The organism is Jeotgalibacillus campisalis (assembly GCF_000829515.1).
Taxonomy (GTDB): domain Bacteria; phylum Bacillota; class Bacilli; order Bacillales; family Jeotgalibacillaceae; genus Jeotgalibacillus; species Jeotgalibacillus campisalis.
On sequence record NZ_JXRR01000004.1, the window covers coordinates 1 to 53,502 of the forward strand.

General features: G+C 42.3%; 54 protein-coding genes and 2 tRNA genes. 53 read left to right on the forward strand and 3 right to left on the reverse strand.

Annotated elements, in window-relative coordinates:
* The first annotated feature begins 251 nt into the window (after positions 1–251).
* The 10 genes from KR50_RS18170 to rsmI all read left to right on the forward strand — a co-directional run bounded on the left by KR50_RS18170 (position 252) and on the right by rsmI (position 7,288).
* Positions 252–413: a sigma factor G inhibitor Gin gene (locus KR50_RS18170; RefSeq protein WP_084215469.1), complete on the forward strand. Its 162-nt coding sequence runs from the start codon at positions 252–254 to the stop codon at positions 411–413.
* Between the two features lie 121 nt (positions 414–534).
* Positions 535–1,977, forward strand: coding sequence for an aminotransferase class I/II-fold pyridoxal phosphate-dependent enzyme (locus KR50_RS02660; RefSeq protein ID WP_041054532.1), 1,443 nt, complete (start codon positions 535–537; stop codon positions 1,975–1,977).
* Entirely contained in the window at positions 1,964–2,605 is a 642-nt protein-coding gene (gene tmk, locus KR50_RS02665; RefSeq protein WP_041054533.1) for a dTMP kinase, read from the forward strand. Before KR50_RS02660 ends, tmk begins: the two co-directional genes overlap by 14 nt.
* Positions 2,606–2,704: 99 nt before the next feature.
* Positions 2,705–3,034, forward strand: a complete 330-nt coding sequence (locus KR50_RS02670) for a cyclic-di-AMP receptor (protein ID WP_041054534.1) — start codon at positions 2,705–2,707, stop codon at positions 3,032–3,034.
* A gap of 40 nt (positions 3,035–3,074) precedes the next feature.
* A complete protein-coding gene (holB, locus tag KR50_RS02675) occupies positions 3,075–4,079 on the forward strand; it encodes a DNA polymerase III subunit delta' (protein ID WP_041054536.1) in 1,005 nt (334 codons plus the stop codon).
* Entirely contained in the window at positions 4,072–4,899 is an 828-nt protein-coding gene (locus tag KR50_RS02680; RefSeq protein WP_041054539.1) for a PSP1 domain-containing protein, read from the forward strand. The genes holB and KR50_RS02680 overlap by 8 nt, the downstream gene beginning before the upstream one ends.
* A gap of 13 nt (positions 4,900–4,912) precedes the next feature.
* Entirely contained in the window at positions 4,913–5,278 is a 366-nt protein-coding gene (gene yabA / locus KR50_RS02685; protein ID WP_041054541.1) for a DNA replication initiation control protein YabA, read from the forward strand.
* Between the two features lie 124 nt (positions 5,279–5,402).
* Positions 5,403–6,146, forward strand: coding sequence for a tRNA1(Val) (adenine(37)-N6)-methyltransferase (locus tag KR50_RS02690; protein WP_041054543.1), 744 nt, complete (start codon positions 5,403–5,405; stop codon positions 6,144–6,146).
* Positions 6,130–6,420 carry a GIY-YIG nuclease family protein gene (locus tag KR50_RS02695; RefSeq protein WP_041054545.1) on the forward strand — a complete coding sequence of 97 codons (291 nt, stop codon included), beginning with the start codon at positions 6,130–6,132 and terminating at the stop codon, positions 6,418–6,420. The genes KR50_RS02690 and KR50_RS02695 overlap by 17 nt, the downstream gene beginning before the upstream one ends.
* Positions 6,398–7,288, forward strand: coding sequence for a 16S rRNA (cytidine(1402)-2'-O)-methyltransferase (gene rsmI, locus KR50_RS02700; RefSeq protein ID WP_156969446.1), 891 nt, complete (start codon positions 6,398–6,400; stop codon positions 7,286–7,288). Before KR50_RS02695 ends, rsmI begins: the two co-directional genes overlap by 23 nt.
* 107 nt (positions 7,289–7,395) lie before the next feature.
* Here rsmI and KR50_RS02705 read toward each other — a convergent pair whose 3' ends face one another.
* Positions 7,396–7,683 (reverse strand): AbrB/MazE/SpoVT family DNA-binding domain-containing protein, encoded by a 288-nt coding sequence (locus tag KR50_RS02705; protein WP_198134222.1) that lies wholly within the window; start codon positions 7,681–7,683, stop codon positions 7,396–7,398.
* Between the two features lie 577 nt (positions 7,684–8,260).
* Between KR50_RS02705 and metG the strand changes: the two genes are divergently transcribed.
* The 28 genes from metG to KR50_RS02845 all read left to right on the forward strand — a co-directional run bounded on the left by metG (position 8,261) and on the right by KR50_RS02845 (position 35,279).
* Positions 8,261–10,240: a methionine--tRNA ligase gene (gene metG / locus KR50_RS02710; RefSeq protein WP_041054549.1), complete on the forward strand. Its 1,980-nt coding sequence runs from the start codon at positions 8,261–8,263 to the stop codon at positions 10,238–10,240.
* A gap of 435 nt (positions 10,241–10,675) precedes the next feature.
* A complete protein-coding gene (locus KR50_RS02715; RefSeq protein ID WP_041054550.1) occupies positions 10,676–11,440 on the forward strand; it encodes a TatD family hydrolase in 765 nt (254 codons plus the stop codon).
* Positions 11,441–11,685: 245 nt separating this feature from the next.
* Positions 11,686–13,026 (forward strand): G5 and 3D domain-containing protein, encoded by a 1,341-nt coding sequence (locus KR50_RS02720; protein WP_052476729.1) that lies wholly within the window; start codon positions 11,686–11,688, stop codon positions 13,024–13,026.
* Positions 13,027–13,164: 138 nt separating this feature from the next.
* On the forward strand, positions 13,165–13,725 hold the full coding sequence (rnmV, locus tag KR50_RS02725) for a ribonuclease M5 (RefSeq protein ID WP_041054552.1): 561 nt from the start codon (positions 13,165–13,167) through the stop codon (positions 13,723–13,725).
* Positions 13,718–14,608 (forward strand): 16S rRNA (adenine(1518)-N(6)/adenine(1519)-N(6))-dimethyltransferase RsmA, encoded by an 891-nt coding sequence (rsmA, locus tag KR50_RS02730; protein ID WP_041054554.1) that lies wholly within the window; start codon positions 13,718–13,720, stop codon positions 14,606–14,608. The genes rnmV and rsmA overlap by 8 nt, the downstream gene beginning before the upstream one ends.
* Before the next feature lie 244 nt (positions 14,609–14,852).
* A complete protein-coding gene (yabG, locus tag KR50_RS02735; RefSeq protein ID WP_041054556.1) occupies positions 14,853–15,710 on the forward strand; it encodes a sporulation peptidase YabG in 858 nt (285 codons plus the stop codon).
* A 146-nt stretch (positions 15,711–15,856) separates the two neighbouring features.
* Positions 15,857–16,120 (forward strand): biofilm formation stimulator Veg, encoded by a 264-nt coding sequence (veg, locus tag KR50_RS02740; protein WP_041054558.1) that lies wholly within the window; start codon positions 15,857–15,859, stop codon positions 16,118–16,120.
* A gap of 105 nt (positions 16,121–16,225) precedes the next feature.
* On the forward strand, positions 16,226–16,402 hold the full coding sequence (locus KR50_RS02745) for a small, acid-soluble spore protein, alpha/beta type (protein WP_084215471.1): 177 nt from the start codon (positions 16,226–16,228) through the stop codon (positions 16,400–16,402).
* A 465-nt stretch (positions 16,403–16,867) separates the two neighbouring features.
* Positions 16,868–17,737 (forward strand): 4-(cytidine 5'-diphospho)-2-C-methyl-D-erythritol kinase, encoded by an 870-nt coding sequence (gene ispE / locus KR50_RS02750; protein WP_041054561.1) that lies wholly within the window; start codon positions 16,868–16,870, stop codon positions 17,735–17,737.
* Positions 17,738–17,799: 62 nt separating this feature from the next.
* On the forward strand, positions 17,800–18,651 hold the full coding sequence (purR, locus tag KR50_RS02755) for a pur operon repressor (protein WP_041054563.1): 852 nt from the start codon (positions 17,800–17,802) through the stop codon (positions 18,649–18,651).
* A gap of 12 nt (positions 18,652–18,663) precedes the next feature.
* On the forward strand, positions 18,664–19,038 hold the full coding sequence (locus KR50_RS02760; RefSeq protein ID WP_041054565.1) for a RidA family protein: 375 nt from the start codon (positions 18,664–18,666) through the stop codon (positions 19,036–19,038).
* A 209-nt stretch (positions 19,039–19,247) separates the two neighbouring features.
* Positions 19,248–19,538, forward strand: a complete 291-nt coding sequence (gene spoVG, locus KR50_RS02765; protein WP_041054567.1) for a septation regulator SpoVG — start codon at positions 19,248–19,250, stop codon at positions 19,536–19,538.
* A gap of 251 nt (positions 19,539–19,789) precedes the next feature.
* Positions 19,790–21,163: a bifunctional UDP-N-acetylglucosamine diphosphorylase/glucosamine-1-phosphate N-acetyltransferase GlmU gene (glmU, locus tag KR50_RS02770; RefSeq protein WP_041054569.1), complete on the forward strand. Its 1,374-nt coding sequence runs from the start codon at positions 19,790–19,792 to the stop codon at positions 21,161–21,163.
* An 11-nt stretch (positions 21,164–21,174) separates the two neighbouring features.
* Positions 21,175–22,134 carry a ribose-phosphate diphosphokinase gene (locus KR50_RS02775; protein WP_041054570.1) on the forward strand — a complete coding sequence of 320 codons (960 nt, stop codon included), beginning with the start codon at positions 21,175–21,177 and terminating at the stop codon, positions 22,132–22,134.
* A 252-nt stretch (positions 22,135–22,386) separates the two neighbouring features.
* A complete protein-coding gene (locus tag KR50_RS02780) occupies positions 22,387–23,022 on the forward strand; it encodes a 50S ribosomal protein L25/general stress protein Ctc (RefSeq protein ID WP_041054571.1) in 636 nt (211 codons plus the stop codon).
* A 103-nt stretch (positions 23,023–23,125) separates the two neighbouring features.
* A complete protein-coding gene (pth, locus tag KR50_RS02785) occupies positions 23,126–23,692 on the forward strand; it encodes an aminoacyl-tRNA hydrolase (RefSeq protein WP_041054572.1) in 567 nt (188 codons plus the stop codon).
* A 61-nt stretch (positions 23,693–23,753) separates the two neighbouring features.
* A complete protein-coding gene (locus KR50_RS02790; RefSeq protein WP_041054573.1) occupies positions 23,754–23,984 on the forward strand; it encodes an anti-sigma-F factor Fin family protein in 231 nt (76 codons plus the stop codon).
* Between the two features lie 556 nt (positions 23,985–24,540).
* On the forward strand, positions 24,541–28,089 hold the full coding sequence (gene mfd / locus KR50_RS02795; protein ID WP_156969444.1) for a transcription-repair coupling factor: 3,549 nt from the start codon (positions 24,541–24,543) through the stop codon (positions 28,087–28,089).
* Between the two features lie 307 nt (positions 28,090–28,396).
* The gene (gene spoVT, locus KR50_RS02800; protein WP_041054574.1) at positions 28,397–28,933 is read left to right on the forward strand and encodes a stage V sporulation protein T; all 537 of its coding nucleotides are present in this window, start codon (positions 28,397–28,399) and stop codon (positions 28,931–28,933) included.
* Positions 28,934–29,119: 186 nt separating this feature from the next.
* On the forward strand, positions 29,120–30,703 hold the full coding sequence (locus KR50_RS02805) for a putative polysaccharide biosynthesis protein (RefSeq protein WP_052476732.1): 1,584 nt from the start codon (positions 29,120–29,122) through the stop codon (positions 30,701–30,703).
* 33 nt (positions 30,704–30,736) lie between these two features.
* Positions 30,737–32,200 carry a bifunctional methyltransferase/pyrophosphohydrolase YabN gene (gene yabN / locus KR50_RS02810; protein WP_041054575.1) on the forward strand — a complete coding sequence of 488 codons (1,464 nt, stop codon included), beginning with the start codon at positions 30,737–30,739 and terminating at the stop codon, positions 32,198–32,200.
* Between the two features lie 15 nt (positions 32,201–32,215).
* Positions 32,216–32,482 carry an RNA-binding S4 domain-containing protein gene (locus KR50_RS02815; RefSeq protein ID WP_041054576.1) on the forward strand — a complete coding sequence of 89 codons (267 nt, stop codon included), beginning with the start codon at positions 32,216–32,218 and terminating at the stop codon, positions 32,480–32,482.
* 102 nt (positions 32,483–32,584) lie between these two features.
* Entirely contained in the window at positions 32,585–32,866 is a 282-nt protein-coding gene (gene yabP, locus KR50_RS02820) for a sporulation protein YabP (protein ID WP_041054577.1), read from the forward strand.
* Positions 32,863–33,411, forward strand: a complete 549-nt coding sequence (gene yabQ, locus KR50_RS02825; protein WP_041054578.1) for a spore cortex biosynthesis protein YabQ — start codon at positions 32,863–32,865, stop codon at positions 33,409–33,411. Before yabP ends, yabQ begins: the two co-directional genes overlap by 4 nt.
* 58 nt (positions 33,412–33,469) lie before the next feature.
* Positions 33,470–33,835, forward strand: a complete 366-nt coding sequence (locus KR50_RS02830) for an FtsB family cell division protein (RefSeq protein WP_041054579.1) — start codon at positions 33,470–33,472, stop codon at positions 33,833–33,835.
* 162 nt (positions 33,836–33,997) lie between these two features.
* The gene (locus tag KR50_RS02835; RefSeq protein WP_041054580.1) at positions 33,998–34,447 is read left to right on the forward strand and encodes a S1 domain-containing RNA-binding protein; all 450 of its coding nucleotides are present in this window, start codon (positions 33,998–34,000) and stop codon (positions 34,445–34,447) included.
* Positions 34,448–34,809: 362 nt separating this feature from the next.
* Entirely contained in the window at positions 34,810–35,022 is a 213-nt protein-coding gene (locus KR50_RS02840; RefSeq protein ID WP_232304231.1) for a hypothetical protein, read from the forward strand.
* A gap of 26 nt (positions 35,023–35,048) precedes the next feature.
* A complete protein-coding gene (locus tag KR50_RS02845; protein ID WP_232304232.1) occupies positions 35,049–35,279 on the forward strand; it encodes a hypothetical protein in 231 nt (76 codons plus the stop codon).
* Positions 35,280–35,325: 46 nt separating this feature from the next.
* Here KR50_RS02845 and KR50_RS02850 read toward each other — a convergent pair.
* A tRNA-Glu gene (locus tag KR50_RS02850) sits at positions 35,326–35,397 on the reverse strand.
* 4 nt (positions 35,398–35,401) lie between these two features.
* A tRNA-Met gene (locus tag KR50_RS02855) sits at positions 35,402–35,478 on the reverse strand.
* A 549-nt stretch (positions 35,479–36,027) separates the two neighbouring features.
* Between KR50_RS02855 and spoIIE the strand changes: the two genes are divergently transcribed.
* The 15 genes from spoIIE (at position 36,028) to lysS (ending at position 53,147) form a co-directional block, all read left to right on the forward strand.
* Positions 36,028–38,475, forward strand: a complete 2,448-nt coding sequence (gene spoIIE, locus KR50_RS02860; protein WP_041054581.1) for a stage II sporulation protein E — start codon at positions 36,028–36,030, stop codon at positions 38,473–38,475.
* A gap of 92 nt (positions 38,476–38,567) precedes the next feature.
* Positions 38,568–39,986, forward strand: a complete 1,419-nt coding sequence (tilS, locus tag KR50_RS02865; RefSeq protein WP_041054583.1) for a tRNA lysidine(34) synthetase TilS — start codon at positions 38,568–38,570, stop codon at positions 39,984–39,986.
* The gene (hpt, locus tag KR50_RS02870; RefSeq protein ID WP_156969445.1) at positions 39,980–40,528 is read left to right on the forward strand and encodes a hypoxanthine phosphoribosyltransferase; all 549 of its coding nucleotides are present in this window, start codon (positions 39,980–39,982) and stop codon (positions 40,526–40,528) included. The genes tilS and hpt overlap by 7 nt, the downstream gene beginning before the upstream one ends.
* 123 nt (positions 40,529–40,651) lie before the next feature.
* Complete coding sequence (gene ftsH, locus KR50_RS02875; RefSeq protein WP_041054584.1) at positions 40,652–42,682, forward strand: ATP-dependent zinc metalloprotease FtsH; 2,031 nt, start codon at positions 40,652–40,654, stop codon at positions 42,680–42,682.
* Between the two features lie 193 nt (positions 42,683–42,875).
* Positions 42,876–43,664: a type III pantothenate kinase gene (locus KR50_RS02880; RefSeq protein ID WP_041054586.1), complete on the forward strand. Its 789-nt coding sequence runs from the start codon at positions 42,876–42,878 to the stop codon at positions 43,662–43,664.
* The gene (hslO, locus tag KR50_RS02885) at positions 43,661–44,539 is read left to right on the forward strand and encodes an Hsp33 family molecular chaperone HslO (protein WP_041054588.1); all 879 of its coding nucleotides are present in this window, start codon (positions 43,661–43,663) and stop codon (positions 44,537–44,539) included. The genes KR50_RS02880 and hslO overlap by 4 nt, the downstream gene beginning before the upstream one ends.
* A gap of 2 nt (positions 44,540–44,541) precedes the next feature.
* Entirely contained in the window at positions 44,542–45,450 is a 909-nt protein-coding gene (locus KR50_RS02890) for a peptidyl-prolyl cis-trans isomerase (RefSeq protein WP_084215472.1), read from the forward strand.
* Positions 45,451–45,614: 164 nt separating this feature from the next.
* Positions 45,615–46,541, forward strand: coding sequence for a cysteine synthase A (gene cysK / locus KR50_RS02895; protein ID WP_041054590.1), 927 nt, complete (start codon positions 45,615–45,617; stop codon positions 46,539–46,541).
* A 207-nt stretch (positions 46,542–46,748) separates the two neighbouring features.
* On the forward strand, positions 46,749–48,164 hold the full coding sequence (locus KR50_RS02900) for an anthranilate synthase component I family protein (protein WP_041054591.1): 1,416 nt from the start codon (positions 46,749–46,751) through the stop codon (positions 48,162–48,164).
* Entirely contained in the window at positions 48,161–48,757 is a 597-nt protein-coding gene (gene pabA / locus KR50_RS02905; protein ID WP_041054592.1) for an aminodeoxychorismate/anthranilate synthase component II, read from the forward strand. Before KR50_RS02900 ends, pabA begins: the two co-directional genes overlap by 4 nt.
* Entirely contained in the window at positions 48,754–49,647 is an 894-nt protein-coding gene (pabC, locus tag KR50_RS02910) for an aminodeoxychorismate lyase (RefSeq protein ID WP_041054593.1), read from the forward strand. Before pabA ends, pabC begins: the two co-directional genes overlap by 4 nt.
* The gene (gene folP / locus KR50_RS02915; protein WP_041054594.1) at positions 49,625–50,443 is read left to right on the forward strand and encodes a dihydropteroate synthase; all 819 of its coding nucleotides are present in this window, start codon (positions 49,625–49,627) and stop codon (positions 50,441–50,443) included. Before pabC ends, folP begins: the two co-directional genes overlap by 23 nt.
* A gap of 5 nt (positions 50,444–50,448) precedes the next feature.
* Complete coding sequence (gene folB / locus KR50_RS02920) at positions 50,449–50,811, forward strand: dihydroneopterin aldolase (RefSeq protein ID WP_041054595.1); 363 nt, start codon at positions 50,449–50,451, stop codon at positions 50,809–50,811.
* Between the two features lies 1 nt (position 50,812).
* Positions 50,813–51,337, forward strand: a complete 525-nt coding sequence (folK, locus tag KR50_RS02925) for a 2-amino-4-hydroxy-6-hydroxymethyldihydropteridine diphosphokinase (RefSeq protein ID WP_041054596.1) — start codon at positions 50,813–50,815, stop codon at positions 51,335–51,337.
* Positions 51,338–51,659: 322 nt separating this feature from the next.
* On the forward strand, positions 51,660–53,147 hold the full coding sequence (lysS, locus tag KR50_RS02930; protein WP_041054597.1) for a lysine--tRNA ligase: 1,488 nt from the start codon (positions 51,660–51,662) through the stop codon (positions 53,145–53,147).
* Positions 53,148–53,502 lie beyond the last annotated feature (355 nt).

Sequence of the window (53,502 nt, forward strand, 5' to 3'; positions counted from 1 at the left end):
GGTCTCCCCCTGTGAGAGTAGGACGTCGCTAGGCACAAAAAAAAAGAGTCATTCCCATTGGGAATGACTCTTTTTGTTTCTTTATAATTACGTATGAATTAAAATTCGGGCCGTTTATATTAAGAAAGAAAAAGTGATGAAAAGATAGGCACAATCTTTTCTTTAGTGAATACTATAGTTAAGATTAGGTTCAATTAATCGTGTCCATACTTGATGATAAGAACCATCGAGAAGTGGAGGAGTGGAGTGGGATGAGAGTGTGCCAAGCTTGCCGCAGACGGTATAAAAGAGGAATACAATTACAAAATAAACTAATTTGTTCATGGTGTGAACAATCATTAATTAAAATGGAAACCGATGATCATGCCTATGACCGCTGGGTCTATATTTTAAGAAGGGATACGCAGGCTTAATATATAAGGAATACTACTTGGGGTAGCCAAACGGTGGATGTTTGGCTATTTTTATATTTGTTCACATTCCTAAAGAAGACTGTAGATGATACAATCAGTATATAAAGATAGGTGAAGAAAAATGGATCAAAAGAAAATGCCTTTGATCGAGGCATTGCATGCCTTTAAAAAGAAAAAACCTGTTTCCTTTCATGTGCCCGGTCATAAAAATGGCTTAATCGACCCGGGCTGCATTTTTTCCTCTCCTGGACTATATGACGCAACAGAACTCACATCTCTAGATGACCTGCATGCTCCAGATGGAGTCATTCAGGAATCGATGCAGATGCTCCGCAGTCATTATAACTCCCTTTCTAGCTATTTTTTAGTAAATGGCACAACTGTGGGTAATTTAACTATGCTATTGGCTGCGTGTGAAGCGGGGGATACGGTTTTTGTTGCAAGCAATAGCCACAAATCTATTCTTCATGCCTGCTCTTTAAGCAGAGTAAAGCCGGTGTTTTTAGAGCCTGAAGTAGATTCTTTCACTCTGACGCCTAGGGGAATCTCTCAGGAGGTTTTGAATGAGGCATTGAAGCTTTATCCCGAAGCAAAGGCGCTCGTGCTCACGTATCCTTCGTATTACGGCCACACGCATGATGCAGAGGGGCTGATCTCACTTGCTAAAAAGCATAATTTGATGGTACTCGCAGATGAGGCCCATGGAGCACATTTAACAGCAGGAGAACCTTTTCCAGTATCGAGTTTGGTTCTCGGAGCGGATTTGGTTGTTCACTCTGCTCATAAGACTCTGCCTGCTTTAACCATGGGCTCATTTTTACATATTGGTTCAGACCGGATCGACAGGCTGAAGGTGGAGAGGATTCTTGGCATGCTTCAGTCGAGCAGTCCTTCTTATATCATAATGGCATCTTTAGACGGAGCGCGATCCTATTTAGCAAGCTATGGAGAAAGGGATCTTGCTCATTTTCTAAATCAGCGAATGAGTTTTATTGAAGGTCTTCGTGAACTTTCTTTTGTTACAGTCATTGAGCCGGAAGATCCATTAAAATTAGTTATAAGAGTCAACGGCTTAACTGGCTATCAACTTCAGCAGGAGCTTGAAGAACATGGGGTTTTTCCTGAGTTAGCAGATCCTCTTCAGATTCTGCTGATTCTGCCGCTTTTAAAAGAAAATTTGTCATATGCTGAAGAGTTTGACCGTACCATAAAAGTGCTGAAAGGATTAGCTAACGAACCGGGCAGCAAACTGCTGTCTTCCCCCTTGCTGCCTATTGCTATAAGCAAGGTAAAGGAGCTCGCGCTGCCAATAACTGAAGCCGAACAGGCTCCATTTAAATGGATTCCACTCGACTCATCGCCAGGGGAAATTGCTGCTTCTTCCATTATTCCTTATCCTCCGGGAATTCCATTTGTTATTGCAGGTGAAAAGTTGACGAAAGAAAAAATAGACCAGCTGATCGAATGGAGCCGGGTAAATATCCGTTTTCAAGGCGAGCAGCGCGTTAAAGAAAAAGAAATAAAGGTTGTGAAGGATTGTGAGTACCGGCATGAATCAGAATAAAGGATTATTTATTTCAGTAGAAGGACCTGAAGGAGCAGGGAAGACAACGGTGATTAAAGAGCTTGAACTGAGGCTCATCGATCAAGGTCATTCCGTTCTTCTTACAAGAGAGCCCGGGGGCATTGAGATCTCAGAGAAAATAAGAGGTATCATTTTAGACCCTGAGCACACAAAAATGGATAGCAGGACAGAAGCACTGTTATACGCAGCAGCGAGACGTCAGCATTTAGTGGAAAAGGTATTTCCTGCTTTGGAAAAGGGAACGATTGTATTATGTGACCGATTTATCGACAGCTCACTTGCGTATCAGGGGCATGCGAGAGGCCTCGGCATAGATGAAGTATGGGGTATTAATCAATTTGCAATAGACAATCGGCTGCCTGACTGTACGTTGTTTTTTGATATTGATCCTGAAGCAGGAATGGAGAGGATCGCTCAAAACAACCAACGTGAAATTAATCGGCTTGATTTAGAAGCGCTTTCGTTTCATCAGAAGGTGTACGAGGGATACCAGCTGCTTATTGAGCGCTTTCCTGACCGAATACAGGTGATTGATGCCAAACAGCCAGTAGATAACGTATGCCGTGATGCACTGCATGCTCTCACCTCTCTCTTGGATGAGGCATAGGCTAATCAAGTAAAAGAATGGTTTAGTAAAGTTTACTCATTCTTGTTATAATAGAAAGAAATCTAAATCATTACAATAAAATAGGAGAGGGTGGAATTTATGAAACTGGTCGTTGCAGTAGTACAGGATCAAGATAGTAACCGGCTGTCAACTGCTTTAATGAAAAGTAATTTTCGTGCTACAAAGCTTGCTAGTACGGGAGGATTCTTAAAATCAGGTAACACCACCTTTATGATTGGTACAGAAGATACACGAGTGGACAAGGCGCTTGAAGTTATTAATCAAAGCTGCCGTTCCCGGGAACAGATGGTGGCTCCAGTGTCGCCTATGGGAGGAAATGCAGACTCATATATTCCATACCCGGTAGAAGTAGAGGTAGGCGGAGCAACGGTTTTCGTTCTTCCTATCGAACAATTTCATCAATTTTAAATGTAAAAACTTATGATAGAAATATGGATGAGGGATTAGAATGGCCGCAAACTGGAACGAACTACAGCAGTGGCAGCCGCTCGCTGCTCAAATGCTGGTAAACAGTCTGTCAAAAAGCAGAGTGGCACATGCTTATTTGTTTGAAGGTGCGCGAGGCACAGGTAAAAAAGACATGGCTGTTTTTCTAGCCCAGGGATTATTTTGCTTGAGGCCTGATGAGGGTGTTCCGTGCATGGGGTGTGATCATTGTCAGCGAATTAAAAGCGGCAACCATCCTGACGTCCATCTTCTGGAACCGGATGGATTATCAATCAAAAAGGATCAGATTAAAGCGCTTCAGGAAGAGTTCAGCAAGTCCGGTGTAGAATCTCGGCGAAAAGTATATATCCTTACGTTTGCAGACAAAATGACTTCACAGGCTGCGAACTCGCTGCTGAAATTTTTAGAAGAACCGCATCCCTCCACGACCGCGATTTTAATTACGGAGCAAATGCATCAGATGCTGCCGACAATTCTTTCAAGATGTCAGCATGTGCCGTTTCAGTCTTTGGCCCCTGTTTTATTTAAAGAACGCTTGATCGAGCAGGGGGTCCATCCTACAATGGCTGCTCTTTTGGGGAAATTAACGAACCAGGAAGAAGAAGCAATTCGCTTAAGTACTGATGAGTGGTTTGTACAAGGGCGAAAAATCATGTTAAAATTATATGAAGTGCTGAAGATTCATCCATTTGAAGCAATGACGCGCCTTCAAAGTGAATTTTTGCCGCATTTTAAAGAAAAAGATCAAATCGAATTGTCTTTAGATTTGTTTCTTCATATATATAAAGATCTCCTTTACATCCAAACGGACAAGCTTGACCACCTTTCTTATCCGGATCAGCTTGAAGTGTTTCAAAAAGATGCACTTCAAACGTCGACGAAGCAATTGTCGGTTCAATTGACCACCATTTTGGAAGCCAAGAGAAAGTTACACCAAAATATGAACACACAGCTGCTTATGGAGCAGCTGATGCTTAAATTGCAGGGGGGATCTGCACTTGTATGATGTAGTAGGAGTCCGTTTTAAGAAAGCGGGCAAAATATATTATTTCGACCCGAACGAGCTTCAGATAGGCAAAGACGATTACGTTATTGTTGAAACTGTTCGCGGAGTCGAATATGGTAAAGTAGTTGTAGATGTCAAAAAGGTTGATGAAAACGATGTCGTTCTTCCGTTAAAGAAGGTTGTACGTGTAGCGGATCAAAAAGACCGGCTTTCCGTGCAGGAAAATAAAGATGAAGCACTCCATGCTTACGAGGTTTGTTCTAGTAAAATTAGTGAGCATGATTTAGATATGAAGCTTGTCGATGTCGAATATACATTTGATCGCAATAAAGTGATCTTTTATTTTACGGCAGACGGCCGAGTGGACTTTAGAAACCTGGTAAAAGATTTAGCGTCTGTTTTCAGAACACGTATTGAGTTAAGACAAATTGGCGTTCGCGACGAAGCCAAAATGCTTGGCGGGATTGGTCCATGTGGAAGAATGCTTTGCTGTTCCACATTTTTAGGAGACTTTGAGCCGGTGTCGATTAAAATGGCAAAGGATCAAAATCTGTCTCTAAACCCCGCGAAAATTTCTGGTCTTTGCGGCCGCTTAATGTGCTGCTTAAAATACGAGAATGATGAGTATGAAGCAGCAAAAGAAGAAATGCCTGACCTCGGTCAATTTGTAGATACACCTGAAGGCAAAGGAAAAGTGATTGGGTTAAATATGCTCGAACGCGTTCTACAGATTCAAATGAAAGGCCAGGACCGTACGCTTGAATACACGCTTGAAGAAATTATGAATAAAGAGATCGCTACAATTCAAGCCACAGAGTAATGAGGTGGAGTTCGTGGATAAGAAGGAGTTCTTTGATTCCGTCAGCAATATGGAGCAGCAAATTGGTCACTTGTACCAGCAGCTGGGTGAATTAAAACAGCACTTAGCTGAAATGATGGAAGAGAACCATTCGCTTCAAATTGAGAATGATCATTTGCGCAGAAGGCTCGAGCAGCTTGAGACAGCACGTAAAAAAGCAGGCAGAGTCAATGGAAGCGGTAAAGAGATCGGCGAAGCACAGGTATCAGATATAGGGGAAGGCTACGATAATCTTGCCCGGCTTTATCAAGAAGGGTTCCATATTTGCAATATCCATTTCGGGAGCCCGCGTAAAGATGAAGATTGTTTATTTTGTCTATCATTTTTAAATAAAAAATAATATGTACAAAATGGGGGCTTACGTTTGTGACCATGTTTAGATCTTTGGGCTGAAAGATGGGCCAAAGGTTTAAACAGGTTCAAACGCAACGCTCTTTTTTTTGGTACAGAGGAGGTGTGTAAACATGAATTTAACGGGAGATGAACGATTAGACTATTTACTGGCTGAAGACCTGACGATCATTCAAAGTCCGTCTGTTTTTGCTTTTTCTTTAGACGCGGTTTTACTCGCTCGTTTTGTCCAAGTGCCAATCCAGAAAGGAAGTCTGGTGGATCTTTGTTCAGGAAATGGGGTTATTCCTCTATTGTTAAGTACTCGGACAAAAGGGACGATTACAGGTGTTGAAATCCAGGAAAGGCTTTATGACATGGCGGTCAGAAGCATCGAACATAATGGACTTGACCACCAGCTTACTATGGTGCATGAAGATCTAAAAGTCGTGGTGCCTGCTCTCGGATGGGCAAAACATGATGTCGTTACATGTAATCCGCCATACTTTTTAACTCCATCAATAGAAGAAAAAAACAGAAATGAACATTTCGCAATCGCCAGACATGAAATCATGTGTACCCTTGAAGATACGGTGAAAGTCAGCAGTGATCTGTTAAAACAAGGTGGAAAGGCAGCATTTGTTCATCGCCCCGGAAGATTGCTTGATTTAGTTACGCTAATGAGAAAGTACCGGCTGGAACCGAAACGCATTCAATTTGTTTACCCGAAAATGGGAAAAGAAGCGAATACGATTTTAATAGAAGCAACAAAAGATGGAAAAGCAGATACAAAAATATTGCCGCCCCTTTATGTTTACAAGGAAAACGGGGAGTATACAGAGGAATTAAAGGAGATTTTGTATGGAAGCCCAGCCTAATCATTTTTTTTATGTGCTTCACTGCGCGGATAGCTCTTATTATGGGGGATATTCGATCGATTTAAAACGCAGACTTCAGCAGCACAATGAAGGAACAGCTTCAAAATACACCCGTACTCGAACACCTGTCACAATCTACTATTGGGAAAAGTTTGAAACCAAGCGTGAAGCGATGCAAGCGGAATATGCCTTTAAGCAGTTGACCCGAAAGCAAAAAGATCATTTTTTATGGGAAAGGAGGGTTCAATGTGATTTCGACACAACAAAGCTTTAAAGAAATGAACGAGGGCAGACTTTATTTAGTGCCCACACCGATTGGCAATTTAGAGGATATGACATTCAGAGCGATTCGCTTATTAAAAGAAGCAGATATTATTGCAGCGGAAGATACACGGAATACAAAAAAGCTTTGTAACTATTTTGAAATAGCAACTCATGTGGTCAGTTATCATGAACATAATAAAGGAATCAGCGGTGAGAAGCTAATTGAGCGATTGCGTAATGGAGAGCAGGTAGCCCTCGTGAGCGATGCGGGTATGCCATGCATTTCTGATCCAGGCTTTGAATTGGTGCAAGAAGCGCTAAAACATGGGATTAATGTTGTGCCGCTGCCGGGTGCCAATGCCGCTATTACCTCTTTAATCGCCTCGGGACTAGTACCTCAGCCATTTTATTATTATGGATTTTTAAGTAGAGGTAAGAAAGAAAAACGGGAGCAGCTGGAGTTTTTGGCGACCATTCCTGCTACTTTTGTTTTGTATGAATCGCCTCACCGTTTAAAAGAGACGCTTAAAGAAATGCAAAATATTCTAGGACCGCACCGCCGTATTGTTATCTCAAGAGAATTAACGAAAAAGTTCGAGGAGTTTGCAAGAGGAACAATTGAAGAAGGATTGGCTTGGTCTGAAAATAATGAGCTGCGTGGCGAATTTTGTTTGGTGGTCGAAGCAGCCCCATTAAAAGAGTGGCAAACAGATAACTCAATCTGGTGGGAGAATTTAACGATCGAACAGCATGTGACTCATTATATGGAGGAACAGGGCCTTTCTTCAAAAGCGGCTATAAAGGAAACGGCAAAAGACCGGGAAAAATCAAAAAGAGACATTTACCAGTCTTATCATGTCGAAGAGGCTCAGGAATAAAGGGCATAGACAGACAGATCGTACTTGTTTTTAGCAAAGTGAAACGAATGCACAAAAAAAAGCCTGTTCAAGAAAATGCTTGAACAGGCTTAACCTATTGTAATGAATTATGCGTCTTGAAGGTTATTTTGAATTTCTTTAATAAGCAATTCAGCGCCTTCACGGCTAAGTACGAGTTTTCCGCCAGCTAGTTTTAGATTGTCATCTGATACTTCACCAGTAATTTGACAAGTCATGCTTGGCTTGTACTTTTTAAGGATGATTTTCTCATCATCTACATAAATTTCTAGAGCATCTTTCTCTGCAATTCCTAGTGTGCGTCGAAGCTCGATTGGAATAACCACACGGCCTAATTCATCTACTTTACGAACAATTCCTGTTGATTTCATTAAAATTCCCCTCTCAAAATAATTTGAATTTACATACCCTCTTCGTCAAGTTTCGACAAATTTCTCTCTGTGCTAACATCATACCAACGTTTCCCATATACGTCAATAAATAAATGTTAGATTCTTAGATTAATTGTGTTCTATAGAAAACCCTTAAATCACAAGGACCGAAATAGTTTAACAGTTATTTACTTCTACAGTATTCACTATATCATGAAATATATGTAAATGTAAATAAAATAGTCTTAATTCAAACTAATAGAGTGTTCGACAAAAAATTCAGTTAAAGAGATTAGTTCGACATATATGGAAGAAAACGTATAATATTTATGCCTTATTCTTGTCAGAAACTGATCACAGTTGACTGTCTGGTAAGAAACAACTCTGCTATAGGTACATACATACAATTAAAATGATGCTGGAATTGCAGGAGAAGGCCTTGGAGAGAAAGGGTCCTCTGCTTTTACTTCTGTTTCCACAGGTTGCATTCAACGTGGTTTTCGGGTATATTTTTTAGCATATGAATGCGCGTCAGTATTGGTTTTCTGACGGTAAATGTGAAGGAACGTGAGGAGGATTTTCGGTGAGTCAGTCTAATAAGACATTTTACATTACTACCCCCATTTATTATCCGAGTGGCAAGCTCCATATTGGGCATGCCTATACAACAGTGGCTGGCGATGCGATGGCACGATATAAACGACTTCGTGGATTTGATGTGATGTATCTGACAGGAACGGATGAGCACGGTCAGAAAATCCAGGAAAAAGCGAAAGAAAAAGGAGTTTCTCCACAGGCATATGTAGACGAAATTGTGGGAGGAATTCAGGAACTCTGGGGTAAGATGGATATTTCTTACGATGACTTTATTCGTACGACAGAAAAACGTCATGAAGTAATCGTTGAAAAAGTATTCAAAAAGTTTTTAGACCAGGGTGATATTTATCTCGGTGAATATGAAGGCTGGTATTCGATTCCTGATGAAACATTTTATACCGAGACGCAGCTTGAAAATAAGAAATTGGATGAGCATGGAAAGGTTATTGGCGGCAACAGCCCGGACAGCGGCCATCCAGTAGAAAAAGTAAGGGAAGAATCTTATTTCTTCCGTATGGGTAAGTATGCAGATCAATTAGTGAACTATTATAAAGAGAATCCTGAATTTATTCAGCCTGAGTCTCGCAAGAACGAGATGTTGAATAATTTTATCAAACCAGGGCTTGAGGATTTAGCTGTATCCCGTACCACCTATGACTGGGGAGTGAAAGTTCCAGGCAATGCCAAGCATGTCATTTATGTATGGATTGATGCATTGCTGAATTATATTACTGCTCTTGGCTATGGTTCTGAGAATGAAGAAAAATACAACCAATTCTGGCCGGCAAATGTTCATTTGATGAGTAAAGAAATTGTGCGTTTCCACACTATCTACTGGCCCATTATGCTGATGGCGCTTGATCTTCCGCTGCCGAAGAAAGTATTCGCGCACGGCTGGCTCCTGATGAAAGACGGCAAGATGTCCAAGTCTAAAGGAAATGTCGTGGATCCTGTGACACTAATAGATCGTTATGGCCTTGATGCGCTGCGATACTACTTATTAAGAGAAGTTCCATTCGGATCTGATGGTATTTTTACTCCTGAAGGATTTGTCGAACGCATAAACTTTGACTTGGCGAATGATCTTGGGAATCTGCTAAACCGAACAGTGGCCATGATTAATAAATATTTCGATGGTGAAATTCCAACATATAAGGGATCCGATGGACCATTTGATCGACAGTTAAAAGAATTAAATGAATCCACTGTTGAAAAGTACCAGGATTCTATGGAAAAAATGGAATTCTCCGTAGCGCTTTCGACTATCTGGCAGCTAATCAGCCGGACGAATAAATACATTGATGAAACACAGCCGTGGATTCTTGCAAAAGATGAAGCCAAAAAGGAAGAGCTTGGCAAGGTCATGAATCACCTGGCAGAAACATTGCGTCGAATTGCGGTTCTTCTTCAGCCGTTTTTGACTCAAACACCTGCATTTATTTTGAAGCAGCTGCAGCTAACAGATGAGCGCCATTTAACATGGGACAGCTTACTTCAGTTTGGAGTGATTCCAAGCGGTGTCAAAGTAGTTGAAAAAGGCGAGCCGATTTTCCCGCGTCTTGAAGTGGAAGAAGAAGTGGCTTATATTCAAGAAAAAATGACCGGATCGGCAGCACCTAAAGAGGAAGTAGTCGAGATAGAAGAAGAAATCGCGATTGATGACTTTATGAAAGTAGATCTTCGTGTCGCAACAGTTGTGGAGGCTGAGCCGGTTAAGAAAACCGATAAACTTCTTAAAATACAGCTGGACTTAGGTTTTGAAAAGCGGCAAGTCGTTTCGGGCATTGCAAAATTTTATAAGCCTGAAGATCTTGTTGGAAGAAAAGTCATTTGTGTAACGAATTTAAAGTCTGTAAAACTAAGAGGCGAACTTTCACAGGGCATGATTTTAGCCGGTGAAAAGGACGGAGTGCTGGCTCTTGCAGAAGTAGCTTCATCCCTTGAGAACGGGGCGCGTGTTAAATAAATAGGTATTGGAATAAGGAGCGGCTCTTCTCATAAAGAGCCACTCCTTTTCCATTTTCTAACACTATTTCATTTGTTTCAAAAGAGTAACAAAAAGATTACAAGTTCATTCATCGTGTATTTTAGACTACTAAATGGTCTTTTTAGACGTTATATAGGCACTTTGTAACATAAATGAGTATTTATGTGTTATTTATATATCGGGATAGTATTTTGTAACAACATAAGCCAGTGTAATAGTGTATAAGTAACGTGAATAATTATATTTAACTTAATTCATACTGATTCATAGAACCTATTTACTCAAAAGTTATTTTACATCATTAGACAATCAAATTAAAAATGTGACGAACTTGTTATGAGTTTGTTACATAACTGTGATGCATGTCACAGGAATTTTTAATAAACTAAATTTGCTGCTAAAGGAGAGAGTGAAATGTTATTTGATACTCATATGCACTTAAATGCAGATCAATTTGAAGAAGATATTGATGAGGTTATCAGCAGAGCACAAGAGAACGATGTAGAACTGATGACGGTTGTTGGATTCGACACACCTACGATTCATAAAGCGATGGAACTTGCTGAAAAGCATGATTTTATCTATGCTGCAGTGGGTTGGCACCCGGTAGATGCCATTGATCTGACCGAAAAAGAACTCAGCTGGATCGAGGAGCTTGCAAAGCACCCGAAAGTAGTAGCGATTGGCGAAATGGGACTTGACTACCATTGGGATAAGTCACCTAAAGAGGTTCAAAAAGAAGTATTTCGAAAGCAAATTCGTTTGGCATTGCGTGTAAACCTTCCGATTGTTATACATAATCGTGAAGCGACGCAGGACGTAGTTGATATTTTACGGGAAGAGAACGCTTCTGAAGTAGGGGGAATCATGCATTGCTACAGCGGCAGTTTAGAAATAGCCCAGCAGTGTGTAGAGATGAACTTTATGATTTCACTGGGAGGGCCTGTTACATTCAAGAATGCCAAAAAACCAAAAGAAGTGGCAGAAGGAATTGATTTGAAACATCTTCTTATTGAAACTGATGCTCCATTTCTTGCTCCACATCCCTATAGAGGGAAGCGCAATGAACCTGCTTATGTAAAATTAGTAGCAGAAAAAATTGCTGAAATAAAAGGTCTTTCATACGAAGAAGTAGGAAAACAAACGACACAAAACGCTAAAAAATTATTTAAGATCTAAACTGTCTGAATTAGAAGCAGTTATTGGCTAAACTTCATGTGAATTCGATTGTATGCGCGACATAATGCCCAATGATTCTTCGAGTTTAAGACTGGATTTGTCGAAAAGAAAATCTTTTCAAGCCTTGTGTCTCTATGCATAATGGGAAATATCTCACTTGTGCTGGGCAGCAAGTCACGGATTTAAAGGTTGACAAGTCAGAATAAACGTCTATATAATCACTCGAGGTAGAGGGGGACTTTTTCATGCAATCGACTAACTCCATGAAAAACCTGTTTCAAAAGTCAGTAAGCAAAAGGAACTGGGTTTATAGTTTAGTTACCATCACTGTTTTTGTACTAGCTGTCACGTTTTTATTTCAAGAAGGAATGAAAAAGACCGTTTCACTTTCGGTTAACGGAGAAGAGCAGCTTGTTCGTACAAATGCGGCAAATGTAAAAGAGATATTTGCAGAATTAGAGATTGAGGTAGATTCTAAGGATTATTTAAATCCATCAGGAGATTCGGAAGTCTATCATGATATGAAAGTGAAATGGGAACCTGCCAAGAAATTATCACTTAATATGAGTGGACAAACCTGGCAAGTGAAAACCACTGCAGATACGGTTCAAGAGTTTTTGAGTAAAGAAAACATAGAAGTGAATGAAAAAGATAACCTTTCTCACGAGCTGACTGCGAGCATCGAAGAGGATATGATGATTTCCTTAGAGCAGGCTTTTGCCTGGACATTAGTTGATGGGACGAAAGAACAAGAGGCTTGGTCTACTTCGATCACCGTCGCTGACTTTTTAAAGCAGCATGATATCAAGCTGAATAAAGATGACCGCATTGAGCCAGCTCTCGATACAAAACTATCAGAGGGAGCTTCAGTGGAGATTGTCCGTGTTGAAAAAGTCACCGATGTGGTGGAAGAATCCAAAAACTTCTCTGTGGAGACGAGAAAAGATGAAGATCTTACGTCAGGGACAGAAGAAGTGGTTCAAAAAGGCGAAGAAGGCCTTGTAGAAAAGACTTATGATATTGTTCTCGAGAACGGGAAAGAAGTATCTCGCAAACTTTCATCGGAAAAAATAGTTAAAGAGAGCGTAAATCAGGTGGTATCTATTGGTACCAAGGTATTAGTGGCCGACGTTTCACGTGAAACACAGACTACAGAGGCTGCAGCAGAGAAAAAAGAATCAGCTTCACAGCCGGTTCAAGTCGTTTCGACTGCTGCTTCAGCGCCAGCCGAGTCCACCCCTGTGGTTCAGACTGTTGCAAGTCCAAAAAAAGAATCAACGGAGGAGCCTGAGAGTGGAAAAGAATTATTGGTTTCTTCCACTGCTTATACAGCTTCCTGCAATGGTTGTTCAGGTATAACAGCTACCGGAATTGATTTGAAAGCTAATCCAGGTTTAAAAGTAATTGCGGTTGATCCTGCAGTTATTCCACTGGGTTCTAAAGTTTATGTTGAAGGCTATGGATATGCAATAGCAGGGGATACTGGCGGAGCGATCAAAGGAAATAAAATTGATGTCTTTATCCCGACGAAGGAAGAAGCTTATCGCTGGGGGAATCGCCAGGTTAAAATTAACATTCTGCCATAGAATAAACCTTTGTGTAACAGGAAGAGAAATCTTCCTGTTTTTTGTGTGTTTTCACAGGAATTGATTTATACTAAGAAGATACAAAAATAGATAACGCTGCTTATACAATAGAAGAAACAAGGTATTATGGAGGAAAATATGATAATTAAAGAAATCATTGTCGTCGAAGGCAGAGATGATACAACAGCGATAAAACGGGCAGTAGATGCCGATACAATCGAGACGAATGGTTCAGCAGTCCATATGAGTGTTTTGGAAAAGATCAGACACGCCCAAGAAAAACGGGGAGTCATTGTCTTAACAGATCCAGACTACCCAGGACAGCGAATCCGTCAAATTGTGCAAGAGTATGTACCGGGCTGCAAGCATGCTTTTATTGACCGAAAAGATGCTTTGAGGAAAAATGGCAAGGGGCTTGGAGTCGAACATGCCTCTCCCCACACCATCCGGGAAGCTTTGAAACACGCACATACGATGATGGAAGCACCGGTTGAGCAAGTATCGAAAAAAGAGCTGATCGAAGCAGGGCTTATCGGCGGACCAAAGGCGAAAGCGCGCAGAGAGCTCTTGGGCAAAAGGCTGAATATCGGGTATTCAAATGGTAAGCAGCTTTACAACCGCATACTGATGTTCCAAATATCCAATGAAGAGTTTGTCCGTGAAATGTCACGTATACTACAGGAGGAGCAAGATGACTAAAGATATTGCAACACCAATTAGAACCAAGGAAATAATGAAGAAGTACGGCTTTTCTTTTAAAAAAAGTCTGGGTCAGAATTTTTTAATTGACCCAAATATACTAGAAAATATTGTGAGTCATGCAGGTCTGACGAAAGAAGATGGCGCGATCGAAGTGGGTCCCGGCATTGGTGCGTTAACGGAGCATTTGGCAAGAGCGTCGAAAAAAGTCGTTTCTTTTGAAATTGACCAGCGGTTACTGCCGATTCTTCAGGACACCCTTTCTCCATACGACAATATTAAAGTCCTCCACGCTGATATTTTAAAAGCAGATGTTGCAACAACGATTAAAGAAGAATTTACCGATGTTGAAAAGGTAATGGTCGTGGCCAATCTTCCTTATTATGTGACGACGCCGATTATTTTAAAGTTGCTGACAGAAAATCTTCCAATTCAAGGGCTGGTAGTGATGCTGCAAAAAGAAGTGGCAGACCGGATTGCAGCAAAGCCAGGTTCTAAGACATACGGTTCTTTGTCTATTGCGATTCAATACTATACTGAAGCATCGACGGTCATGGTGGTACCCAAAACCGTATTTATGCCTCAGCCGAATGTTGACTCGGCTGTCATAAAGCTGATGAAGCGGGATACGCCTGCAGTTCAAGTGATTGATGAGGAGTTTTTCTTTCTCGTTACGCGATCTTCCTTTGCTCAACGAAGAAAAACCATTTTAAATAATTTAACAAGTCAGCTGCCAGACGGGAAGGCAAAGAAAGAAAGTATTCTCAGCGCCTTATCAGCAGCGGAAATCGACCCAACCAGACGTGGTGAAAGCCTCTCAATTCCGGAATTCGGAGCACTCGCTGACGCCTTGTATCCGTTTTTTAAAAGCGGATCGAGCTGAAATAGTTAATAAAACATATGAGGCTGAACGGAACCCAGCGAATAAGAATGAATAGGTAAAAAAGATTTTTCCGCCTATTCATTCTTTTTTGCGTACAATATTATTGCCATCATTGATAATGGCAAGGCGTAACTGCAGTATCCACGCGGAATTGATAGGCTAAAACCACATTTACTTTGGCATTCACCTATAGGCAGGCTCCTGCATAAAGTAAAGAGAGGTCAGGGAGACAGGAGGCCGCCGCATGGAATGGATCGACCAGTTAGTTGGACGGAAATCGTACGGATGTGATGTATTGTTTCGTGTAGTGGACGTAGTAGAGCGGGATGGAGAAGAAGTAGCGATTTTGTTTGGTTCTGACATCCGTTTAGTGGCAGATGCGCCTGTAGCGGATCTAACACTGATGACAGAAAAAGATATCGAACGGATAGAAGAAGAATGGAGGAGCCAAGAGGAGGAATCTTTTCATTCTTTTAAAAATGACACACAGAAAAAAGATCAAAGAAAAAATTCCTCCTCTAGTCAATCTTTTCATTTGCCGGGGAAAGTGCTTCATCTTGATGGAGATCCTCACTATTTGAATAAGTGTATCGACGCTTATTCTTCATTAGGTGTGCCCGTTGTAGGCATTCATTGTCAGGAGCAGGAGATGCCTGAACGAGTTTCGGCACTAATTGAAAAATACCAGCCGCAAATATTAGTTCTTACAGGACACGATGCTTATCTTTCATCCCGTGGAAAAAAGACAGACATTAATTCGTACAGGAACTCAGCTGCATTCGTCAAAGCCGTACAGGAAGCGAGAAGGAAAATGCCCAGCCTGGATCAACTTGTTATTTTTGCAGGGGCTTGCCAATCGCATTTTGAATCGTTGATCCACGCTGGAGCGAATTTTGCCAGTTCACCTCTCCGTGTAAATATTCATGCGCTAGACCCTGTTTATACAGTAGGGAAAGTGAGCTATACCTCCTTTAAAGAATCTGTATTCATGGAAGATATTTTACACCATACACTCGCTGATGAAGATGGAATTGGCGGTGTCGAAACAAAAGGGGTTTTGAGAACAGGTTCCCCTTATCGAGCAGAGATGTACACAGAATGAGGAATAATACGAACTGCTGACGAAAAACAGCAGTATTTGCAAAATAAAAAACATTGACATTCATGATGGAATATTGATAAAATAATTTATTTGTTTGACCTCGCAGGAACATTGTGTTACACTAAGACCAGTGAGGTGGAAGCGAAATGCCAAAAACTTTAGCCGACATTAAAAAGGCACTTGATTTAAATCTCGGAAAACGTCTAATGTTAAAAGCCAATGGTGGAAGACGCAAGACAATCGAGCGTTCAGGAATTCTTACTGAAACGTATCCTTCCATTTTTATTGTGGAACTCGATCAGGATGAGCATGCTTTTGAACGGGTATCGTACAGCTACACCGATGTATTAACTGAATCTGTGGAATTAACCTTTATTGATGAAGGTTCTGAAGCAATTAATGTAAGCTAGCAGTGGACAGTCGTTTGCTGCTTTTTTATTTTTCCTGCTATGCATAGCATTTTCGATTTTGTACATAGTAAAGATGGCTGTTACCGACGGAGGGGGAAAACCGACGTGGGTAGACGTAGAAGCATCATGTCTAATCAACTCAAAGAAGAGATCGCCAAAGAACTCGGATTTTATGATACGGTCCAGCAAGAAGGCTGGGGCGGAATTAAATCACGAGATGCCGGTAACATGGTGAAGCGAGCCATCGAGATGGCTGAAACACAGCTAGCGAAAAAGCAGTAATTTATTTTTACTATCATGTCAATTTTTCGTTAACGACAGCTTGGGTGAGTGCAGGTTCATCAAATACAATTAGGTATCAGCCACAAACCAGCAGAGTAAACTCTGCTGGTTTTTTTAGTGTGCGCAGGGGGTGGTTGCAGATTACAGGTTTTTTCGGGGTGAAAATGCATTTGAAATGGAGAGGACAGTCCCTTTTGTCAGCAATCGTTTATCTTTATGGTAAACACGCTATCCCCAAGAGACTGTCTTATACTTGTCTGAGCTTGGCAAGCGCCTTGCACTTTGACTTTGATCCAACTGCAGCAGGCAGGGGCTCGAGGTCATAAGGCGGCCTGCCCAATAGGCAAAGTGCGCCTATGTGTGCAGGTCGTCTTATGCTTGTCGCCCCTAAACGCCTGCTTTCACTTTTCTTCATTTATGCTACAATAGCTTCATTGAACTGTTTGAAGATTGAGGTGAGGTAGGTTGAAGATGATGGTAAAGGCACCTGCGAAGATTAATTTGTCGCTGGATGTGCTGGGAAAGAGGCCTGATGGGTTTCATGAGGTAGAAATGGTGATGACGACAGTGGATTTAGCCGATCGGATTGAGCTGGAGATTGTGAGAGATGGTTCGATTTATATTTTGTCACATGATCGCTTTGTTCCGGGGGATCACCGTAATCTTGCTTATAAGGCAGCGGATTTATTGCAGCGCCGTTTTAAGGTTAAGGAGGGCGTAGCGATTACGATTCACAAGCAAATTCCTGTTGCAGCCGGACTGGCAGGAGGAAGCAGTGATGCAGCTGCTACTTTGCGAGGGTTGAATCGATTGTGGTCGTTAAACCTGACAATGGATGAGTTAGCTGAAATCGGGTCTGAGATTGGATCAGATGTATCATTTTGTGTTTACGGAGGAACGGCGCTTGCGACCGGCAGAGGAGAGATCATTCAGGAACTTCCTTGTCCCCCTAAATGCTGGGTGATTCTGGCGAAGCCATCTATTGGCGTTTCAACAGCTGATGTGTATCGAAACTTGAAGACGGATCGGATTGAACACCCGAATACAAAGGCTATGGTACAGGCGATTCACAATCAGGATTTTAAAGCGATGTGTGCTAATTTAGGCAATGCGCTTGAAGCTGTAACGTTAAACATGCATCCTGAGGTGGCTCATATAAAAGATCAGATGGAGCGCTTTGGAGCAGATGCAGTACTAATGAGCGGCAGCGGCCCTACTGTTTTTGGAATTGTTGAGTATGAATCAAAGGTCCAGCGGGTCTATAATGGCTTGCGAGGGTTTTGTGATCAGGTTTTTGCCGTCCGCTTGTTAGGTGGACGGAACCCCCTTGCTTGAATCCGTATAATGATGATATAGTTACTTTACATTATTCGGGTTTTAGGAGGTAGTATACGGCAATGAAGGTCAAACGCAGTGAACGACTTATCGATATGACTCATTATTTGATGGAACATCCAAGAGAACTTGTGTCACTAACTTTTTTTGCAGATCGATTTCAATCCGCTAAATCCTCGATTAGTGAGGATTTAGTTATCGTAAAGGATACGTTCGAACTGCGCGGTGTAGGAACGCTTCAAACAGTACCTGGAGCAGCGGGTGGTGTTAGGTATATCCCTGGGATTAAAAGAGAGCACGCAAAAGAATTAATTGACTCTTTACGCACCCATGTCTCACATTCAAACCGGCTGCTGCCAGGCGGATATTTATATATGACGGATATTCTTGGGGACATTCATTTAATGAATCATGTCGGCAAGCTCTTTGCTGCAGCGTTTGCAGACCAGAAGATTGACGTAATTATGACAGTAGCGACAAAAGGGATTGGAATTGCTCATGCCGTTGCCAGGTATTTAGGCGTACCGGTTGTCGTTGTAAGGCGTGACAGTAAAGTAACAGAAGGGTCGACTGTCAGTATCAATTATGTTTCAGGGTCATCTAAGAGGATTCAGACAATGGTGCTTTCTAAAAGAAGTCTGGCTCAAGGATCCCGCGTGCTGATTGTGGATGATTTTATGCGTGCAGGCGGTACAGCTGCCGGGATGAAAAACCTGTTAGAGGAATTTTCCGCTACTGTAGCAGGTGTGGGTATTTTTATAGAATCCGAATACGGGGAAGAACGACTTATAGATAATTGGATTTCCTTGTTGAATTTGACAGGTGTAGATGAAAAGGGAAAAACAATTGGCATAGAAACAGGTAATTATTTCGATCAGGTTCCATCCTTTTTAGATGAAAAAAAAGAAAGGTAAGGAGGAATTAAAATGAAATATGTTCAAACACAAAAAGCTCCTGCGGCCATTGGTCCGTATTCTCAGGGTGTTATTGTAAATAATCTTTTCTACAGTTCCGGACAAATTCCACTTACACCAGAAGGAACTTTAGTAGAAGGAACGATTGAAGAGCAAACTCATCAGGTTTTTAAAAATGTTCGTGCGGTTCTTGAAGAAGCGGGTGCTTCATTTGCAACGGTTGTCAAAACGACAGTGTTTTTAACAAATCTCGAGAATTTTTCAGCAGTTAATGCCATTTACAGCGACTATTTTGAAGACCATCGCCCGGCACGGTCATGTGTAGAGGTCTCCAGGCTTCCTAAAGACGCTGAAATTGAAATCGAGGTAGTGGCATTAGTGAAGTAATAGAATGCGAGTATCTTAGTCCTTTAGCCTTCTAAAGGGCTATTTTTTATGGGTTTTTTAAAAATACGATGGCTTTTAATCGAACTGTAAAACAAAAAACCTATATATTAAAATATTTTCTACTTTTTTCATTTTTAAGTAGGAAAATGACAGTATTATGAAGAATTAATAAATAGAGGGTCATATATGGTGAAAGGTGGTGGTAATTAGTGGAAGTTACAGATGTGAGGTTACGGCGTGTTAAGACGGATAGCCGGATGAGAGCGATTGCCTCCATAACACTAGATAATGAATTTGTCGTTCATGACATTCGAGTAATTGATGGCAATAATGGTCTTTTTGTTGCAATGCCAAGTAAAAGAACGCCGGATGGTGAATTTCGTGATATTGCACATCCGATCAATTCAGGAACAAGAGAAATGATACAGGAATCTGTTCTCGAAGAATATTTGCGCGTGGGTGAAGCAGAAGAAGCTCAATTAGAAGAGGCTGGAGCTTAAGAAAAGGCCTTTTAATTAAACACAAACTGTACCGAGATGAACAGATCTGTTCTGTCATTTCGGGGCAGTTTTTTTATAATGCTTTAAAGGAAAAGGAAGAAAAACGGTCAATTTTATTCATTTTATTCACCAAATTGACCAGATTATATGACAAATGAATGACAGATTGTTCTGAAATCACTCGTTTCCTTGAAATAAAGGGATTTTTAATATATATTCGAAGTGGAAAAATGTTGACTGGAGGACCGACAATGTCGAATCGATATGCGGTAATTTTAGCTGCGGGTCAAGGTACCCGTATGAAATCTAAGTTGTATAAAGTGTTGCATCCAGTATGCGGGAAACCGATGGTGGAACATGTATTAGAACAAGTAAAGCTTGCAGAAATGAACGAAATTGTAACCGTTGTTGGTCATGGTGCTGAACTCGTTCAAGCTCAGCTTGGCGATCGTTCAGAGTTTGTATTACAGGCAGAGCAGCTTGGCACGGCTCATGCAGTGATGCAAGCGAAAGATCGTTTACAAAATAAAGATGGGATCACGTTAGTCGTATGTGGTGACACGCCGTTGATTACGGCTGAAACGATGTCTTCTCTTATTCAGCATCATGAGGAGCAACAGGCGAAGGCGACCATTCTTACAGCTCATCAGGAAAAACCGGATGGCTATGGACGAATTATTCGGGATGAGAACGGTCTTGTAAAACGAATTGTGGAACATAAAGACGCGAACGATACGGAGCGCAGTGTTAAAGAAGTTAATACAGGAACGTATTGCTTCGACAATCGTGCATTATTTGAAGCGCTTGAAAAAGTATCGAATGATAATGTACAAGGAGAATACTACCTTCCGGATGTTATTGAAATTCTTCAAACTGAAGGAGAAACGATCGGCGCATTTCAAACTGCATTGGCAAGTGAAACGCTTGGAGTCAATGACCGTGTCGCACTATCACAAGCAGAAGAGCTGATGAGAGCCCGTATCAATGAAAAGCATATGCGCAATGGTGTATCGTTTATCGATTCTGCTAACACGTATATTAGCAACGAGGCTGTAATTGGGCGGGACACGGTAATCTATCCGGGAACTGTTATAACCGGGAAAACCACGATTGGCGAAGATTGTGTAGTAGGCCCTAACAGTGAATTTAAGGACAGTACAATCGGAGACCGAACGAATATTAAACAATCTGTGGTGCATGACAGTGCCGTGGGGTCTGATGTAAACATTGGTCCTTTCGCTCATATCCGTCCTCAATCATCGATTGGTGATGAAGTGAAAATCGGAAACTTTGTCGAAATTAAGAAAGCGACTTTCGGCAAAGCGAGCAAAGCTTCTCATCTGAGCTATATCGGAGATGCAGAAGTAGGTGCTAATGTAAACATAGGCTGTGGATCCATTACGGTGAATTACGATGGGAAAAAGAAACATCTAACGACGATTGAGGATAACGTCTTTATCGGCTGCAATTCGAATCTTGTAGCACCTGTAAAGATCGGTAAAGACGCATACGTTGCAGCGGGCTCCACGATCACGAAGGATGTACCGGGAGAAGCCCTATCCATTGCAAGAGCGCGTCAGGAAAACAAAGAAGGATATGCGGGTAAAATTCACTCAAAAAATTAATGGAGGCTATCATGTCTAGAGAATATAATGATTCAAAATTGAAGATCTTTTCCCTAAACTCTAACGAAGAGTTGGCAAAAGATATTGCAGCTGCAGTTGGAACAAAGCTGGGAAAATGCTCGGTAACAAGCTTCAGCGATGGAGAAATTCAAATCAATATTGAAGAAAGTATTCGTGGATGCGATGTTTTTGTTGTTCAATCAACATCTACCCCTGTGAACGAAAACTTGATGGAATTGCTGATTATGGTAGACGCGTTAAAACGGGCATCCGCTAAAACCATTAATATTGTTATGCCGTATTACGGTTATGCCCGCCAGGACCGCAAAGCCCGGGCGAGAGAACCAATTACAGCGAAGCTTATTGCGAATCTTCTCGAAACAGCCGGTGCTACCCGTGTTATTACACTGGACCTTCATGCGCCTCAAATTCAGGGCTTTTTCGATATTTTAATCGACCATCTCCGCGGGGTGCCAATCATTGCGGAATACTTTATTGCGAAAAACTTTAATCCTGATGAAATTGTCATTGTTTCTCCTGATCATGGCGGTGTAACACGCACGCGTAAATTAGCAGAGCGTCTGAAAGCACCGATTGCGATTATAGATAAGCGGCGTCCAAAACCAAATGTAGCTGAAATCATGAACATCGTTGGAAGTGTAGAAGGAAAAACAGCGATTTTAATTGATGATATTATCGACACTGCCGGCACCATTACGCTTGCTGCCAATGCATTAATGGAAAGTGGAGCAAAAGATGTGTATGCAAGCTGTACGCATCCTGTACTTTCAGGGCCAGCGATAGAACGCATTAATAACTCTCCGATTAAAGAATTGATCGTAACAAATTCAATTGCTTTAAGCGAAGAGAAAAAAGGCGGAAAGATTGTAGAACTATCTGTTGCGAACCTTCTTGCAGAAGCGATTATTCGTGTATATGAAGAGCAATCTGTCAGCATGCTATTTGATTAAAAAGAGGAACTCCAGGAAATCCGGTTCACTGCCGGCTTTCCCGGAGTTTTTTGGTTATGAAAGACTGCAATATAATTGTTTAAAGTGTTCCTTGTTTTTTATAAAAAAACAGACAAATAAAATGATGTAGTAAAGATTTATATAATAAAACGCATCTCATTACTAAGGTTAAGGTTTAAGCGGGAGCTAACAGGGGTAACTTTAAGATAGGCTATTCATTTACGATACTAAAAATTGAAAGGTGAGTTAATTATGAGCTCAGTACTTAAAGCGACTAAACGCAGTGGATTTAAAAAATCAGATATTACAGAATTACGAAATGCAGGCAAGCTTCCAGCTGTCGTGTATGGCTATAAAGTTGAAAATACATCGATTTATGTGGATGAAATTGATTTAGTTAAAACAATTAGAGAAGTTGGACGTAACGGCATTATCGATTTAGATATTGAAGGCAGCAAGCAAAAGGTAGTCTTGAGTGACTATCAATCCGACTTCCTAAAAGACGAGATTATCCATGCTGACTTTTTAGCAGTCAACATGTCATCTGAACTTGATGTGGATGTAACAGTTCACTTGATCGGTGAAGCTGCAGGAACAAATGAAGGAGGAGTCGTTCAAACAACTCTTCACGAAGTGTCTATCTCAGCAAAGCCAAGCGATATTCCTGAGTATATTGAAGTAGATATCAGCAAACTGGAAATCGGAGACACAATTTCTATTGGTGATATTCGTTCAGACTACAATGTAACAATAAACCACGAAGATGATGAAGCAATTGCATCTGTTCTGGCACCTCGTGTAGAAGAAGAACCTGAAGAAGGTACAGAAGAAGGCGAAGAGACTACTGGAGAAACAGAAGAAAAAACAGAAGAACAATCAGCAGAATAATCTTTTTTGGGGCGTAACCTTTCTTGGAGGTTACGCCCAAAATGGTTTATGATAGGTGAGAACAGGTTTTTCGAACTGTACTTATTGATGAGGTGTATGAAAGATGAAATTGATTGTAGGTCTAGGTAATCCAGGAAAAACGTACGATAAAACGAAGCACAATATTGGCTTTGAAGTGATTGATGAACTTTCTTCACGATGGAATGCCCCGCTTTTGCAAAGTAAATTCAAAGGCGCATTTGCTACCGTTCACCGGAACGGAGAAAAAATCATTTTGCTTAAACCACTGACATATATGAACTTATCAGGTGAAAGCATTCGACCATTAATGGATTATTATGATATCCCGCTGGATGATCTGCTGGTTATTTATGATGACTTGGATCTGCCAACTGGTTCTCTGCGTCTTCGTCAAAAAGGGAGTGCTGGGGGTCATAATGGGATTAAAAGTACGATAGCCCATATGGGTACCCAGAATTTTAACCGTATTCGAATGGGGATTAGCCGTCCTCCGCAGGGCATGAAAGTGCCGGATTATGTTCTTAGCAAATTCTCCAATGAGGAATGGCCTGCTATTAAAGAAGCGGTGTACAAAAGTGCAGATGCATGTGAAAAGTGGCTGGATAAACCATTTCTAGAAGTGATGAACGAATTTAATCGCAGCGAATGAATATCTCCTGTCCATGCGGCTTATACTACGTTATAAGGTTGTATGAAGGGAGCTGAAAAAAGTGGCGATTCACTACCAGTGCCGGCATTGTGGAAATACCGTCGGAAAATTGGATACCCACTCTGTCAATTCAGAACAGCTGGGCATTCATAAGCTGTCAAATGAAGAAAGACAAAGTATGGTATCTTATACAAAAGAAGGTCATGTGGAGATTCAGACAATCTGTGAAGATTGCCAGGAATCGCTTGAGCGCAATCCCGATTATCATGAATTAGATTCCTTTATACAGTAAGCAGCTTTGGATGGGCGCATCCAAGGCATTTTCACTGTACGTCAGGAAGCGTTTTAAGATAGATTGTGCTTTTTTGAAGAATATATATCCTAGCGAGTAAAGGTCACGTTTGATCGGGCATGGCTATGTATGCTTGTCGGAGCTGAACGAGCGCCTTACGCTTTTACGTTATCCAGCTTCAGCAGGCAGGGGCTCGAGGTCATAAGCTGTCCTGCCCAATAGGCAAAGAGCGCCTATGTGTGCAGTTCAGCTTATGCTTGTCGCCCTGAACGCCTGCTTACGCTTTTACTTTATCCAGCTTCAGGCGCTAGCTCCTCGAGGTCATAAGTCACGCTGTCCAAGCAGGCGAAAAGCATGCCTGCTAGGCCATCGCGTCTTATGCTTGTCGGAGCTGAACGAGCGCCTTACGCTTTTACGTTATCCAGCTTCAGCAGGCAGCTCCTCGGATCGTAAGCCGCTCCGCCATGCAGGCAAAAAGCGCCTGCTTGGCAGATCGTCTTACGTCTGTCGGAGCTGAACGCCTGCTTACGCTTTTATTAATAGGAGGAGAGGCTTTTTGAGTGCTTTGTTGAGTGGGTTGTTGAATGATTCTGAGATAAGGTCCGTGATTGATGAGATAGATAGTGGTGCACGTGAGCAGCTGATTTCCGGTTTGTCGGGGTCGGCTCGAAGTTCGTTTGTGGCGGGGACGTTTAAGCAGGTGAACCGTCCTGTTATGGTCGTTACGCATAATCTTCTTCAGGCGCAGCGTCTTTACGAGGATATGTTGCAGTTTTTAAATGAGGATGAGTTGTTTTTATATCCTGCAAATGAATTGATCGCTGCTGAGATGAGTATTGCAAGTCCGGAGTTGCTCGCGCAGCGATTGGATGCGATGAATCATCTGGCTACGAATGGCAGAGGGCTGTATATTGTTCCAATGGCTGGTCTAAGAAAGATTGTCCCGCCGAAAAGTAAGTGGAAAATGAGTCAGTTTACGTTGGCGATGGGAAATGAAATTGAAGTAAGTTCTACGCTTTCTGCTTTACTTAAAATGGGGTATGAACGTGCAGATATGGTAGGGCGCCCGGGAGAATTCAGCGTTCGCGGCGGTATTATTGATATTTATCCATTAACTTCTCCTGACCCAGTCCGAATTGAGTTGTTTGATACAGAGATTGATTCAATCCGTACCTTTTCAGCAGATGATCAGCGATCGATAAAAAATCTAGAGGATATTACGATAGGTCCTGCTACTGAAGCCATTATGGAAAAGGAAGATTTAGAGCGGGTCGCAGCGGAATTGTCGAAGCGTTTAAAAGCCAGCTTAAAAAAAGTGAAAAAAGCTTCGATACAAGAAGCAATGGCTGAGCAGGTAGAATTTGAAGTGGGTATGCTAAAACAAGGTCAAAAACCAGATGAATTATTTAAGTATCATTCTCTGGCGTATGAAGAAGAAGCGAGCTTGCTAGATTACTTGCCGGAAGATGGATTAGTTTTATTTGATGAAATAAGCAGAATTCATGAAATGGATGAAACGCTTGAAAAAGAAGAGATGGATTGGTATGTGTCTTTATTAGAAGAAGGAAAGATCCTGCATGATGTATCCGTTTCTAATACCCTTGTTCAGATTCTTGCGAAAAGTGAACAGAAAAAAGTATATTTTTCCTTGTTTACACGACAAATTCCACATATTCATCCTAAAAAAATTCATACATTTTCTTGTAAGCCAATGCAAAGTTTTCATGGTCAAATGCATGTATTAAAAGCTGAACTCGAGCGGTGGAAAAACAGTAAATATACAGTTGTTTTACTTGCTCCTGATGGGCAGCGACTGCAAAAATTCGAGCGTGTGTTAGCAGATTATGACATTGATGTTGCCATTGTCCAGGATGGCCAGCCGCTTATTCCGAATGCCGTTCAAATTGTCAGCGGCACTCTTCAGGCGGGCTTTGAACTGCCTATGCATAAATTCGCCGTCATGACGGAAGAAGAGCTTTTTAGACAGAAAACCAGAAAGAAAAAGCGTCAGCAAAAGCTTTCAAATGCCGAACGGATTAAATCCTATTCCGAATTGAAAGTTGGCGACTATGTTGTTCACGTGAACCACGGGATCGGAAAGTACCTTGGAATCGAAACGCTTGAAATTAATGGTCTTCATAAAGATTATTTAAATGTGCGTTATCAGGGGAATGATCAGCTTTACGTCCCGGTAGATCAAATTGAACTTGTTCAAAAATATGTGGGTTCAGAAGGAAAAGAACCAAAGCTGTATAAACTTGGCGGGACAGAGTGGAAGCGGGTAAAAAGCAAGGTTCAGTCCTCAGTGGCAGATATTGCAGATGACTTAATAAAATTGTATGCAGAAAGGGAAACAGCTAAAGGCTATGCTTTTACGGAAGATACAAATGAGCAGCAGGAATTTGAATCTGCTTTCCCATACCAGGAAACGGACGATCAGCTCCGATCGATTGAAGAAATTAAAAAAGATATGCAGCGGGAGCGGCCGATGGACAGGCTTTTGTGCGGGGATGTTGGCTATGGGAAAACAGAGGTTGCCATCCGTGCAGCGTTTAAAGCGATTATGGACGGAAAACAAGTAGCCATTTTGGTTCCTACAACAATTCTTGCCCAACAGCATTATGAAACAATGATGGAAAGAATGCAGGATTTCCCAATAAATATTGGGTTGCTGAGCCGTTTTAGAACTCGAAAGCAACAGCAGGAAACAATGAAGGGGCTTCAGGCCGGAACCATCGATATTGTAGTCGGCACACACCGCCTGCTTTCGAAGGATATAAAGTATCGTGATATCGGTCTGTTGATAATTGATGAAGAGCAGCGTTTTGGTGTTACCCATAAGGAAAAGATAAAGCAGCTGAAGACAAATATCGATGTGTTAACACTGACTGCCACTCCGATTCCTCGTACGCTTCATATGTCGATGCTCGGCGTGCGTGATTTGTCAGTGATTGAGACTCCGCCCGAAAACCGCTTCCCCGTTCAAACCTATGTAATGGAGTATAACGGGCCGCTGGTTCGAGAAGCGATCGAGCGTGAACTTGCGCGGGATGGACAAATATACTTCCTATATAACCGGGTAGAGGATATTACAAAAAAAGCAGATGAAATACAAACGCTGGTGCCGGATGCGAGAGTTGCCGTTGCGCACGGACAAATGACGGAAACGGAGCTTGAGTCCGTGATTCTTCAGTTTCTCGAGGGAGAATATGATGTGCTTGTTACGACGACGATTATCGAAACAGGCGTGGATATTCCAAATGTCAACACGCTCATTGTTTTTGATGCCGATCGAATGGGATTATCACAACTCTACCAGTTACGCGGACGAGTGGGCCGGTCAAATCGGGTAGCCTATTCTTACTTTACGTACCGCAAAGACAAAGTTCTGACCGAAGTGGCAGAAAAACGTCTTCAATCGATTAAAGAATTTACGGAACTGGGCTCTGGATTTAAAATTGCTATGCGCGACCTCACGATACGAGGAGCAGGAAATCTGCTCGGATCACAGCAGCACGGCTTTATTGATTCAGTCGGATTTGATTTATATTCTCAAATGCTGAAAGAAGCGATTGAAGAGCGCAAAGAAAACCTTCCTGCCTTTTCGCATGAGAAAAAACGTGAGAAGCCAGCAGTTGAAATTGATCTCGACGTAAAACAAGATGCTTATATCCCGGCCACATATATTCCGGATGGTCATCAAAAAATTGAGATGTACAAAAAATTCAGGGGTGCTTCTTCTGTTGATGAAGTAGCAGAATTGAAAGACGAGATGATCGACCGATTTGGAGATTATCCGGTAGAAGTTCATACGCTGTTTCAAATTGCAGAAATTAAAGCGTACGGTCAATTAATTGGATTAGAAGCGATCCATCAAACAAAGGATTCAATCAAGCTTGAATTAAGTGAGGTGGGAACTGCTCAAATTGATGGAGCAAAAGCGTTCGAAATCGGAAATAGTCATGGCAGAGATGTGGGACTTGGCATGAATGATAATAAATTAAAAATCAGCATCCAGCTGCGCAACAAAAAACCGGAGCAATGGGTCAATATGATTCATGACATTATTTGCCGTTTGCCTGAAGCATTAAAAGAAACAGCTTAGAATAGAGTGGTTTGCTTTCTTTATATTTCAATGAAGCAGCCCTTAGATAAAAAAAGTCCAAAAAACAGGTAATCCCTGGTTTTTGGACTTTTTTATGTTTTAAGCAAGGAAGGATTGGAAATAATAGGCGTTAGCACATAGGTTCAAATGGAAAAATGCTGTTGGATTAACCGGCAACTAAATACTTTTTTTGGAGAAATTGAGTGGAACCGGTATAAATTTGTCCATTTATTTCATACTAACAGCAAGTACCAACGAGTGGAATAAGGAAAGTAAAAATTCGCTAAGAGGAAGAGAGGCACCATGTATGAAAGCAACGGGTATCGTCCGACGAATTGACGACTTAGGACGGGTGGTCATTCCAAAAGAAATCAGAAGAACGCTTCGCATTAGAGAAGGAGATCCGCTGGAGATCTTTGTAGATCGTGAAGGAGAAGTCATTTTAAAGAAATATTCTCCTATTAATGAATTAGGAAATTTCGCCAAAGAATACGCAGAGGCTCTGCATGACAGCTTAGGCCACCCAATACTTATTTGTGATCGGGACAATGTTGTGGCCATTGCTGGTGTATCAAAAAAAGATTATTTGAATCGGCGGATCGGGACGGGGATTGAAGAAGTGATGTCTGCCCGTAAAAGTATTATATCTGAAAAACAAACGAAGCTTGCCGTTATAGAGCACCAGGATGAAGAGTCCGCGTCTTACGCTATTGCTCCGATTGTTTCTTCAGGTGACCCCATTGGTGCAGTCATTATTTTCTCTAAAGATGGCACTCTTGGAGAGGTTGAGAAAAAATCTTCAGAGACAGCTGCCAGCTTTTTAGGCCGCCAAATGGAAAATTAAAACAATCTAAAATCGTAAGATGATAACTAAACGTGTAGACAAAAAAGCACAGCAGTTTTGTGCTTTTTTTGCTGTTTTACGGGTTAAATCCGCTAATGCCACATGTTTCTTTCAAACGACAACCTTCTTAAAATTTGATATAATGAACTTTATGGTAAATGTGACGGAAAGGCAGTGGCCATAAGAATGAATCACTCTTCAAGCGATATGATGAAAGGAGCGGCCATTTTAACGCTGGCTGCCATTTTCACTAAAATACTAAGCGCTTTATATCGCGTTCCCTTTCAAAATATTGTGGGTGACACCGGTTTTTATATTTTTCAGCAGGTATATCCGTTTTATGGGATTCTGCTTGCTTTATGTACATATGCATTTCCTGTAATGATATCGAAAATGGTCGCAGAACGTCGGGATCGCTCTTCTCCCGAAGAAGTGCAGCGGGTCATTCAAATCTCTTTTATTTATTTAACCTTTATTGGCGTCGCTTTTTTCACGCTGCTTCGTGCAGGTGCCGGTCACATTGCCGGATGGATGGGGGATCCTGATTTATCGGAATTGATTTCCTTGATGAGTTATCCCTTTTTGCTCATGCCGCTATTATCTGTGTCGAAGGGATGGTTTCAAGCTAACTATAATATGATTCCATCCGCCTTCTCACAAACTGCAGAACAGCTTGTGCGGGTAATTTTCATCTTAGGGTTATCAGTCATCTTGATGACGTTGGAATCCTCTCTCTATGATGTAGGAAAAGCAGCAGTGCTGGGGTCTCTTGCCGGAGCGGTTACAGGTGTTGTCATCTTGATGATCTTTATACGGAAACAAGGCTTTACATGGTCTTCTCTGAAGTGGATTGGATTACAAAAAAATGATATGAAAATTATTCGCCAGCTGACCGTAACAGGGACAGCCATTGGAATGGGGAGCATGATGCTGGTGCTTTATCAGCTGATGGATGCATTAAATGTGTATTCATTGCTTGTTCAAAGCGGAAGTGGCGAACAGGCGGCTAAAGTGATGAAGGGCATCTACGACAGAGGACAGCCGCTGCTGCAGATGGGTGTGGTCGTGGCAACTTCACTTTCTCTTGCGATTGTTCCCATTATAGCTTCAGCATATGAGTCCAAAAAGACAATGGAAGTAAAAGAGCAGGCGAGACTCGCGGTCAAAACAGGTCTATTTTTTGGTGCTGCCGCAGCCGTAGGTTTGATCAACATCATGCAGCCGTTAAATGCGATGCTTTTTCAAGATGCGCAAGGCTCTTTTGTACTGGCGGTTTATATGATATCTGTGCTGCTTGCTTCTGTTATTTTAACGATCAGCGCCATTCTTCAGGGGATGGGTGACATCCATGCGGCGGCCTGGTCCATTGTCTTCAGTTTAGTACTTAAATACGGGCTGAACCTTGTGCTTGTGCCATTATTCGGTACACTTGGAGCATCAGCCGCAACCGTGCTGTCCCTGTTTTTTGTCATGGCTGTGGTCATCAGGCAAATACGCAGGCGTGTAGGACCCTTGTTGTCGGTCTTATTTTATAAAAGACTGGTCATGGGCCTTGCGGGCATGTCTGCAGGAATACAATTCATTCTGCTACTGCCTGTAGACTGGACGGAGAGCCGCTTGGCAGCGTCTCTTGCCTGCTTTATTACGGTCATTGCCGGAGCTTGGCTATTTTTCAAAATCGTATGGCGGAAAGGACTCTTTACGTCAGAGGAAGTTCGACAAATTCCGCTCGGTAAAAAGCTTGAGCGAATGTTTGGAACGCTGCCATAAAACGAATATTTTCAGATGAAGGAGACGGTATACATGCCAAACCAAATTACGATCATTGGCCTCGGAGCAGGAGATCTTGATCAATTGCCTCTGGGTATTTATAAAAAACTGACAAAATCAGGAACAGTTATGGCACGGACTTTGGCTCATCCTGTCATTGCTTCTCTGCAGGAAGAGGGAATACCCTTTTTATCGTTTGACTCCGTTTACGACGCTCAAGACCGATTTGAAGATGTGTATGAGGAAATTGTCAAAACTCTAGTGGAACAAGCGCAAAAAGAGCCGGTGCTTTATGCGGTCCCAGGACATCCGCTTGTAGCCGAGCAGACAGTACAGCTTTTGCTTGATCTGCAAAGACAAGGCGTCATCTCAGTAGATGTGCTTGGCGGACAAAGCTTTCTGGACCCATTATTCACAGCAGTCGGAATGGATCCAATTGAAGGGTTTCAGCTGCTTGATGGCACCGCTCTTGAACGGGATGATCTCCATGTGGACCAGCACGTCATCATCGGACAGGTTTATGATGCCTTTATGGCTTCAGAGGTAAAGCTCACATTGATGGAAAAATATCCGGATGACTACCCTGTGACCATCGTGACATCAGCAGGGAGCACGGATGAACAAGTAAAAACGGTTCTTCTCTATGAACTAGACCACGGCATGGAGATGAGCAATTTGACGAGTCTCTATCTTGCCCCGATGAAAGAAGAACAAAAGTACGGAGAATTTTTTAAGCTTCGACAAATTATTTCGACCCTCAGAAGTCCGGAGGGCTGTCCATGGGATCGGGAACAAACACATGAGTCTTTAAAAAAACATTTGATCGAAGAAGTGTATGAATTACTTGAAGCGATCGATCAAAAAGATATCGATCATATGATAGAAGAGCTCGGAGATGTGCTGCTGCAAGTGATGCTTCATGCACAAATTGGAGAAGACAGCGGTTATTTCACGATTCAAGATGTCATTACCAAGCTCACTGAAAAAATGATCCGAAGACATCCTCATGTTTTTGGAGATGCGGAAGCGAAGACAACAGAGGATGTACATTCAAATTGGCAATCCATTAAAGAGCAAGAAAAAGGGAGTCAGCAGGAAACCCGATCCTTATTAGAAGACGCAGGAACAGGCATGCCGGCGCTGATACAGGCGGTCGAACTGCAAAAGGCAGCAGCTAAAGCGGGGTTTGACTGGGATGACCGGTCTGGTGCATGGGATAAGCTTGAAGAAGAATGGCAGGAGTTTCAGGAAGAGGTCGCCAACGGGGATAAAGAGGCGAGCTTAATGGAATTTGGAGATGTCCTTTTTGCGCTGGTCAATGTATCCCGATTCCACGATATTTACCCAGAAGAAGCGCTGGTGAGTGCAAACCAGAAATTCATTGCAAGATTTTCATTCGTTGAAAAAAAAGTTCGGGAATCTGGCAGATCTTTTGAGTCCTATTCTCTAGCAGAGCTTGACGAATTTTGGAAAGAGGCAAAAAATCTAGGATTATAGAAAGCAGGGAGAAACATGAGATTAGACAAATTTTTAAAAGTATCCCGTTTAATTAAACGCAGAACGCTGGCAAAAGAAGTGGCGGATCAGGGGCGTATACAAGTGAATGGACTACAGGCTAAAGCAAGTTCAACAGTGAAAGAAGGGGATGAACTGGTGATTCGTTTTGGACAGCGTATCGTGACCATTTCAGTTGACCGTCTTCAAGAAACTACTCGTAAAGAAGAAGCTGCGATGATGTATACCATTCTCAAAGAAGAAAAAGTCGGATCAGCTGAATAAAAAAGAATTCTATAAGTGCGTCATACATCTCGCTGTACGTGCATAAAATGTGCTAAGTAACAGTTTGAACACAAAAGCGGGGTGGATGAAGTGTCTTATTCGATGGAACCGAGGGTTGATAAACCCGAACATGAAATCATTATGAGCAAGAGGCAGACTCTTTCTATCACTGGTGTAAAGCAAGTGGAAAGCTTTGATAATGAGGAGTTTTTACTTGAAACGGTGCAAGGGTACCTATCAATAAAGGGAAAAAATCTGCAAATGGTCAATCTTGATGTAGACAAAGGGCATGTTTCTTTAAAAGGAAAAATTGACGATTTACTTTACATTGATGAACCAAGCCCGCAGGAAGCGAAAGGGCTGTTCAGTAAGCTGTTTCGATGATTCTGGATCTGCAGCTTCAAGTCATGTCGACGATGCTGGCAGCCGGTCTGGTGATTGGCCTGAACCTGACTTTATATGACCGATATATCATTCGGACAAGAACAGGCGGGCTCAGGTGGCTGACAGATGGCGTTTTTTGGTGTGTACAAGCCTTACTCGTTTTCCTGCTTTTGTTTAATGTCAACGGAGGAGAGTGGAGATTCTACGTTCTGCTATCCATTATTTGCGGGTTTGCGGGTTATGAGGCATTAATTAAAAAAACATTTATAGCAGCCCTTTCCTTTATAGACAGTGTAGTGAAATGGATTGTACGGACACTGGCGCTCATTATTAGCGTTCTTTTCCTTACTCCGATCATATGGATTTTAAACGTTATCAAAGCAATCTTTTTACCTCTGTTCTCCGGAATTTGTCGAATTTTCATGGCAGTTGGGCGTATATTGATTAAGCCTTTCCACCCTTTTATCCAATTTTTGAAAAATAAACAAACTTTTTTCGCAAAAAAGATAAAAAAGTGGCTTAATCTGTTATATAATAGGGAATAAGGAAACAGTATCCGTCACATTGTGCACGAGATGAACAGAAGGAGGAAGGCATCCGATTATGGGAAACCCACGCAAAAATGTAACATCACTCGAAAATCAATACGCAGCCGAACAAAAACAATCTGAGCAGCGCAGAGCACAGCACATGAAAAGACTTATGAGACGCTTATCATTTTTCATCATATTTGCGGTGGTCGTCGGCGGGCTTCTTATTTCATCCATGGTGACACGGGCAAATGTTCTCGATGAAAAAAAGGCAGAAAAGGTGCAATTAGAAGAGCAGGTCGTTCAGCTGAAAAAAGATGAAACAAAGCTCAACAACGAGATTGAAAAGCTAAATGACGACGAGTACATAGCCAAATTAGCTCGCCGGGACTATTTTTTATCTGATGAAGGAGAAATTATTTTTAATATTCCTGAGTAACTCCAAAGGCACGTCTGGTATAGAAAACGGAGCAAATGGAGAGGATTTTGAATAGAATAATTTACAATATTGAGTGTCGCTATGTTGACACTCTTTTTTTATGTTAGCTATAATGATAAGTAAGCTCTATTTTCTATTTTTCTAAGGAGGATCATTTTTTTTATGTCAATCGAAGTAGGCAGCAAGGTACAAGGTAAAGTGACAGGCATCACTCATTTCGGGGCTTTCGTTGAATTACCTGGGGGTTCAACAGGACTTGTGCATATCAGTGAAGTTGCGGATAACTATGTCAAGGATATCAACGAACATCTTAAAGTAGGCGACGAAGTAGAAGTGAAGATCTTAAATGTTGAGAAGGACGGCAAAATTGGTTTGTCCATCCGTAAAGCAAAAGATCAGCCACCGCAGCAGCAAACACAGCAACGTCCAAGACCCAACCGTGGAAATGATCAGCGAGGCGGAGGCCGCAGCAATACAAGCGGCGGACCTGTAGGAAGAGAAACATTCGAGCAGAAAATGGCTCGCTTCCTAAAGGATAGTGAGGATCGCCTGACATCTCTTAAGCGTCACACAGAATCAAAACGAGGCGGAAAAGGTGCTAAAAAGGGATAATAAGCTGTCAAATTCGTATTTAGGATGGCATCAATAATCTTGATCTGTTGATACAATAGAATGCGAACCAGGAAGCCGGCGCCGAGCCGGCTTCTTTTTTTTATTATCAAAAGGGGATTTGCGGATTGGAATTCAAAGAAGGACTATTGCTCTTCTCTGTTGTATTTATGTAAGTAAGTACATTTTAAAAAATAGCTGGCAGGTTGAATCCAAGGATGAAAGATGATGCAGCAGTGGAGTAGAATTCTGAAAATTATCATAATACCCGAAACCAAATGGAGATGTCATACGTATAAAGGATAAAACACAACCGACTTTTCTCATTACTATGTTCTCAACGAATTGGAAGGAGGAAAAAGAAATTGACGTTCTTTATGATTATCGGAGCGATCGCCATCACCGGCATCATTACAGATCACTTGCAAAAACAAGCTAAAAACAAAAGAAAAGCCATAAAGGAAGAGTATGAGCTGGAAAAATTAAAGCATGAAAATTTTCTGCTTGAAACAGAAAAGCTGAGACTTCAATTAGATCATCGCCATCATCCTGATTCTGATCACAAAAGGCTCTCTTAAACAACCTGAATTAAAGGAGGAACAAGATGAATGCAGATGCTATAACAGATTTGGTCGCTATTGTTATGTCTCTCTCTATTCCTATTGTGATAATAATTGGATATTACTCCCAACGCCAGTCCGTGATAAAAAAATCCATTGTAGAAGGAGAGATCGAATTAGAAAAACTGCGCCAGGAAAACTACCTGCTTGAAACTGAAAAGCTAAAAATTGAATTAGATCACCGCAATCTGCCACAATCGATATCAACCAAATAAGATTGCACAAAAAAACACATCAGCGATATGCTGATGTGTTTTTATATGACCCGTACGGGATTCGAACCCGTGTTACCGCCGTGAAAGGGCGGTGTCTTAACCGCTTGACCAACGGGCCTATATGGTGGCGGCAGAGGGGATCGAACCCCCGACCTCACGGGTATGAACCGTACGCTCTAGCCAGCTGAGCTACGCCGCCATTTGAAGTAATCATGCTTTTTTGTTCTTTAATTGACACAGAGAGCAAAATGAAGCACAAGTTATATAATACATAGCGCCTGAAAAAGTGTCAATGTTTTTTTTGAATTAGTTCTATTTATAGTATAGCCCGGCAATCTCTACACGTTTAATTCTTTTTTAAAAGGCAGGGTTTATATACCAGCCTTACTTTAGCTGTTAGCGGCTTCCACCCAAAGCACCGCCAACATAGACAATCTGCCACTTCCCTTTTAAAACATAATCTCCAAAAAGGGCAGGGGAAAACCAGCTAACGTTTACTATACTCATTTTTCGTAGCCGTAATCCCTAATTGTTTATTTTTTATCCCTGTCATTCCGAGCGAAAGAACGAGCCTTCGACTTGCTTTAGGAAAATTAAAAGGCGAATGGCTGAAATGATTCCCGAATGGATAAGTTTATTCAAAATAAGTCGAAAGAAACTTTGAAATCTGCTCTTTATTTTGACAAACTATTCTGTGTTTTGCCTTCTATAATTACTCTCAACAACGAAACATTAAGGAGTGGAGTAAATGGAGAATGTACATGAGGTAAACATGAAAGTGGCGAATTCAATTTCTTTGATGCAGGCCAAGAAGAGAATACCTAAGTGGAAGAACGCAATTAGCCTGCTGCTGGTCCATTGGATGGTTCACAAAGGCATCCTTCATATTTTAGTCGGTCTTTTACTGGGACGAGCCTTATTTTTATCGCAATTTACTCCTTTCGCCTTACCAATGTTCGCCGTTATGTTTGTAGCGAGCCGTGAAAAGTCACTGGTTGTTATGCTGGGACTGGTAGTCGGAGCCTCCTCACTTGGGATCTGGCAAGGAGTTTACACCCTATCAACCATCCTATTGTTTTATCTTGCTTCTCTGATCGTGAGGCAAAAAATAAAAACCAGCCGTTTTATTTTGGCAGGGGTGGTGGCAGGGTCGGTGATTGTAGCCAGGAGTATCTATTTAAGTATAGAGCTTCCTGAAGTTTTCACCTGGGTGGATGGGGTAATGGTCGCCTTCGAGGCGGTGCTTGCTGGCGTTTTGACCCTTGTCTTTCTACAAGGGTACCAGCTGCTAACGAAAACACGAAAGAGGACATATGCTCCGGAAGAAATGGTGGCCATTGCGATTGTAGTAGCCTCAATTGCTACAGGACTAATTGGTTTCACAGTAGGCGGTCTCGCCATGGATCACGTACTGACACGATATGTGGTGATTATTGCGGCCTTAGCTGCTGGGGCCATGGTAGGATCAACGGTGGGCATTGTAACAGGACTGGTGTTTTGTCTAGCCTCAGTGGCTCATTTGCCAGAGGTGGCCGTCCTTGCTGTAGCCGGATTGTTAGGTGGATTAATGAAAAATGGAAAAGCAACGGGTGTGGTGCTTGGATTGATGATGGCTACATTATTAATGGGGCTATTCATGAATCAAGGAGCGCAGCTTGAATATTCATTATACGAATCCGCCGTCGCTGCCATGGCCGTATTTTTAACGCCGAAGCGTTTTGTTTTTGCTATTTCAAGAAATATACCGGGGTCCACAGAACATGAGCTGGACCAGCAGCTTTACGCCCGTAACGTAAGGGATGCCACCGCTGAAAAAGTAGAAAAATTTTCAGGTGTGTTTGAAACGCTGGCGAAAAGTTTTGAGTGTGCAGATAAAGAAGCAGAAACAGCCGTCACCGCTGTTTCTCTCGATAATACGTTAAGCAGAGTGACAGAGAGCACCTGCCAAATGTGCTTTAAAAAAGATTATTGCTGGTCTACCCACTTTGATCGAACTTACGATTGGATGAAAGAATTGGCAAATCCAGTTGACAATAAACCACCGCAGCCATGGCAGAGTTATTGTGTAAAAGCAGAACAGGTTCAGACTGCTTTTGAGGAGGAGTATGCGGACCGGGCGGCTAAACTGCAAATGAAAAAACAAATGATGGAAAGCAATCAATTTGTATCCAACCAGCTTAAGGGACTGGCGACCGTGATGAAGGACTTTGCTTCTGATCTTCAGCGGGAAACTCAAAAACATGATAAGCAAGAGGAAGAAATGCTTCATGCCTTAATTGAATTTGGCATACATGTAGATAATGTAGATATTCATAGTTTAGATTACGGTCATATTGACGTGGATGTGATGCTGCCTTTTGTAGAAAAGCATGGGGAATGCGAAAAGCTGATTGCCCCAATGCTTTCTTCCATTCTCAAAGAAACCATTGTGGTTCATCAAAGAGTTGAGATTCCATCGCCATACGAAGGGATGGTGGTGACATTTAGATCATCTAAAGCATTTAAAGTAGGTGTGGGGATCGCTCATGCAGCTCATGGAGGAGGGCTCATTTCCGGCGACAGTCACGCGGCAGTTCATTTACATGGCGGGAAATATGCGATTGCGATAAGCGATGGGATGGGGAATGGAGAAAAAGCGAGAATGGAAAGTGATGAAACCATTCAGCTATTACGGCAGATGCTGCAAGCCGGAATAGAAGAGGAGCTGGCGATAAAATCCGTTAATTCCATTCTGACTGTAAAGCGCACCAGCGACATGTATTCAACAGTAGATCTGGCGATGATTGACTTGCAAAATGCAAAAGCGAAATTCTTAAAAGTAGGCTCAGTGCCAAGCTATATCAAAAGAGGGAAAACAGTTAAAACAATTGAAGCAAGCAATCTGCCGATGGGATTTTTCAGTGAACTGGATATGGAGGTGCTTGAGGATCAACTTAAGGCAGGGGATTTATTAATCATGCTAAGCGATGGAGTGCTGGATGGACCGCGCTTTATTGAAAATCCGGAAAGATGGATTAAACGGCAAATATCCGAACTGAAAACAAGCGATCCGCAGGAAGTTGCAGATACATTAATGGAGGCGGCAGTGCGCACTTCAGGAGGGGAGATCGAGGACGATATGACGATTATGGTCGTCCAACTGCAGCATGAATTGCCTAAATGGGCAGCGATTCCCGCGGTTATTAAGACGGGATAAAAAGAGAAAACGGAAATAGTAGGAGGTGGTATGAAAAAATTGATACAATAAAAGAGAAAACCCTAACGAGGACCGGAAAAGGTGAACAGCACATGAAAGAAATTCTGAATAAAATTCATTCCTATATAGATGAACAGGATCTATTTGAAGATGGAGATAAAGTCATCGCAGCGGTTTCAGGGGGACCGGACTCGATGGCTCTTCTTCATTATTTGCTTCATCATGCAAAAAAACAGATCAACATTGAGGTAGCTCATGTTGATCATATGCTGAGAGGAGCTGGGTCGGAACAAGATGCAATCTTTGTAGAAACGTATTGCCGCAAGCAGGGAGTTCCCTATCACCATGCTTCTTTAAACGTTAAGAAAAAAATGGAGACAGATGGCATAGGCATACAAGAAGCAGCCAGGGCTGTCCGTTACGCGTATTTAAAGGAGATTATGGTAGAAACCCGCGCCTCAAAGCTGGTTCTTGGCCATCATGGGGACGATCAGGCTGAAACGGTTCTGTTTCGCCTGGTTCGCGGATCTACGATGAAAGGGCGGGCAGGCATCTTGGCAAAACGGACATTTGCCGGTGGATTTCTTGTAAGGCCGCTGCTTGCTCTCACGAAAGAAGAAATAGAACAATATTGTGAACATTATCACATCAATTATAGACAGGATCCAAGCAATGCGACAGACTCCTACACGAGAAACCGCATCAGACATCATATTATTCCATTATTAAAAGAAGAAAACCCTTCTCTTAACGAGCAGATTAAGCGCTACACAGAAGAGGTGAGAGAGGATGAAGACTGGCTTTTACAGCAGGCAGAAGATCAATTGCAAAAACGGATTATTGAACAAAATGATCAATTAATAAAGATAGAGCGAAAGAATTGGTGTAAGGAAGCTCCTCCTTTACAAAGGAGAATGATTCATCTAATATTGAGTTATCTTTATGCAAAAGTACCCACGTCTTTATCTTCCGCCCATACGGCTTCTGTCAGAAAGTTAATTGAGCAAAAGCATCCATCCGGAGAGCTCCACTTGCCCAAAGGCTTACTGGTTCAACGGTCGTATTCAACTGTTGCCTTTCATTTTGTTCAATCAGCTCAAGCTTTGCCATACAGCTTTCGGCTGGATCAAAACGAAGCGATTGATCTTCCCGTAGGAGGAAAAGTGATTGCAAGAGAAGGTTTGGTGGAAGACTTAGATGAATCAATTGATTTTTGCTGGTTTGATTCAACCGGTGTAGAGTGGCCGTTGACTGTCCGTACAAAAAAAGACGGCGATCGGATTCACCTCAAAGGGTTAAATGGATCAAAAAAAATCAAAAAAGTATTCATCGACGAAAAAATCCCTCTTGATCTGAGAGGCCAATGGCCAATTGTTACAGATGCAAGCGGAAGGGTGCTTTGGATTCCAGGGCTGCGCACTGCACAGGGCGTAGAAAAGCCTGCAGATGGAAACCGTGCATTTACGTTAATTCATTATAAGGATCTTCTAGGGGGACATAGTTCGTGTTGAATCAGGATATTGAGAAAGTGTTGTATACAGAAGAGCAGCTTCAGGAAAAAATTAAGGAGCTGGGAGGCGAGTTGACAGAGGCGTACAAGGACTCTTACCCGCTTGCCATCGGCGTCTTAAAAGGAGCTCTTCCATTTATGGCAGATTTGATTAAACGTATGGATGTTTACTTGGAAATGGATTTTATGGATGTATCCAGCTACGGAAACTCTACTGTTTCGTCGGGCGAAGTTAAGATCATCAAGGATTTAAATACGAAGGTAGAGGGCAGGGATATTCTCATCTTAGAGGATATTATCGACAGCGGTCTTACGCTGAGCTATTTAGTCGATCTGTTTAAATACCGCAAAGCAAAATCAATTAAGATTGTGACGCTGCTGGATAAGCCGTCAGGCCGGGTAGCAGATATTAAAGCTGATTATGTTGGTTTTATTGTGCCGGATGCTTTTGTTGTAGGATACGGACTTGATTATGCGGAACGCTACCGAAACCTCCCATATATCGGTATATTAAAGCCTGAAATTTACACGGATGCTGAGTAATGACTGCTCATTTTAAAGCGCCGTATATAAAGTGTGCAGCCGCGGGTCATAATGGTTGTCATGCTTTATTTCACTATGATACTATTGGTATTAGTTTCTTTAACCGTGGGGAGGAGGTAAGGGATGAACCGGATATTTCGTAACACGATATTTTATCTATTAGTATTCCTGGTAATCATCGGGATTGTTGGTTTGTTTAACAGCGGAAACCAGCCCGACCAGGAACTCACATACGGCGAATTCATAAGCTCACTTGAAAATGGTGAGATCACTGAAATTGACATTCAGCCGAACCGAAGCGTTTATAACGTTGTAGGGCAAAAAAGTGGATATGCAGAAGACGAGTATTTCGTCACGAACATTCCATTAGAAAGCAGCGTACTTGAAACCATTGACGAGGTTGCAGCAGAAACGACTGAAGTTACTGTGTTAGAGGCGCCTGAAACGAGCGGATGGGTCACATTTCTTACGACAATTATTCCTTTCGTTATCATATTTATCCTTTTCTTCTTCTTATTAAACCAGGCACAAGGAGGCGGCGGAGGCCGCGTCATGAACTTTGGTAAAAGTAAAGCAAAGCTTTATACAGAAGAAAAGAAAAAAGTCCGCTTTAAAGATGTAGCGGGTGCAGATGAAGAAAAGCAAGAGCTTGTGGAAGTCGTTGATTTCCTTAAAGACCCTCGTAAATTCACAGATGTTGGGGCACGTATACCTAAAGGGATTCTTTTAGTAGGTCCTCCAGGTACAGGTAAAACATTGCTTGCCCGTGCAGCAGCCGGTGAAGCCGGTGTGCCGTTCTTCTCGATCTCAGGTTCTGATTTCGTTGAGATGTTTGTCGGTGTCGGTGCTTCCCGTGTACGTGATTTATTTGAAAATGCAAAGAAGAACGCACCATGTATCATCTTTATAGATGAAATTGATGCGGTAGGCCGTCAGCGTGGAGCCGGACTTGGAGGAGGCCACGATGAGCGTGAGCAGACTCTGAATCAGCTTTTAGTTGAAATGGATGGCTTCGGCGGAAATGAAGGAATCATTATGATTGCTGCAACAAACCGTCCGGACATCCTTGACCCTGCCCTTCTTCGTCCAGGCCGTTTTGACCGTCAAATTACCGTTGACCGTCCGGACCTTGCAGGTCGTGAAGCAGTATTAAAAGTACATGCTCGAAATAAACCGTTAAACGATAATATTAACTTGAAAGCAATTGCTCAGCGTACACCAGGTTTCTCAGGGGCAGACCTTGAAAACCTCTTGAATGAAGCTGCGCTCGTTGCCGCAAGACGCGACAAGCAGGCAATAGATATGACGGATATTGATGAAGCTACCGACCGCGTTATCGCAGGTCCGGCTAAAAAAAGCCGCGTAATTTCTCAAAAAGAGCGAAAAATTGTCGCTTTTCACGAATCTGGTCATACCATTATTGGAGTCGTGCTCGATGAAGCGGATATGGTGCATAAAGTGACCATCGTTCCACGCGGTCAGGCTGGCGGTTATGCCGTTATGCTTCCGAAAGAAGACCGTTACTTTATGACGCGTCCTGAGCTGCTTGATAAGATCACAGGACTTCTTGGCGGCCGTGTTGCTGAAGATATTATTTTTGGTGAAGCTTCAACAGGCGCATCAAATGACTTCCAGCGCGCGACAGGAATTGCCCGCCGAATGGTTACTGAATTTGGCATGAGTGAAAAATTAGGTACGCTGCAATTTGGTCAGTCTCAAGGACAGGTATTCCTTGGACGGGACTTTAACAGCGAACAAAATTATTCAGATCGTATTGCTTATGAGATTGACATTGAAATTCAATCAATTATTAAAGAGTGTTACGAACGTGCGAAGACGATTCTTACAGAAAATCGCGACAAACTTGAGTTAATTGCAGAAACATTGCTCGAAGTTGAAACGCTCGATGCTGCACAGATTAAACATCTTGTTGATCATGGAACACTTCCAGTACGTGAGCTGGTGGACGAGGATCAAGAAGATAAAAATGAATCGACAGATGAAACGACAAAAAAACCTGTTGAAAAATCATCTGAAGAACTCTTGAAAAGCTCAAAAGGATCTAAGGGATTTAGAGGAAATCAGCCGACTGAAGAAGATGTTGAACCTCCAAAGGAAACAGATCCGATTGAAAAGACAAGAGACAAAGAGTAAGTTATAACAGACGCCGTTCATACGGCGTCTGTTTTTATGCAAAAAAGCAGCGATGCTAGTAGCACAGCCTGCATTTTTTGCTGAAAACTCACGATGTTCTATCCTAATCAATCCAGGCTTCTTCAATAGATTTCACATTGAATTATGGTATGATATTTTAAGTGTTAATAATTCTCTAGGAATGGTGAAAAACATGATATTTGTATTGGATGTTGGAAATACAAACACGGTATTAGGTGTATATGAAGAAGATCATCTCCTATATCATTGGCGTATTGAAACAAACCGCCATAAAACGGAAGATGAATACGGGATGCTTGTAAAAAATCTATTCGAGCACGTAGGACTGTCCTATGAAGAGTTTGAGGGAATTATCATCTCGTCTGTTGTTCCGCCCATTATGTTTCCACTTGAAAGAATGTGCCAAAAATATTTCAACCTTAAACCATTAGTGGTGGGTCCCGGAATGAAAACGGGGCTGAATATTAAATATGATAATCCGAAAGAAGTAGGGGCAGACCGCATTGTGAATGCTGTAGCAGGCATTCAGGATCATGGAGGCTCACTGATTATTGTTGATTTTGGAACCGCCACAACGTATTGCTATATAAATGAAAGCCGCCAGTATATGGGGGGAGTGATTGCGCCTGGGATTGGCATTTCTACAGAGGCTTTGTATGCCAAGGCTGCAAAACTTCCGCGTATTGAAATAGCCCGTCCTGATCATGTTATAGGGAAAAGCACGGTTACAGCGATGCAGGCAGGGATTGTCTACGGGTATGTAGGACAGGTAGAAGGCATCGTATCCCGTATGAAAAAAGAAGCATCGGGACCAGTGAAAGTTATTGCGACAGGGGGACTTGCTTCACTAATCGCAAAGGAATCAGATGTGATTGATCATGTGGACCCTTTCTTGACACTTAAAGGGCTTCAATTAATTTATAAACGAAACATGGAAGATGGAAAGGAGAATGTAAGATGAAGGATTACATGGTACGGGCACTCGCTTATAACGATCATGTCCGCGCATATGCAGTGAATACAACAGCGACGGTATCAGAGGCTCAAAAACGACATTATACATGGCCGACAGCATCAGCTGCTCTTGGTCGTGCGATGACGGCTGGTGTTATGATGGGTGCAATGTTAAAAGGGGACAATAATCTGACGGTAAAAATTGAAGGCAAAGGCCCGATCGGTTTAATTTTAGTTGATAGCAATGCTAAAGGACAGGTGAGAGGGTATGTTACGAATCCTCATACTCATCTTGATTTGAATGCGGATGGAAAACTTGATGTCCGCGGTGCGGTAGGTACAGAAGGATCACTCACTGTCGTCAAAGATTTGGGCATGCGTGAAAATTTCACAGGTCAGGTGCCTCTTGTTTCAGGCGAGCTGGGAGAAGACTTCACGTATTATTTTGCTACGTCTGAGCAGGTGCCTTCTTCTGTTGGGGTGGGTGTCTTAGTAAATCCGGACAACACGATTTTAGCATCCGGTGGATTTATCATTCAGTTGATGCCTGGAGCAGACGAATCAACCATTGAAACGATTGAAAAAAGATTAAACACAATTCCGCCTGTATCAAAAATGATTCAGGAAGGATTATCACCAGAGCAGATCCTCGATACTGTTCTTGGCGAAGGCAACGTACGGGTGCTCGATGAAATGCCGGTCTCTTTCTCATGTAATTGTTCAAAAGAACGTTTTGGGACGGCTATCATCAGCCTGGGAACAGAAGAGATACGGGAAATAATTGAGGACGAAGGAAAAGCAGAAGCGCAATGCCATTTCTGCCATGAAACGTATCACTACGATAAACAGGAATTAGAAGGCTTTTTAGCAGAGGCAAAGTAATCGTGATTAAATCAAATCTGCGAAACAAGCGCCTTAAAGCGAAGCCGCTCGTTTATATCATAGGGGTCTTACTTTTAACAAATATCATAACGCTGATTGTTTTGATGACAAATCATGATTCTGATGCTGAATCTGAAGCTGTAGCAACAGTGGATGGAGAAGAAATTTCCAGGCAGGAGTGGCTGCATGCCATTGAATTACGCTATGGGAAAGAAGTACTCCAGCAATTGATTAATCAGCGTGTAATGGAGCAGTCCGCAGAAAAATACGACATCACGATTTCACAAGAAGAACTGGACCAGGAATTTTCACTACTTCGCTCTGTGCTGAATATGAACGACCAGGCTGTCCTGCCCAACGAAGAAGTATTGAAGGAACAGCTGAAAACAGAGCTGATTTTAGAAAAGCTGATCACAAGCGAAGTGCAATTCACAGAAGAAGAACGACGAAAGTATTTTGAAGAAAATCAATCCCTATTCTCGATCCCTGTTATGTACCGTCTTTCTCAAATTGTCGTAGCAACAGAGGAAGAAGCCCAGCAGGTGATACAGGAATTGTCGAATGACTCTTCTTTTGAAGCGTTAGCCAGGGAACGCTCTATTGATGCCGCAACAGCAAGTCAAGGGGGAATGTACGGGTATATCCCGGAGGATTCCACCTCTGTGGATGAAAGAATTATCCAGGCAGCGAGTTCGCTAGACCAAGGAGACTGGTCGAATCCTGTAGAAACGAAGCAAGGATATGTAATCGTATTTTTGCACGAAACAACTCAAGGAGTGTCATTCACTTTTGAGGAAGTGGAAGATCGCATCGAACGGCAGCTTGCGCTCGATCAATTAAATATACCGGTAACGGCTGAATCTTTCTGGGATGAAATGCCGATCACGTGGTTTTACGGTCCTACAGAATAAAAACACAGAATAGAGGCATTGCGCTTCTATCTCTGTGTTTTTTAGCATATTTTCAATAAGCGCATAAATAAATAGTACATAATAGTTGAAATCATTCTGAAAAGTTGGTAAATTTGGAACATATCGAAATGCCGATTATATTACTAGGGATTAGGAGTGTGGATATGGTACGCATTGCAAATAATATTTCTGAATTGGTAGGGCAGACACCTATTGTGAAATTAAACAGGATGACAGATGAAAACTCAGCGGAGATTTATTTGAAGTTAGAGTATATGAATCCGGGAAGCAGCGTAAAAGACCGAATTGCACTTGCTATGATTGAAGCAGGAGAGCAGAGCGGCGATCTCAAAGCTGGTGACACGATTATCGAACCGACAAGCGGGAATACGGGAATTGGACTTGCTATGATTGCAGCAGCAAAGGGATACCGCACTGTACTTGTTATGCCGGAAACAATGAGTATGGAACGCCGCAATCTTCTTCGTGCATATGGTGCAGAGCTTGTACTGACACCTGGACCTGACGGGATGAAAGGCGCAATCGCTAAAGCGGAAGAAGTAGCGAAAGAAAAAGGCTACTTTATGCCACAGCAATTTAAAAACGAAGCAAATCCTGAAGTGCACCGCCGTACGACAGGTAAAGAAATTGTCGAGCAGATGGGTGACCAGCTTGATGCATTTGTATTGGGAATTGGTACGGGCGGCACGATTACAGGTGCTGGACAAGTGCTTCGCGAAAAGTATGAAAACATTAAAATTTATGCTGTAGAGCCGACAGACTCTCCTGTCCTATCTGGAGGAAAGCCTGGGCCTCATAAAATTCAAGGGATTGGAGCAGGATTTGTTCCTGATATCCTGAATACAAAAATGTACAATGAAGTTATTCAAGTCTCGAATGAACAATCCTTTGAAACGGCGAGAAAAGCTGCGCGAGAAGAAGGGATACTTGGCGGAATCTCATCTGGAGCTGCTATTTATGCAGCGCTGAAGGTAGCGAAGGAATTAGGAAAAGGAAAAAAAGTGCTGGCAATTATTCCGAGTAATGGTGAACGTTACCTGAGCACGCCTTTGTATCAATTTGATGAATAAATAAATGTAAATCGTTCCACTTATGGTGAGCAGTGGTTTCCGTTGTAACAGGCCTTTTCTTAAGGCCTGTTTTTTTGTATGTGGAAATCATCGGTTTGTCCGTTCGCACACTCCCCTGACCGATCTTGTTTAAGGTAGTTTCGGTGTATGAATGACCTGGATCGTGTATGATAAAAGATAAGACTAGAGTTTAGGAGTGACACAGGAATGAGTCAATATACTTTATCCTATCGAACCATTAAAACAACACACGATGCATTTTTTACTACATATACCCTTCAGTCTTCAAAGGAAGAGCGGCATATTTTCCTCGAAAGCGGCAGAGGGGGCCGCTATAGTATGGCAGGGATTCGTCCATTCGCCTGGGCTCGGGGAGAACAAGACAAACTAGTCATCAATGAACATGGGGAAGAAAGAACGCTCGAAGGAGATCCGCTCCGTAACCTCATTGACTGGATGAAACCTTTTAAACAGGAACGTATAGCATCTCTGCCAGACTTTCAAGGCGGAGCTATGGGGTATATCTCCTACGATTATGTCCGTTCCATTGAACAAATCCCTGCTATCGCAAAGAATGATCACGGTCTGCCGGATCTCTATTTTATGATCTTTGATCAATGGCTGGTATTTGATCACGAAACAGACCTTCTTTACTTTATGGTGCTGCATAAAAAAGACGATGACCAGGATGCATTCCTTGCCCAGTGGACAGCCTCCTTTGAAAAGGCAATGACTCAACAAACTGAATTCAAGAAAAGTGAGGATATAAGCAGCGGCTTTTCCGACATTCGTTTTTCAATGGATGAGGGAGAATTCAGTCATGCGGCCGAAGCGATTCGAACGTATATTTCACAAGGTGACGTTTTTCAGGTGAACTTATCTGTGCGCCAATCCAAAAAACTTGCAGCCCATCCGCTGTCCATATACAAAGAACTGCGTACCTTTAACCCATCCCCTTATATGTCTTATCTTCATATGCCCGACGCCCAGATCGTCTCTGCTTCTCCTGAGTTGTTAATCAAAAAATCAGGGACTGAACTTAGTACAAGACCGATCGCAGGCACGCGTTCAAGAGGGGAAAATCAAGAAGAAGACCAGAAGCTTGCGAATGAATTGATCCAAAATGAAAAAGAGCGCGCAGAGCATGTGATGTTGGTGGATCTTGAACGGAATGATCTCGGCCGTGTCAGCCGGTACGGCACAGTGGAGGTCAATGAATTCATGGTGATTGAACGATACTCTCATGTAATGCACATAGTGTCGAACGTACGCGGGCAGCTCGACTCTTCCTTCAATGAAGCCGATGTGATCAGAGCGGTTTTTCCTGGAGGGACCATTACGGGGGCGCCAAAGGTGAGAACGATGGAAATCATCGAAGAGCTTGAACCAGTCAGAAGAGGACTTTACACCGGGTCTATTGGCTGGATCGGCTTTAATGGAGACATGGAGTTAAACATCGTGATCCGTACCATGCTTGCTCAAAACGGGGTTGGACATGTTCAAGCAGGAGCCGGTGTGGTCATCGATTCTCATCCAAAGCGGGAATACAAAGAATCCTTAAAAAAAGCGCAGGCGTTATGGCACGCAAACGATTTAGCTGAAGGCAAGGAGATGAAAATATGATCTTAATGATTGATAACTATGATTCCTTTACATATAATCTGGTGCAATTTCTAGGGGAGCTTGGAGAAGAACTGGTAGTGCGGAGAAATGATGAAGTGTCTGTTGCAGACATTGCCGAGATGAACCCTGACTATTTAATGATTTCACCAGGGCCATGCAGCCCAAACGAAGCAGGAATCAGTCTTGAAGCAATCAATGTGTTTGCCGGCGTGATCCCGATCTTTGGTGTGTGCCTTGGACATCAAGCAATCGCTCAGGTGTTTGGAGGAAACGTTGTTCAGGCAAAACGGTTGATGCATGGCAAGACCTCTCTCATCTACCATGATCATCAAACAGTCTATCAGGAGCTGCCCAATCCCTTTACTGCTACACGTTATCATTCCTTAATTGTCGAGAAAACCTCTGTACCTGAAGATTTAATCGTGACTGCGTGGACGGAAAAGGGTGAGATCATGGGGCTTCGCCACCGGACACTTGCTGTTGAAGGAGTACAATATCATCCGGAATCGATTATGACAGAGCATGGGAAGAGTTTACTCCGCAATTTTCTTGCTACTTATCAATCATTCAAACCGAGAGTAGATGCCACATGAAAATTCTGCAAAACGGTGCAATTGTGGAGGCGGAGGATGCAAAAATCTCACCATTTGATCACGGCTTTCTTTATGGAATGGGCGTTTTTGAAACGTTCCGTACGTATGAGGGCCACCCGTTTTTGATCAGCAATCACGTAGAGCGATTAAATCACTCGCTTGAGGAAATGCAGATTGACAAAACTTTTTCCGTAGAAGAAGTGATGCAGATGGTAAGCACTCTTAGGGAAGCAAACGGAGGAAAAGATGGTTATTTTCGTCTTAACGTATCCGCCGGTGTACGTGATATTGGACTTTTTCCTGAACCCTATGAACAGCCGTCTGTGATCCTTTTTCAAAAGCAGCTGCCTTCAAGCGGTGTTAAGGAGAAAAAAGGCGAGTGGCTCTCCATTCACCGTAATACTCCTGAAACGTCTCAACGATTAAAGTCTCATCATTATTTTAATAATATTGCAGCAAGAAGAGAAGTGAGCTCAGGTAATGAAGGACTCTTTCTTACAGCGGATGGCTTTGCGGCAGAAGGAGTTACATCAAATTTATTGTGGGTCAATCAAAAGACCTTATTTACACCTGCTCTAGCTACCGGGATTTTAGCCGGCATTACGAGAGCGATGGTTTTGGCACTTGCGGAACGTGCAGGGCTTGAAATTGTAGAAGGCTTTTTTAAAAAAGAGGATGTTTTGCAGGCGGAAGAAGTATTTATTACAAACTCAATCCAGGAAATCGTACCGCTATGTGCCATTGAACACACGACATTTCCTGGAGCCGACGGTAAATGGACAGCCATTTTAAAGCGGGAATATCAAACCCATACAACCTCATTAAAGCATATAAGAGATTTATCATCGTTAGAAAGAGGTGAAGACCATGATGCTAAACTGCAGGAATAAACAACTTGATCTATCGCAAAAAACAGCGATTATGGGGATTTTAAATGTTACACCGGACTCCTTTTCAGACGGCGGGCAATTTGATGAGCAGCAAAAAGCGGTAGAAAAAGCGAAAGAAATGGTCCAGCAAGGAGCAGATATCATTGATATAGGCGGAGAATCAACAAGGCCGGGACATCAGCCTGTTTCTGCTGAAGAAGAAATCGCCCGTGTTGTTCCAATGATTCGGGCTATTGTCAAAGAAGTGGATGTTCCGATCTCTATTGATACCTATAAGGCCTCAACCGCACAAGCAGCAATCGAAGCGGGTGCTTCAATCATTAATGATGTGTGGGGAGCTAAGCGTGAGCCGGAAATTGCAGACCTCGCTGCACAGTATCAGGTGCCGATCATCCTAATGCACAACCGAACAAATCGTCAATATGATTCCTTCATGAAGGAAGCGCTGGAGGATTTAAACGAAAGTATCTTAATCGCTAAGCAAGCGGGGGTACAAAACAATCAAATTATTTTAGACCCAGGCATCGGATTTGTTAAATCGCAAAAGCAAAATATCGAGATGATGAAGAACCTCGACAAGGTAGTTGAGATGGGGTACCCGGTGCTTCTTGGAACTTCACGTAAATCCATGATTGGAAATATTCTTGATCTGCCAGCTTCTGAACGAATGGAAGGGACTGGGGCAACGGTTTGCTTCGGTATTCAAAAGGGCTGTCATATCATGCGTGTCCATGATGTAAAAGAAATCGCCAGAATGGCCAAAGTAATGGATGTATTAGTTGGAAAGGGCGGGTGAGAACAATGGATAAAATTAAGGTGAACGAGATGGAGTTTTATGGCTATCACGGTGTATTCCCCGAAGAAAACAAGCTCGGACAGCGTTTTCGGGTAAATGCAATCTTAGAACTCGACTTACAAAAGCCAGGTAAAACAGACAATGTAGACGATTCAATCAATTACGGAGAGGTTTATGCTTTGTGCAAAGAGGCCGTTGAGGGAGACGCTTGTCAGCTTATTGAGTCAGTGGCAGACAACATTGCATCTGCTTTATTAGCTCAATTTGAAAAACTTGAGCGATGCACGATTGAAGTCATTAAACCAGACCCGCCAATACGCGGTCATTATCAATCCGTGTCGGTTGAAATCACCCGGAGCAGGAATTAATATGACATCTCTTGCTTATTTATCTCTCGGCTCTAATCAAGGCGAGCCTTTCGTTAACCTGAAAGAGGCGGTCGCTCAACTTGATGAGATTGAAGGAATACAAGTGTCCCGTGTTTCTTCTATTTACGAAACAGATCCTGTTGGTGTAACAGAGCAGAACGCATTTTTAAATCTTGCTGCACAGGTTGAAACAACGTTGACCCCTGAAGAATTATTAATCGTGTGTCAGACCATTGAGAACAATCTTGGTCGAAAAAGGGTCGTGAGATGGGGGCCGCGTACAATCGATCTTGATATTTTAATGTACAATGCCGACCAGTATAGATCAAAGAGCTTAACCATTCCACACCCTCGAATGCATGAACGCAGCTTTGTATTAGTCCCCCTGCTGGAACTAAACCCTGACTTGGTTCACCCTGAATTAAACGTCTCGTTAAAGCAGCTGCAGCAAACTCTAATGGATCAGGACGGAGTAAGGCTATGGAAGAAGAATCATAGCAACCTTTTAGCGGGATTGCGATCATAGCAGCAGCGTGCCCCTATTAGATATAGAATGGATAGACAAAATCCTAAAACAATCATTAAAATATTCGTCCAAACAGGATGATTTGTTTAGGGTAAACTGCCGGTCTAAGGATCGGCCGTTTTTATATAGAAGAGATTTGTCGAAAAATCCATGAATTTGCTATTTTTCTTACCCCAGCTTCCATTACTTTTCGACACAGAGAAGAAGCAAAAGAGACTTTAGGGGTGTACCCACCCTGCATATTGTGTAAAATAGACAAGTATAGTTGTGAATCCGGTCTAAGACCTTGATCCATAGAAAACCTAAATGAGGAGTGAACGGAATGAGTCACGAAGAAATGAATGACCAGTTTCGCGTACGCCGCGAAAAAATGGAAGCCATCCGCGAAAAAGGAAACGACCCATTCGGCAAACGCTTTGACCGATCGCACGGTTCAGATGATATTAAAACTCAATACAGTGAGCATACAAAAGAGCAGCTCGATGAAACCCCTGTAACGGTTTCAGCTGCAGGGCGTATTATGACCAAGCGCGGTAAAGGGAAAGCAGGCTTTGCCCATATTCAGGATTTGCAAGGTCAAATTCAGTTATATGTACGAAAAGACGCAATAGGCGAAGAAGCGTATGAGCTTTTTAATACATCGGATCTAGGTGATATTGTAGGAGTAAACGGAACAGTATTCAAAACGAAGGTTGGAGAGCTATCGATTAAAGTTTCTAGCTTTGAACTTCTATCAAAGGCCCTTCGTCCGCTTCCTGAAAAGTTCCATGGTTTAAAAGACGTTGAGCAGCGCTACCGCCAGCGCTATCTGGATCTTATTACGAGTGAAGAAAGCAAAAACACTTTCATAGCACGCAGCCGAATCATCCAGGCTATGAGAAGGTATCTCGATGACAACGGCTATCTGGAAGTAGAAACACCGATGCTTCATTCAATAGCAGGGGGAGCGGCGGCACGTCCATTCACTACCCACCACAATGCACTTGATATGGAACTATATCTGAGGATCGCCATTGAGCTGCATTTAAAGCGCCTGATCGTCGGCGGCTTAGAAAAAGTGTATGAAATTGGCCGTGTCTTCCGTAATGAGGGTGTATCTACAAGACATAACCCGGAATTTACGATGATTGAATTATATGAAGCGTACGCTGATTTCCATAACATTATGAACCTGACTGAAAATCTTGTAGCTCATGTAGCCAAAGAAGTTCTTGGCACGACAGTTGTACCATATGGCGGACATGACATAGACCTTACACCTAAGTGGGCACGACTTCATATGGTTGATGCCATTAAAGAAGTGACTGGTGTGGACTTTTGGAATGACATGAGTGGAGAAGAAGCGCATGCTCTTGCGAAAGAACATGGAATCGAAGTGAAGGAAACAATGGAATACGGCCATATTGTAAATGAATTCTTTGAACAAAAAGTAGAAGAAACACTTGTTCAGCCAACATTCATCTATGGCCACCCGGTAGAGATCTCGCCATTGGCTAAGAAGAATCCTGAAGATCCACGCTTTACGGACCGTTTTGAATTATTCATTGTTGGCCGCGAATATGCCAATGCCTTCACGGAATTAAACGATCCGATTGATCAGCGCGAGCGTTTTGAAGCTCAGTTGGCAGAAAAAGCAGCAGGAAACGACGAAGCACATGAAATGGATGATGATTTTGTCGAAGCACTTGAATACGGAATGCCTCCTACAGGGGGATTAGGTATCGGGGTGGACCGATTAGTAATGCTGTTGACCAATTCACCGTCGATTCGTGATGTACTGTTATTTCCTCTTATGCGCCATCGAGATTAATGTAGAAAAGGCTGTCCACTGGACAGTCTTTTCTAATCTATAGATCTAAGTGAAACTTAGAGAACCGCCCGTCATAGTGGTCTTTACAAAAGATTTACATGTCTTTTAAAATAAATTCTAGTTTTTTTGAAAAAACTATTGTCACGGTGTTTGTGGCGTGTTATATTATTATTCGTTGCTAAGAAAAACAACGCGAACAAAAAACAATTAAAAAAAGTTGTTGACATCGAATCTGAAATTATGGTAAGATGATCTAGTCGCTTGAGAGAGCAACGCACAAACGAAACACCTTGAACCTTGAAAACTAAACAACCAAAAACGTCAACGTTAATACTTGATTTAAATGAAACAAATG

Excerpts from the sequence above, each read along its gene's own strand:
- ftsH (WP_041054584.1), top strand. The coding sequence starts at position 40,652 with ATGAACCGGATATTTCGTAACACGATATTTTATCTATTAGTATTCCTG.
- pth (WP_041054572.1), top strand. The coding sequence starts at position 23,126 with ATGAAATTGATTGTAGGTCTAGGTAATCCAGGAAAAACGTACGATAAA.
- KR50_RS02660 (WP_041054532.1), top strand. The coding sequence starts at position 535 with ATGGATCAAAAGAAAATGCCTTTGATCGAGGCATTGCATGCCTTTAAA.
- yabG (WP_041054556.1), top strand. The coding sequence starts at position 14,853 with ATGGAATGGATCGACCAGTTAGTTGGACGGAAATCGTACGGATGTGAT.
- pabA (WP_041054592.1), top strand. The coding sequence starts at position 48,161 with ATGATCTTAATGATTGATAACTATGATTCCTTTACATATAATCTGGTG.
- glmU (WP_041054569.1), top strand. The coding sequence starts at position 19,790 with ATGTCGAATCGATATGCGGTAATTTTAGCTGCGGGTCAAGGTACCCGT.
- rsmA (WP_041054554.1), top strand. The coding sequence starts at position 13,718 with ATGACTAAAGATATTGCAACACCAATTAGAACCAAGGAAATAATGAAG.
- rnmV (WP_041054552.1), top strand. The coding sequence starts at position 13,165 with ATGATAATTAAAGAAATCATTGTCGTCGAAGGCAGAGATGATACAACA.
- folB (WP_041054595.1), top strand. The coding sequence starts at position 50,449 with ATGGATAAAATTAAGGTGAACGAGATGGAGTTTTATGGCTATCACGGT.
- tmk (WP_041054533.1), top strand. The coding sequence starts at position 1,964 with ATGAATCAGAATAAAGGATTATTTATTTCAGTAGAAGGACCTGAAGGA.
- spoVT (WP_041054574.1), top strand. The coding sequence starts at position 28,397 with ATGAAAGCAACGGGTATCGTCCGACGAATTGACGACTTAGGACGGGTG.
- KR50_RS02695 (WP_041054545.1), top strand. The coding sequence starts at position 6,130 with ATGGAAGCCCAGCCTAATCATTTTTTTTATGTGCTTCACTGCGCGGAT.
- KR50_RS02815 (WP_041054576.1), top strand. The coding sequence starts at position 32,216 with ATGAGATTAGACAAATTTTTAAAAGTATCCCGTTTAATTAAACGCAGA.
- tilS (WP_041054583.1), top strand. The coding sequence starts at position 38,568 with ATGAAAGAAATTCTGAATAAAATTCATTCCTATATAGATGAACAGGAT.
- KR50_RS02900 (WP_041054591.1), top strand. The coding sequence starts at position 46,749 with ATGAGTCAATATACTTTATCCTATCGAACCATTAAAACAACACACGAT.
- cysK (WP_041054590.1), top strand. The coding sequence starts at position 45,615 with ATGGTACGCATTGCAAATAATATTTCTGAATTGGTAGGGCAGACACCT.
- KR50_RS02775 (WP_041054570.1), top strand. The coding sequence starts at position 21,175 with ATGTCTAGAGAATATAATGATTCAAAATTGAAGATCTTTTCCCTAAAC.
- yabP (WP_041054577.1), top strand. The coding sequence starts at position 32,585 with ATGGAACCGAGGGTTGATAAACCCGAACATGAAATCATTATGAGCAAG.
- holB (WP_041054536.1), top strand. The coding sequence starts at position 3,075 with ATGGCCGCAAACTGGAACGAACTACAGCAGTGGCAGCCGCTCGCTGCT.
- KR50_RS02880 (WP_041054586.1), top strand. The coding sequence starts at position 42,876 with ATGATATTTGTATTGGATGTTGGAAATACAAACACGGTATTAGGTGTA.
- KR50_RS02670 (WP_041054534.1), top strand. The coding sequence starts at position 2,705 with ATGAAACTGGTCGTTGCAGTAGTACAGGATCAAGATAGTAACCGGCTG.
- KR50_RS02830 (WP_041054579.1), top strand. The coding sequence starts at position 33,470 with ATGGGAAACCCACGCAAAAATGTAACATCACTCGAAAATCAATACGCA.
- KR50_RS02845 (WP_232304232.1), top strand. The coding sequence starts at position 35,049 with ATGAATGCAGATGCTATAACAGATTTGGTCGCTATTGTTATGTCTCTC.
- pabC (WP_041054593.1), top strand. The coding sequence starts at position 48,754 with ATGAAAATTCTGCAAAACGGTGCAATTGTGGAGGCGGAGGATGCAAAA.
- folK (WP_041054596.1), top strand. The coding sequence starts at position 50,813 with ATGACATCTCTTGCTTATTTATCTCTCGGCTCTAATCAAGGCGAGCCT.
- purR (WP_041054563.1), top strand. The coding sequence starts at position 17,800 with ATGAAGGTCAAACGCAGTGAACGACTTATCGATATGACTCATTATTTG.
- KR50_RS02780 (WP_041054571.1), top strand. The coding sequence starts at position 22,387 with ATGAGCTCAGTACTTAAAGCGACTAAACGCAGTGGATTTAAAAAATCA.
- KR50_RS02720 (WP_052476729.1), top strand. The coding sequence starts at position 11,686 with ATGCAATCGACTAACTCCATGAAAAACCTGTTTCAAAAGTCAGTAAGC.
- KR50_RS02760 (WP_041054565.1), top strand. The coding sequence starts at position 18,664 with ATGAAATATGTTCAAACACAAAAAGCTCCTGCGGCCATTGGTCCGTAT.
- spoIIE (WP_041054581.1), top strand. The coding sequence starts at position 36,028 with ATGGAGAATGTACATGAGGTAAACATGAAAGTGGCGAATTCAATTTCT.
- KR50_RS02690 (WP_041054543.1), top strand. The coding sequence starts at position 5,403 with ATGAATTTAACGGGAGATGAACGATTAGACTATTTACTGGCTGAAGAC.
- KR50_RS02835 (WP_041054580.1), top strand. The coding sequence starts at position 33,998 with ATGTCAATCGAAGTAGGCAGCAAGGTACAAGGTAAAGTGACAGGCATC.
- hslO (WP_041054588.1), top strand. The coding sequence starts at position 43,661 with ATGAAGGATTACATGGTACGGGCACTCGCTTATAACGATCATGTCCGC.
- KR50_RS02715 (WP_041054550.1), top strand. The coding sequence starts at position 10,676 with ATGTTATTTGATACTCATATGCACTTAAATGCAGATCAATTTGAAGAA.
- yabQ (WP_041054578.1), top strand. The coding sequence starts at position 32,863 with ATGATTCTGGATCTGCAGCTTCAAGTCATGTCGACGATGCTGGCAGCC.
- veg (WP_041054558.1), top strand. The coding sequence starts at position 15,857 with ATGCCAAAAACTTTAGCCGACATTAAAAAGGCACTTGATTTAAATCTC.
- KR50_RS02805 (WP_052476732.1), top strand. The coding sequence starts at position 29,120 with ATGAATCACTCTTCAAGCGATATGATGAAAGGAGCGGCCATTTTAACG.
- KR50_RS18170 (WP_084215469.1), top strand. The coding sequence starts at position 252 with ATGAGAGTGTGCCAAGCTTGCCGCAGACGGTATAAAAGAGGAATACAA.
- lysS (WP_041054597.1), top strand. The coding sequence starts at position 51,660 with ATGAGTCACGAAGAAATGAATGACCAGTTTCGCGTACGCCGCGAAAAA.
- folP (WP_041054594.1), top strand. The coding sequence starts at position 49,625 with ATGATGCTAAACTGCAGGAATAAACAACTTGATCTATCGCAAAAAACA.
- yabN (WP_041054575.1), top strand. The coding sequence starts at position 30,737 with ATGCCAAACCAAATTACGATCATTGGCCTCGGAGCAGGAGATCTTGAT.